Raw genomic sequence first — 56,714 nt, 5'->3', positions numbered from 1 at the left:
GCAGCGCCGCGGAGCAGGGGGCCGCGGCGGGCGTCGGTGCGGCGGTGGCGGGGGCGGCCGAGCCGTACGAGACCGTGCCCTACTTCTGGTCCGACTGGTACGACACCCGCATCCAGTTCGCGGGCGTGCCCGACGCCGACGAGATCCGGGTGGTGCTCGGCGATCCGGACGAGGGCCGGTTTGTCGCGCTGTACCGCTCCGGCGATCGCCTCACCGGCGTGCTCGCGGTGAACAAGCAGCGGGAGATCATGAAGTTCCGGGCCCTCATCGCACGCCGCACCGACTGGTCCGGCGCGCTCGACTTCGCCGCCCGGCGGCGGGAACCCGTGTCCGAAGGAGTGCGCTGATGCACGAACACGAAGCCCTGTACATCGACGGCGCGTGGGTGCGCCCGGCCGGCGGCGCCACGCTCGCCGTGGTCTCGCCGGACACCGAGGAACGCATCGGCACCGTGCCGCTCGCGGGGGAGTCCGAAGTGGACGCCGCGGTCGCCGCCGCCGGTCGCGCGCTGCGGTCCGCGGAGTGGGGCGGGCTCACACCGGAAGCCCGGTCCGGGCTGCTGATGGCGTTCGCCGACGAGCTGGGCAAGAACGTGGCCCAGCGCGCCGAGCTCACCACGATCCAGAACGGCATGCCGATCACCATCGCCACCGCCGCCGAGGGGGCCGGCCCGGTCGGGATCCTGCAGTACTACGCCGCGCTCGGCGCCGCGCCCGCCGAGGAGCGCCGGCCGCGGCTGGACGGGCAGGGCGTCACCGTGGTGCGCAAGGAGCCGGTCGGCGTGGTCGCGCTCGTGGTGCCCTGGAACTTCCCGCAGGTGCTCACGATGTTCAAGCTCGCGCCGGCCCTGGCGGCGGGCTGCACCGTGGTGCTCAAGCCGTCGCCCGAGACCACGTTGGACGCGCTGGAGCTCGCGGCCACCGCCGAACGCGCCGGGCTGCCCGCGGGCGTGCTCAACGTGATCTCCGGCGGCGCCGACATCGGTGAGTACCTCGTGACCCACCCGGGTGTGCAGAAGGTCGCGTTCACCGGGTCCACGCCCGTGGGCCGCAAGATCGGCGAGGCCTGCGGCCGCCTGCTGCGGCCCGTCACGCTGGAGCTGGGCGGGAAGTCGGCGGCGATCGTGCTCGACGACGCCGACCTGGCCACCACCGTGCAGGGCCTGGCCACGGCCAGCCTGCTCAACAACGGCCAGACCTGCTACCTCTCCACGCGCATCCTCGCCCCGCGCTCGCGCCACGACGAGGTCGTCGCCGCGCTGTCCGGGCTGGCGTCCGCGCTGACCGTCGGCGACCCGCTCGATCCCGGCACGCACATCGGCCCGCTGGTCAGCGACAAGCAGCGGCGCAAGGTCGAGGAGTACGTGGCCGTGGGCCGCGAGTCCGGCGCCACGCTGGCGGCCGGCGGCGGGCGCCCCGACCGCGACCGTGGCTGGTACGTGCAGCCGACCGTGTTCGGCGGCGTCGACAACGGCAGCCGGATCGCGCGGGAGGAGATCTTCGGCCCGGTGCTCACGGTGATCCCGTACGGCGACGTCGACGACGCGGTCTCCATCGCCAACGACTCCGACTACGGGCTCGGCGGCACCATCTGGACCTCCGACGTGGAGAAGGGCCTCGACGTGGCGCGCCGCGTGGAGACCGGCAGCGTCGGCGTCAACTTCTACGACCTCGACCTGGGCGCGCCGTTCGGCGGCGTGAAGGCCAGCGGCGTCGGCCGCGAGCTCGGCCCCGAGGGCCTGGCCGCCTACCAGCAGCTCAAGTCCGTCTACTTGGGACAGGAGATCCCCGCATGACCGCGATCGTGACCCCGCAGCAGCGCGAGTACGACGAGATCGACCTTTCGTCGCGGGCCTTCTGGTCGACCCGCGCCGCCGACCGCGAGCGCAGTTTCGCCGCGCTGCGCCTGCAGCGCCCGGTGTCGTGGCACCGGCCGGTCGAGGACGCGCTGATGGAGGACCCCGAGGACCCCGGCTACTGGGCCGTGGTCCGCCACGCCGACATCGTCGAGGTCAGCCGCCGCAACGACGTGTTCGTGTCCGGCCAGGGCGTGATGTTCGAGAACATCCCCGAGGAGATGCTCGAGGCGTCGCAGTCGTTCCTGGCGATGGACCCGCCGCGGCACACGAAGATCCGCAAGCTCGTCAGCGCCGCGTTCACCCCGAAGCAGGTGCGCCGCATCGAGGAGCAGATCAAGGCCAACGCCCGTGACATCGTGCGCGAGCTGGCCGAGGCGGGCAGCGGTGCCGACTTCGTGCGCCAGTGCTCCGGGCAGCTGCCGATCCGCACGCTCTCGGACATGGTCGGCATCCCCGAGTCCCACCGCGAGAGCGTGGCCCACGCCGCCGACGCGTCGGTGTCCTGGGCCGACCCGGTCTACCTCGACGGGCGCGACCCGATCGACATGATCTTCGAGGCCCAGATGACGCTGCACGGTGTGGCGTTCGAGATGGCCGAGCACCGCCGCGCTCACCCGGCCGAGGACCTGATGACCAACCTCGTACAGGCCGAAGTGGACGGTGAGCGCCTCACCGACGAGGAGATCGCGGCGTTCTTCGTGCTGCTCTCGGTGGCGGGCAACGACACCACCCGCCAGACCACCAGCCACACGCTGCGCGCGCTCACCGACTTCCCGGAGCAGCGCGAGTGGCTGATGGCCGACTTCGACGGCCGCATCGGCAGCGCGCTCGACGAGTTCGTCCGCTGGGCCTCCCCGGTGATGACGTTCCGCCGCACGGCCGTCGCGGACTTCGAGCTGGGCGGGCAGCAGGTCAGCACCGGCGAGAAGGTGGTGATGTTCTACGCGTCCGGCAACTTCGACCCCGAGGTGTTCGACGAGCCCGGCCGCTTCGACCTGAGCCGCAGCCCCAACCCGCACGTGAGCTTCGGCGGGGGCGGCGCGCACTTCTGCCTCGGCAACCAGGTCGCCAAGGCCCAGCTGCGCGCCCTGTTCGGCGAGCTGCTGCGCACGCTGCCGACCATCACCGCCGGCGAGCCGGACTACCTGGCCGGCAACTTCGTGCACGCCGTGCGCGCCATGCCCTGCTTCTTCTGAGACCACGTTCCCGAACAGACCGGAGGCCAGCCATGCCCGCGTTCAGCAAGCCCGAAGAGATCTACCAGTACATCGGCGGCATCTTCGAAACCGCGTTCGCCGACGCCGACCTCGCCGCCAAACTCGCCGGCACCGGCCTGGTGCTGAAGATGGTGTGCACCAACCCCGAGTCCGCGCTGCTGATCGACACGCAGAACCGCCGCGTGACCGGCGACGCGTTCGACGCGCCGGCCGACGCGACCATGACGATGGACAGCGAGGTCGCCAACGGCTACTGGCAGGGCAAGGTGAACCTCACGTTCGCCATGGCCCGCGGCAAGGTCAAAGTGGACGGTCCGGTGTCGAAGCTGATCAAGCTCGCTCCGCTGTCGAAGAAGCTCTTCCCCGTGTACGTCGAAAAGCTGCGCGCCGACGGGCGCGAGGACCTGATCGTCGGCTGAGCCGGGAAGGGCGAGCACAACGGTGGGTGCGGAAGTCGTCGTCGAGGGCCTGACGAAGTCGTTCGGGCGCCAGACGATCTGGCGGGACGTGACCCTCACCCTGCCCCCGGGTGAGGTGTCCGTCCTGCTGGGTCCCTCGGGCACCGGGAAGTCGGTGTTCCTCAAGTCGCTGATCGGGCTGCTCAAGCCCGACCGCGGCCGTTGCGTGGTCGACGGCGTCGACGTGGTCACGTGCTCGGAGCACCGGCTGTATGAGGTGCGCAAGCTGTTCGGGGTGCTGTTCCAGGACGGCGCGCTGTTCGGCTCCATGACCTTGTTCGACAACATCGCGTTCCCGCTGCGCGAGCACACCCGCAAGTCGGAGACGGAGATCCGGCGGATCGTGCACGAGAAGCTGGAGCTCACGGGGCTGGCCGGCGCCGACCGCAAGCTGCCCGGCGAGATCTCCGGCGGCATGCGCAAACGCGCCGGGCTGGCCCGCGCGCTCGTGCTCGACCCGGAGATCGTGCTCGTCGACGAGCCCGACTCCGGCCTCGACCCGGTGCGCACCACCTACATCTCGCAGCTGTTCCTCGACGTCAACGCCCAGAGCGACGCGACGTCCCTCATCGTCACGCACAACATCAACCTCGCCCGGACCGTCCCCGACAACCTCGGCATGCTCTTCCGCCGTGAGCTCGTGATGTTCGGGCCGCGCGAGGTCCTGCTGACCAGTGAGGAGCCGGTGGTGCGGCAGTTCCTCAACGGCCGGATGGACGGCCCGATCGGCATGAGCGAGGAGAAGGACTCGGCGACGATGGCCGCCGAACGCGCGAAGTTCGCCGCCGGGCACCACGCCGGCGGGGTGGAAGAGGTCGTGGGCATCCCGCCGCAGATGCAGCCCGCGCCGGGGCTGCCGGCGCGCCCGGGTGAAGCACGGCGCAAGGACCGAGTGCTGCGGCTCCTGCCGACGCTGCCCGAAGCGGCGCAGGACGGGATCCTCGCGTCGCTCACGCCGGAGGAACGCCGGCGCTACGGCGTCGAGCACGCGGGCCGGCACCGCGTCGAGGAGGTCTCGTGAGCACCGCGTGGACGTTTCCCGGCTCGCGCGCGTTCGGCCACACCGGCCGGATGTTCGCCCTCGGTCTGGACGTGCTGCGGCTCGTGCCGCGCCGGCCGTTCCAGACGCGCGAGTTCGTGGGCCAGTTCTGGTTCGTGGCGAGCGTGTCGATCCTGCCGAGCGCGCTGGTGGCGATCCCGTTCGGGGCGGTGATCGCGTTGCAGCTCGGCTCGCTGACCAAACAGCTGGGCGCGCAGTCGTTCACCGGCGCCGCGGGCGTGCTGGCCACCGTGCAGCAGGCCGCGCCGATCGTGACCGCGTTGATCATCGCCGGCGCCGGAGGAAGCGCTGTCTGCGCGGATCTGGGCGCACGCACCATCCGCGAGGAGATCGACGCGATGAAGGTGCTGGGCGTCTCGCCGATCCAGCGCCTGGTCGTGCCGCGCGTGCTGGCCATGGTGGGCGTCGCCGTGCTGCTCAACGGCCTGGTCAGCATCGTCGGCGTGGCCGGTGGGTACGTCTTCAACGTCTTCCTCCAGGACGGCACGTGTTGAAGTACGCGGACACGAACCCGGTGAGCGCAGCCAGGCCGACCTCGTCGCCGACCTGCGCTCGCTCGGGCCGACGCTGGAGCAGCTGACCAAGACCGGGCAGGACATCCCGCGCAGCCTCGACTACCTGCTGACCTTCCCGTTCAACACCAAGTCGCTGGACTCGATCCGCGGCGACTACACGAACTTCACCGCGAAACTCGACCTGGACCTCGACTCGGTGCTGCCGAACATCCTGGGCGCGCCGCGGCTGCCGGTCTCGGTGCTGGGCTCGCGGTCGCTGCCGCCGGGTTCGCCGGTGCTGCCGCTGCCGGGCACGGCCGTCCCGTCGGGTCCGTCCACTCCGCCTGCTTCGGCGCCGGGTCTCGGCGGCGTGCTCGGCGCGATCCTGGGAGGGCTGTAGATGCTGACGCGGGGCACCCGGTTCAAGATCCTCGTGTTCGTCGTGCTGTCGCTGGTGACCGTCGGCTACGTCGGCGTCCGGTATGCCGGGCTGGGCCAGTTCTTCGGCGGCCAGGGCGCCACCGTGCACCTGGAGCTGGCCGACTCCGGCGGCATCTACCCCGACGCCGACGTCACCTATCGAGGGGTGACTGTCGGCAAGGTCGGCGCCGTCCGCCTCGGCGCGCAGGGCGGCACGGAGGCCGACCTCGTCCTCGACCCCGACGCGCCGCCCGTGCCCGCCGACGTCGAGGCCGTGGTGGCGAACCGCTCCGCGGTCGGCGAGCAGTACGTGGACCTGCTGCCGCGCACCGGCTCCGGCCCGTTCCTGGGCGACGGCTCGGTCATCGCCTCGCGCGACACCCAGACGCCGGTGCCGACCGAGCAGCTGCTCGACCACGTGGAGGCACTCGCGGGCAGCGTGCCGACCGACCAGCTGCGCACGGTCGTCGACGAGCTCGACAACGCGCTGTCCGGCTCCGCCGCGCCCGACCTGCGGCAGCTGCTGGACTCGACGGACACCTTCACCGCGGCGGCGCTCGACCACGTCGACGAGACTTCGCAGCTCCTGTCCAGCGCACGCGTCGTACTCGACACCCAGAACACGCAATCGGCGCAGATCAAGGACTTCTCCGCCAACCTCCGCGTGCTGGCCACCCAGCTCAAGTCCTCCGACGGCGACCTCCGGCACCTCATCGCGGCCGCCCCGCAGGCGGCCCAGCAGATCAACGCCGTGCTCACCGAGACCGGCCCGCAGCTCAGCGTGCTGCTCGCCAACCTGCTCACCACGGCCGACGTCATCGCCCCCCGCCGCGACGGCATCGAGGACATCCTCGTCTCCTACCCCCAGCTCATGACCCTCGCCAACACCGTCGTCCCCGGCGACGGCACCGCGCACCTGGGCCTGGTGCTCAACTTTTTCGACCCGTACGTCTGCACCCGCGGCTACGAGAACACGGTTCGCCGGCCCGCCGACCAGGTCTCCCAGGCACCTGCGAACACCACGGCGTACTGCGCTCTGCCGCCGGGGAGCCCGAGTTCCGTGCGGGGCTCGCAGAACGCGCCTTACGGCGGGAAACCGCTCGCGGTGCCGCCTCCGGCGGTCGGGTCTTCCGGTGGGTCTCCGGTGGGTGGTGCGCCGTTGCCGGGCCTGTTGGGGGTTCCGGCGCTTTCCGGGCCTACGTCGTTGGCCGGGCTGCTCGGCCTTTCCGGTGCGAAGTGAGGACTGCCATGCGACTCGTTTCGGCTTCCACCCCGGTCCGGCTCGCTCGGCTTGTCTCGCACGAAGTGAGGATTCCCGTGCGTCCTACCTCGGCTTCCTCCCTGGCCCGGCTTGCTCGGCTTGTCTCGCGCGAGGTGAGGACTTCTTTTGTGCCCTGTCTCGGCTACGGCCTCGGGGCTATTCCGGCCCGACCTGCTCGTCGTCGCTACCTCGGCCGGCTTGTTCGGCGCGAAGTGTGGATTTCCATGCGCCGTGTCTCGACTTCCGCTCCTGGTCCATCTCTGCCCGGGACTCCGGCCACGACTTCGGCCGGCTCGGTCGGCTCGGCTCGCGCGAAATGAGGGTTCCCATGCGCTTCTCCGGAAAACGACTGGCCGCGGCGGCCGTGGTGATCGCCGCCTTGGCCGCGGCCGGCACCGGCTGGTGGTGGGCCTCGGCGGCTCACAGCGACCCGGTCTCCGTCGCCGCCGACCGTGAGGCGGCTGAGGCCGCGGGCGAAACCGCCGTCGCCACCCTGACGACCGCGAACTACACCACCGCGGACGCCGACCTGCGCAAGTGGGAGACGGTCACCACCGGCCCCCTGCTCGACCAGATCCGTGCCGGCCACGCCCAGGGCGTCACGGCGCTGCAGACAGCCAAGAGCACCACCACCGCCCGCGTCCTCGACGCCGCGCTGTCCCAGCTCGACGCGCAGGCCGGCACCGCGCAGCTCATGGCCGTCGTGGAAGTCACCGCGCGCCAGGGCGCCACCCCGGCGGCGGTCAAGCGCAACCGTTTCCAGGCGACCGTCACGCGGACCCCGGAGGGCTGGAAGCTCTCCGCCGTGCAGCCGGTCACCGTCAGCCTCTGAGCCCCTTCCGAACGGATTCCCGCCATGGCCCTCACCCGCCACCGCCCGCCGTCCCCCCGCCCGCGCCGCACCGCGGTCGCCGGCAAACCCCGCGCCGCGCAGCCTTCGGCGGCTTCGGCCGTCGACGTGATCGAGCCGGCTGCGGAGTCGGGCCTCGCCGCCGAGACTGAAGCTGCCGGGCCGGACTCGGGGATGGAGTCGAAGGGCGGTGGTGTGGTCGCGCCGGGCTCCGGGATCGAGTCGAAGGGCCGTGGTGCGGTCGCGCCGGGCTCCGGGATCGAATCGAAGGATCGTGGTGCGGTCGCGCCGGGCTCCGGGATCGAATCGAAGGGTCGTGCTGCGAGCACACCGGACTCCGACGCCGCCCCGAGCAGTCGCCCTGCCGCCACGTCGGACTCAGACCCTGAGCCGCCCGCCGATGATGCCTCGCCCGCCGCTTCAGCCGAACCGGCAACCGCGCCGCCGGGCAACCGTCTCCGCAGCCGGGTGACCGTCGGCCTGTCGGCGCTGACCGTCGTCCTCCTCGCCGCCGCCGGCTGGTTCGCCTGGCAAGCCCACCAGTCCACGACCTCCGGCCCGGCCGCCAATACCGCCTTCTCCGACAGCGCCGCCACCTCCGCCGTCACCGGCCAGCTCAGCGCCGCCTTCGAGGCCGTCTTCTCCCTCGACTACCAGGACGTCGCCAAAACCCAACGGGCCGCCGACCAGTACCTCACCGGCAACGCCGTCACCCAGTACCGGCAGTTGCTCTCGGCCGTCCAGCAACAGGCCGTCCCCAACCACCTCACCCTCACCAGCCGCGTCCGCACCATCGGCATCAAGGACATCACCGGCACGACCGCCCACGTCCTCGTCTTCGCCGACCAGACGACCTCCCGCGCCGCCACCCCCGACACCTCCAGCGGCGGCGCCCAGGTCCGCCTCACCGCCACAGAAGACAACGGCCGCTGGCGCATCAGCGACATCGCGGTCCTGTAAACGAAACGCGGCCGCTCAGCGCGCCGCGACGACCCGTTCGACGAGGGTGCCAGGTAACGAGGTTGATCGGCCGACGCCGCCGTTTCGGTCAGCTCGCTCGAACTGCTCGGTCCTTTCGTCTGAGGCCCCATCTGTCTCAGGCGAAACAAAACCGGGCTGCCTGAAACCCAGACAGCCCGGTTCGAACAAACCTTCAGCTCACCAACCGCGCGAACGCCACTCCGCCAGTTTCGGCCGCTCCACGCCGAGCGTCGAGTCATCCCCGTGCCCCGGATAGAACCACGTCTCATCCGGCAGTTCGTCGAAGATCCGCGCCGAGACGTCGTCCAGAAGCGACGCGAAGTCCTCCGGCGACGAAGTCTTCCCGACCCCGCCCGGGAACAGTGAGTCGCCCGTGAAGAGGTGGGGGTGGCCGGCCGGGTCGCGGTACAGGAGGGCGATGGAGCCCGGCGTGTGGCCGCGCAGGTGGATCACCTCGAGGGTGACCTGGCCGACCTTCAGGGTGTCGCCGTGTTCGACCAGGAAGTCGGGGGGAACGGGCAGTGGCGGGGCGTCGAGGGGGTGCGCGGCGGTGTTGGAACCGTTGGCGCCCGCCACGGCGCCCAGGGCCTGCCAGTGGTCCTGGTGCTGGTGGGTGGTCACGACGGTGCGCAGCGCGGGCCGGTCGGGGCCGTGGCCGATGAGGTCGGAGATGCGCTCGGGGTCGTTGGCGGCGTCGATCAGCAGCGCTTCGTTCTCGGCGCGGCAGACGAGCAGGTACGCGTTGTTGTCCATCGGCCCCACGGAGAGCTTGGTGATGGTCAGCGCGTCCAGCGTCCGGCGGGCGGCGTCGCCGCCCGGTTCGACGTGCCCGGTGTAGGTGTCGGCGATGTTCACGTCCACACGGTAGCCGGGTCGACGCGGTCTGTCCCACCCCCGAGCACCTACGCCCGGCGCGGTTCGTGGCGGAGGTGAGCGTTCTGCGCTGCCTCGCGGCGGTGGCGCACCGATCGAGTGATGATGTGGCTCGTCTGGGTGTTGATGGTCGTACTCACCGTGGTTCGGTTGTCGACCTTCGACCCGCGCCGCACGCCGATCCCTGTCGTGAACGTCTCCTTCGGCCGGCGTCCTGACGCCTCGAGCTGCTCTTCGCGGCCTGTATTGTGGTACCGGACCTGCACGTCTTCCCGTTCCACCGGGCGATGCCCCAGGACCCCGCGCGGGGTCGCCCCGGCGCTCACCCGGCTCGCCGGGATCTCGTATGGTCTCTACCTGGTGCGCCGGGAACCGGGTTACGTCCTGGCGCGCGCCCTGCCGGACATCGGTGTCCCCGGCCGGCCGCGGCTCCGCGGTGCCGGTCGCCGGCCGGGCGCTCACCGCGTGGGTGGAACGGCCGTCGCCGGACCGCCCGGCGGGCGGGCAAAACCGCCCAGGAACCCGCAAAAGCCCAGGTCGAAGAGCCAGAGCCCGGTTTCTGTCGGTGGTCGGTCCTAGCATGGACGCGGCCGCCCGTGCAGGACTTCCACCGGGCCGGCCTCCGAGCCGAGATTTGAATTGAAGGGACGTGGGCGTGGCTGATCGCCTCGTTGTTCGCGGGGCCCGCGAGCACAACCTCCGCGGTGTCGACCTCGATCTGCCCCGCGACAGCCTGATCGTGTTCACGGGCCTGTCCGGGTCGGGCAAGTCGAGCCTCGCTTTCGACACCATCTTCGCCGAGGGGCAGCGCCGTTACGTCGAGTCGCTCTCGGCGTACGCGCGGCAGTTCCTCGGGCAGATGGACAAGCCCGACGTCGACTTCATCGAGGGCCTCTCGCCCGCGGTGTCGATCGACCAGAAGTCCACCTCGCGCAACCCGCGCTCCACGGTGGGCACGATCACCGAGGTCTACGACTACCTGCGGCTGCTCTACGCCCGCGCGGGCAAGGCGCACTGCCCCAAGTGCGGTGAGCTGATCAGCAAGCAGACGCCGCAGCAGATCGTGGACCAGGTGCTCGACATGGACGAGGGCACGCGCTTCCAGGTGCTCGCGCCGGTCGTGCGCGGGCGCAAGGGCGAGTACCTCGACCTGTTCCAGAACCTGCAGCAGCAGGGCTACGCGCGCGTGGTCGTCGACGGGAAGGTGCACCCGCTCACCGACCCGCCGAAGCTGAAGAAGCAGGAGAAACACCAGATCGGCGTGGTCATCGACCGCCTGAGCGTGAAGACGAGCTCGCGCCAGCGGCTCACCGACTCGGTCGAGACGGCGCTGCGGCTGGCCGACGGGCTGGTCGAGCTGGAGTTCGTCGACCTGCCCGAGAACGACCCGAACCGAGTGCGCGGGTTCTCCGAGAACCTGGCCTGCCCCAACGGGCACCCGCTCGCGATCGAGGACCTCGAGCCGCGGTCGTTCTCGTTCAACTCGCCCTACGGTGCGTGCCCCGTGTGCACGGGCATCGGCATCCGCAAGGAGGTCGACCCGGAGCTGGTGGTGCCGGACGACGAGCTGTCGCTGGGCGAGGGCGCCATCGCGCCGTGGGCCGGCGGGCAGAGCGCCGACTACTTCATCCGCCTGCTGGAGTCGCTGTCGGAGGCCATCGGCTTCCGCATGGACACGCCGTGGCGCCAGCTGCCGGCGAAGGTCCAGAAGGCGGTGCTGCACGGCGTCGACGAGCAGGTCCACGTGCGCTACCGGAACCGCTACGGCCGGCAGCGCTCGTACTACGCCAACTTCGAGGGCGTGATCCCGTTCCTCGAGCGGCGCCAGGAGCAGACCGAGTCCGAGTACATGCGCGAGCGGTACGAGGGCTACATGCGCGAGGTGCCGTGCCCCACCTGCCAGGGCACGCGGCTCAAGCCGGAGATCCTAGCGGTCACCCTGGAGCACGAGACGCAGGGTGAGCGCTCGATCGCCGAGGTCTGCGCCCTGTCGATCGACGAGGCGTCGAAGTTCCTCGACGAGCTGGTGCTCGGGCAGCGCGAGGCGATGATCGCCGGCGCGGTGCTCAAGGAGATCCAGGCGCGCCTGCGCTTCCTGCTCGACGTCGGCCTCACCTACCTCTCGCTCGACCGCGCGTCGGGCACCCTGTCGGGCGGCGAGGCGCAGCGCATCCGGCTGGCCACGCAGATCGGCTCGGGCCTGGTGGGGGTGCTGTACGTGCTCGACGAGCCGTCGATCGGCCTGCACCAGCGCGACAACCATCGCCTGATCGAGACCCTCACGCGCCTGCGCGACCTCGGCAACACGCTGATCGTGGTGGAGCACGACGAGGACACGATCCGCGCGAGCGACTGGGTCGTCGACATCGGCCCGGGCGCGGGCGAGCACGGTGGGCACATCGTCCACAGTGGACCGTACAAGAAGATGCTGAAGAGCAAGGAGTCGCTCACCGGCGCCTACCTGTCGGGCCGCCGCTCGATCGAGGTGCCGGCGATCCGGCGCCCGGTCGACAAGAAGCGGCAGCTCACGGTCGTGGGCGCGCGCGAGCACAACCTGCGCGGCATCGACGTGTCGTTCCCGCTCGGCTGCCTCGTGTCCGTAACCGGTGTCTCCGGTTCGGGCAAGTCCACGCTCGTCAACGACATCCTCGCCCAGGTGCTCGCCAACAAGCTCAACGGCGCGCGCCAGGTCCCGGGCCGCCACACCCGGGTCAACGGGCTGAACACGGTCGACAAGCTGGTGCGCGTGGACCAGTCGCCGATCGGCCGCACCCCGCGGTCCAACCCGGCGACCTACACCGGCGTGTGGGACCACGTGCGCAAGCTGTTCGCGGCCACCACCGAGGCCAAGGTGCGCGGCTACCAGCAGGGCCGGTTCTCGTTCAACGTCAAGGGCGGCCGCTGCGAGGCGTGCGCCGGCGACGGCACGATCAAGATCGAGATGAACTTCCTGCCCGACGTCTACGTGCCCTGCGAGGTCTGCAAGGGCGCCCGCTACAACCGCGAGACGCTCGAGGTGCACTACAAGGGCAAGACGGTGTCCGACGTGCTGGACATGCCGATCGAGGAGGCGGCCGAGTTCTTCGAGCCGATCAAGGCGATCCACCGGCACCTGCAGACGCTCGTCGACGTCGGCCTCGGCTACGTGCGTCTCGGCCAGCCCGCGCCGACCCTCTCGGGTGGCGAGGCGCAGCGCGTGAAGCTCGCGAGCGAGCTGCAGAAGCGCTCCACGGGCAAGACGGTCTACATCCTCGACGAGCCGACCACGGGCCTGCACTTCGAGGACATCAGCAAGCTGATCGGCGTGATCAACGGGCTGGTGGACAAGGGCAACACGGTGATCGTGATCGAGCACAACCTCGACGTGATCAAGACGTCCGACTGGATCATCGACATGGGCCCGGAGGGCGGTTCCGGCGGCGGCATGGTCGTCGCGGAAGGTACGCCCGAGCACATCGCGTCGGTGCCGGAGAGCTACACGGGCGAGTTCCTCGGCCAGGTCCTCAACCCGGCCTGACCCGTCCCGGTGCGGTGGCCCGAACGCGGGTCACCGCACCGGCGGGAGTCAGTCCCTGCCGGTCGTGCGGTCGACCACCGGCGAGAGCGGCCCGTAGTAAAGCGCGCGCACGCGGAAGGCGGAGCCCTGCTCGTCGGGCAGGAGCGACAGCGCGCAGGTTGTGGTGTCCGGGTCGGTGATCTCGACCGGGACGAAGCCCGCCGCGCCCGGCTTGCGGATCTCCACCAGGAACCCGGCCTCGTCACTCGAACGATCCGCCCAAGTGAAATGCACCGACGCGTCCTCGGCCGGGACCACGGTCACGTCGGCCGGAGCAGCCGCGTCCCCCGGCGTCCGCACCGGCACGGCCGCGGCCGGGGGAGCAGCGCGCACGGGCGCACCCGGCTGCACCACCGCCGACACGGGACCGTAGAAGTCCCGCACGCGGTAGAAGAACGGCGTCTCCGGGATCAGGTCCGGGTGCCGGTAGGTGGTCTGCGAGCGCGGGAAGTACTGCAGCGCCGTCCACGGGCCGCCGGCGGAGTTCGCGTATTCGAGCAGGTGCCCGGCCGCGCCGGGGTCGCCCGCGGGCCAGCGCAGGTCGATGTCCGTCGGGGTCGTGAGCGTCGCCGTGAGGCCCGGCCCAGGTGGCGCCGGAGTCGCGGCCGGGGCCGAGGAGCAGCCGGCGGTGACCAGGACAGCCAGCGCCGCGAGCGCGAGACGGGTTTTCACGGGCACGGCGAGGCCTCCGGGACGTCCAGGCGGCGGCGGTGCCGCGTCAGCTTAGGAACCCGCGCCGGTGATCGACAAGCCGCGTCCCGATCACCGGCACAACCCATCCGTCCCGCCTCCGGCGGCGAATTCCCCGGCGAACTTTCTGAATTCGCGGTGAACCGCATCGCGCCGGCATCCGTGTGAGGGGTGTCGGGGACTCTCACCCCGGCATCGAGCACACGTCGAGCACACCGAAAGGGGGCGATCTCCCGGTGGACATGGCGGCGGTGCTGGGCGTGCGGCGACGACCGGCGTTCACGCCGTGGTTTGCAGTACTGTCCTCGCCTACCCAGAACACCGTCGGGAGGTCGAGGGTGGCGATCGGACGCGGGCGGCCGAAACGGGCCGCCGCCGAGCGGCTCGTGGAGCAGCTCTACGCGGAACACGGCCGGAGCCTGCTGGCTTACGCGACCAGGCTCACGGGCGACCGCGCGGCCGCCGAGGACGTGGTCCAGGAAACGCTGGTGCGGGCTTGGAAGCACGCCGACGACCTGAGCGGCGACCGCGAGGGGTCCGTGCGCGGCTGGCTGCTCACCGTGGTGCGCAACCTCGTCACGGACCGGGCGCGGGCCCGCGCTTCGCGGCCGCCGGAGGTGGCCGAAGGCCCGGAGACGCTCGCGGCGCCGGTGGAACGCGACCACGCCCAGGGGGTGGTCGACTCGATGACGGTGCTGGGAGCCCTCGAAGGGTTGTCGCAAGACCATCGCGACGTGCTCGTGGAGATCTACTATCGAGGGAGATCGGTGGCGGAGGCAGCCGAGATGCTGGGGGTCGCTCCCGGCACCGTGAAATCCCGGTCCTACTACGCGCTGCGCGCCCTGCGCGCGGCGATGGTGAGCGGCGGAACGGAGGCAGTGAGATGAGCGCGGTCGAGCAGGAGCACACTCAGCTCGGCGCCTACGTCCTCGGCGCGCTGGACCCGGCCGAGGCGGTCGAGTTCGAACGCCACCTGGCCACGTGCGCGCAGTGCCGCTTCGAGCTCAAGGACTTCGGCGCCCTGCGGGAGGCGCTCGACGAGGTGCCGCCCGAGGCGTTCCTCGACGGCCCGCCCGAGGGCGGCGACCTGTTGCTGCAGCGCACGCTGCGCCGGATCCGGGCCGAGGAGGAGCAGGCCGCTCCCGCCGAATCCGCCGCGGCCCCGAGCCGCGGCTCCTCCCGCCGGGGGCTCGCGATCGCGGCCGCGGCGGTCGTCGCCGCGGTGGCGCTCGGCGGCGGGGTCTTCATCGGCCGCCAGACGGCGCCCGAACCCGCCCAGCAGGTGGCCGTGCCCGGCACCCGCGACGTGGCCGCCACCAACGCGGCGACGGGCGCGAGCCTCACCGCGTCGGTGATCCCCGCGGCCGGCTGGGTCAAGGTCCACGTGGCCGTGAAGGGCATCCCCGCGGGCGAGAAGTGCAAGCTCGTGGTCACGGACAAGACCGGCGCGAAGTGGGACGCCGGCAGCTGGCTCGTGTCGGAGAAGTGGAGCACGCAGGGCTTCGGCCTCGACGGTTCGGCCCTGGTCGCGCCGGCCGACGTCGCCTCGGTCGGCATCGTCACCCTCGACGGCCGGGACCTGGTCTCGGCGCGGGTGTAAGGCGGTGGCGGGGGCGGAGTACCGGTTTTCCAGCACCTGGTGGCTCCCGGTCGCCCCGGCCCGCCGGGTCTTCGACGCCGTCGTGGACCTCGAGGCTTATCCGCGGTGGTGGCCCGACGTGCGCTCGGTCCGCCGCCTCGACGACGACACGGCCGAGGTCGTCTGCCGCTCGCGCCTGCCGTACCGGCTGGTGATCGCCATGCACCGCGAGGAAGAGGACCCCGACGCGGGCCACGTCCGCGTCGGGCTGAGCGGTGACCTCGAAGGCTTCCTCGCCGGCGCGCTGCACCCCGTCGGTGCGGGCACGCGGCTGGAGATCACGCAGCACGTGCGGGCCCGCAAACCGTTGCTGCGCAAGCTGGACACGGTGGCCCGGCCGTTCTTCCGCGCCAACCACGCGTGGATGATGAGCCGGGGCCACCGCGGCCTGGCCGCCTACCTGGCCTGACCCGCCACGCACAGCTCCGGCTTCGCGACCGGGCGCGGGCGGCGCACCAGCACGAGCGCCGCCGCCACCGCGGCGAGGAGCACGAAGCCCGCACTCAGCCCGTACGCGAGCCGGTAGCCCGAAGCGAGTGCGGCGCGAGCCCCCTCCGACGCCAGTCCCGCCGTGCGCGCCGCGGCGGCCGTCGCGAGCACCGCGGTGCCGATCGCCGCGCCGACCTGCTGCGTGGTGGTGATCAGGCCCGACGCCACGCCGGCGTCGGCCGGGTCCGTCCCGGACATCGCCAGCCCCATCACGGCCGGGATCGCCGCGCCCGCACCGGAACCCATGAGCACCAGCGCCGGGAACACGTGCAGGAAGTAGCTGCCGTCCGTGGGCACGGTGGTGAGCAGCGCGAACGCGATCGCGACCACCACGAGCCCGCCCAGGAGCACCGCGCCCGGCGTGAAGCGCGCGCTGAGCTTCGCCGAGATCCCCAGGGAGAACACCGCGATCATCACCGGCGCCGGCAGGAACGCGAGCCCGGTCGCGAGCGCGTCGAGCCCGAGCACTTTCTGCAGGTACAGCGCGGTCACGAACTGGAAGCCCATCATGCCGGCGACCATGAGCACCATCGTGACGTTGGCGCCGCTGACCGCGCGCACGCGGAACAGCCGCAGCGGCAGCAACGGAGTCCGGGCCCGGGCCTGGCGCACGACGAACGCGACGAGCAGCAAAACCGCGCCCGCCAAGGGAAGTGCGGCCCCGGTCTCGACGATCCCGTACACGAGCAGCATGACGCCGCCCGTCACGAGCACCGCGCCCAGCGCGTCGATCCCCGTGCGCAACCCGCGGCCGCGGTCCGCGTCCACGACCAGCGGAGCGAGCACCAGCGTGGCGGCGCCGATCGGCAGGTTCACGTAGAAGGTCCAGTGCCAGTCGAGTGCCTGCGTGAGCGCGCCGCCCGCGATGAGCCCGATCGACGCGCCCGAGGCCTGCGTGAAGCTGAAGACGCCGATCGCCCGCGCCTGCGCACGGGGTTCGGGGTACATCGTCACGATCATGCCCAGCACCACGGCCGACGCGAGCGCGCCGCCGGCACCCTGCACGAACCGGGCGGTCACCAGCACCGCCGCGTCGGTCGAGAGCCCGGCCACGAGCGAGGACGCGGTGAAGACCACGAGCCCGGCGAGGAACACCCGCCGCCGGCCCAGCAGGTCGCCGAGGCGGCCGGAGAGCAGGAGCAGCCCGCCGAACGCGACGAGGTAGGCGTTGACGACCCAGGCCAGGCCCGCGGACGTGAAGCCCAGCTCGGCCTGGATCGAGGGCAGCGCCACGGCGACGATGCTCCCGTCGAGCACCACCATGAGCGAGGCCGCGCACAGCACCACGAGTGCGACGGCCCGCCGACGGACTTCCGGCATTTCGGTCCCTCCAGAACGATCACCGAAGAGAATCCCCAGGTCGCGCCCAGGGCATCTCTTGTTACTGCGACCATCTTGTGTGACCATCGAAGGGCGCGGAAGGAGGCACTTTCATGTCCCAGGGGAACACCACCGAGCAGGTCAGCGCGATCGACCCGGAGAAACTCGAGGCGTGCACGCTGCTCGAGGTGCTCAACCGGATCAGTGGCAAGTGGGCGATCGGCATCCTGCTGGAGGCGTCGCAGGGCCCGGTGCGGTTCACGGAGCTGGAGCGTTCGGTGGCGGGCATCAGCCGCCGGATGCTCACGCTGACCCTGCGCAACCTCGAACGCGACGGGCTGCTGGAGCGCACCGTCTACCCGACTGTGCCACCGCGTGTGGAGTACGAGGCGACGCCGATGGCGCGGGAGCTCTACGGCACCTTGTCGGGGCTCGTGGACTGGGCGCAGCGCCACCGCGAGGCGATCGCCGTGGCGCGCGAGGTCTACGACGCGCAGTAGAAACGCGTGTGCCGTGGTCGTGAGCACGGGGGACGCTCACGACCACGGCATACGGGGGTGTTCGCACCCCGGCGGGGGAGTGTGGGCCGGAAGGAGCCCTGGGGTGCGAACGGCTTCAGTTGCCCGCGGAGGCACCCACGGGTTCGCCCCGGTCGCTGGGCGGCTCGGTGGTGACCGGTGCGGGCGCTTCGTCGAGCAGCGTGGCTTCGTCGAACGGCGCGGACCCCGCGAAGACCTGGCGGGACTTGTCGCGGTCGAACTCCTTCATCCACGATCCGATGAGGACGGTCGCCACGGCGTTGCCGGCGAAGTTCGTCAGCGCGCGGGCCTCGGACATGAACCGGTCGATGCCGAGGATGAACCCGACGCCGTCGACCAGCTCGGGCCGGTGCGACTGCAGCCCGCTCGCCAGGGTCGCGATGCCGGCGCCGCTGACGCCCGCCGCGCCCTTCGAGGCCAGGATCATGAACAGCAGCAACCCGATCTGCTCGCCCAGGGCCAGCGGCTCGTCCTGCGCCGAGGCGATGAACAGCGTCGCCATGGTCAGGTAGATCGCCGTGCCGTCGAGGTTGAACGAGTAGCCGGTGGGCACCGTTATGCCGACGACCGGTTTGCTCACGCCGAGGTGCTCCATCTTCGCGATCAGCCGCGGCAGCGCCGATTCCGACGACGACGTGGACAGGATCAGCAGGAACTCGCGGCCCAGGTACCTGAGCAGCTGGAAGATGTTGACCCGCGCGCCCACCCACAGCACCGCGCCGAGGACGCCGAAGACGAAGATCAGGCAGGTCACGTAGAAGCCGAGCATGATCACCAGCAGGCTGCGCAGCGCGCCCCAGCCGGTGGCGCCGACCACGGCGGCGATCGCGCCGAACGCGCCGACCGGTGCCGCCCACATGATCATCGACAGGATGCGGAACACCAGGCGCTGCACGTGCTCGATGCCGCGCAGGATCGGCTCGCCGCGCCGGCCGAGCTTCTGCAGCGCGAACCCGGTCAGCAGGGCGATGAGCAGCGCCTGCAGGGTCTGGCCCTCGGTGAACGCCGAGACGAACGAGGTCGGGATGATCCCGAGCACGAAGTCGACGCCGCCCTCGGCGCCCTTGGCCTGGTCGTGGACCTTGGTGACGTCGGCCGGGTTGAGGTGCAGACCACTGCCCGGGTGCAGGATGTTGCCGACGATGAGGCCGATCGCGAGCGCGAACGTCGACATCACGACGAAGTAGACCAGCGCGGTGATGCCGACCTTGCCGACCTTCGCCGCCTTCGCGACCGAGCCGATGCCCAGCACGATGGTGCAGAAGATGATCGGCGCGATCATCATCTTGATCAGGTTGACGAAACCGGTGCCCAGCGGTGCGAGCTCCTTGCCGACCGACGGCCAGATCAGGCCGACCGCGGCGCCGAGCACCACGGCGATGATCACGGCCAGATAAAGGCAACGCGTGCGGTCGCGCCGGGGCGCGGCCGCTTCGGGGGTCGGTGTCGGCACCGTTGCCTCCAGTCGGGGAAGGGGTGGAACGCCGGTCACTATGCGGGGAGGATATGACCAGCGTCACCGTTGTGTTCATTGAGTTCGCACGAGAGGTCCAGTCCGGTTCGGACAGTGGTACGCGAGGGCCGTTGCACCACCCGGGTGTTGCCGTCCGCCCGTATGTGCTGGTATGGGCACGTGCCTGCGCCCACCCGGACCCGGACGAGCCGCTGGAGCCTCGCCCGCCAGCTGCTGGTGCTCCAGCTGGCGGTGCTGCTCGTGCTCGTGGGTGGCGGGATCACCATCGCGTACCTCGACGCCGGCCGCACGACGACCGACCGGGCGCGCGACCAGTCGCTGGCGGTCGCCCACGCGATCGCCGACTCGCCGGGAGTGGTGCGGGCGGTGTCCACACCGGACCCGACGGCAGTGCTGCAGCCCTACGCGGTGCGGGTGCAGGCCGACGCCGACGTCGACTTCGTCACGATCATGACGCCGCAGGGGATCCGCTACACGCACCCGAATCCGGCGCTGATCGGCCAGCCGTTCCTCGGCCACATCGCCGCCGCCCAGGAGGGCGGCGTGGTCACCGAGACCTACACCGGTTCGCTCGGGCCTTCCGTCCGCGCCGTGGTGCCGGTGTTCGACGCGAACCACCGCGTCGTCGCGCTGGTGGCGGTGGGCATCACGATCGCCGCGATCTCCGCCGAGCTGCGCGACCGGGTATGGCCGCTCGCCGGTGTCGCGGCCGCGGTGCTGCTGGTCGGCGCGTGCGGCGGCTGGCTCGTGAGCGCCCGGCTCAAACGCCAGACGCGCGGGATCGCGCCCGGTGAGCTCAGCAACCTGTTCGAGTACCACGAAGCCGTGCTGCACTCCGTGCGCGAAGGCGTGCTGCTGGTCGGGCGCGACGGCCGCGTCGGCCTGTGCAACGACGGCGCGCGCACGCTCCTGGGCCTCACCGCGGATCCCGTGGGGCGGCCGCTGGTCGAGCTGGGGCTGCCGCCGGAGCTGGTGGCCGCGTTCGTGTCCGCCGAGACGCGCACCGAGGAGCTGCACCTCACCGATACGCGCGTGCTGGTGGTCAGTACCACCGTCGTGCGCTCCGGCGGGCGCGCGCAGGGCACCGTGGTGATCCTGCGCGACCACACGGAACTGCAGACGCTCACGGGTGAGCTCACCACCGCCCGCAGCCTGTCGGAGGCGCTGCGGTCGCAGGCGCACGAGGCCGCGAACCGGCTGCACACCGTCGTTTCCCTCGTGGAGCTCGGCCGGCCCGAAGACGCGGTGGAGTTCGCGACGGCCGAGCTCGCGCTGGCCCAGGAGCTCACCGACCGCGTGATGAGCGCGGTGTCCGAGCCCGTGCTCGCGGCCCTGCTGCTCGGCAAGGCCGCGGAGGCCAGCGAACGCGGCGTCGAGTTCACGATCACGCCCGACACGGTGATCGAGGACCTCGGCGGCGGGATCGCCGGCCGGGACCTCGTGACGATCCTGGGCAACCTCGTCGACAACGGCATCGACGCCGCCGCGCGCGGGGCGGCCGGCCGGCCGGCTGTGGTCGTCACCGCGCGGACCGACGAGGACGGGCTGCTGCTGCGGGTCGCCGACAACGGCCCGGGCGTACCGGAGGAAGCTGTGGAGGACATGTTCCGCCGCGGCTGGTCCACGAAAGCGGCCGAGGGCCACGGGCTCGGGCTCGCGCTGGTGGCCCAGGCCGTCCGGCGCTACGGCGGCCGCGTCGACGTCGGGCAAGAGGGTGGCGCGGTGTTCACGGTCCGGTTGCCGAGGCAGGAGGCGCTGCGGTGATCCGCGTGCTGGTGGTGGAGGACGAGCCCGTGGCCGCCGAGGCCCACCGGCTCTACGTGGAGCGCGTGGGCGGCTTCAGCGTCGCCGGCGTGGTCCACTCCGGCGGCGACGCGCTGCGCTTCTGCGAGCGCGAACCCGTCGACCTCGTGCTGCTCGACTTCTACCTGCCCGACACCCACGGCCTCGCCGTGTGCCGCTCCCTGCGCGCGGCCGGCCTGCCCATCGACGTGATCGCCGTGACCTCGGCGCGCGACCTCGCGCTGGTGAAGGCGGCGGTCTCGGTGGGCGTGGTGCAGTACCTGCTGAAACCGTTCACTTTCGCTTCGCTGCGGGAAAAGCTCGAGCGCTACGCCGAGTTCCACCGGGCTTCGGGCGAGGTCACCGGCCAGGCCGAGATCGACCGCGCGCTCGCGACGCTGCGCACGAGCGAGCAGCAGGCCCTGCCGAAGGGCATGAGCGCCGAGACGCTCGAAGCGATCACCGCCGCCCTGGCCGCCGCCTCCGAAGGGCTCTCCGCCGCCGGCGCGGCGAGCGCGATCGGCGCGTCGCGCGTCACGGCCCGCCGCTACCTGGAGTACCTGGCGGACAACGGCTTGGCCCACCGCGAACCCCGCTACGGCCAGGTGGGGCGCCCCGAGGTCTGGTACCGCCACGGCCCCGCCTGACGACCAGTACCTGGTCGCGCCGGGTGCGGGGGCGAATCGCCCGGCCTCACCCGGACGGTTGTTCGCGCACTGTTTCTGTATAACGCCCTACACAGCTCGGCGGGGCACGAGGTACGGTCGCCGCGAACCAGCCCGACGGAGGGGAATCCGGTGGAGCGAGACCCGCGCCCACGGCTGCTGCTGCGGCACCTCGCGCACGAGCGCAGTGCCGAAGGCAGCGAACGCACCTCGAGGCTCACCGTCCGGCGCCCCGCGGCCGGCTTCGCCTCGGCGACGGCCGTCTGCGACTGGTGCGGCGCCGAGCTCGAGCTGCGCGTCGCGGCCGTCCGGAAGGTGCGGCAGTCGCTGCTGGGATGGGCGTTGGTGTACTTCGCCGGGGTGCTGGCCGTGGTCGGGGGCATGGCCGCGCTGTCGGCGTCGGTCGTGGGGCTCGCGGTGGTCCTGATGGTCGGCGGGTTGCTGGTGGCGGTGGTCGGAGCGGCGTTCTGGTGGTGGGCCACGGGCGTCCGTCCGGTGCGCGCGCTGCCGGAGGGGAAGCCCGGGCCGCACGTGGTCCGGCCGGACCGCGGGCAGCGCTAGAGCTCAGCGAGGGCGGCCCGGTGCGTCGGGCCGGGTCTGCCACGGGTGCGGCCCGTCGAGCGGCCGGTACTCCACGCCCAGCGCGTCGAGCCGCGGCAGGTGGTGGTCGCGCAGGCGCGGCAGGAACTCGGCGAAGTCGCGGGGCCCGGTGGTCCAGGCCAGCTCCGCGAACGCGCTCAGCCGGGGGAAAGCCGCGTAGTCCACGCGCCGCGCGGTGTCGAGGTGCTCGGTCCAGACCTGGGCCTGGGCGCCGAGCAGGTGCGGGCCGGTCAGCGCCGGATCGTAGGTGTAGACGTCCTCCAGTGTGCGCAGGTAGCCGACCGGGATGGGCTCGTCGGGGTGGTCGGACTGGCGGTGGTCGAGGTACACGCGGTCCTCCGGGCACAGCACCACGTCGTGACCCCGCGACGCGGCCAGCTCGCCGCGCGCCTCGTCCTGCCAGGCGCCGATCACCATGGGCGGGAGGTCGTCGATGTCGAGGACCTCGTCCCAGCCGAGCGCCTGCCGGCCGCGTGCGGCCAGGTGCGCGGCGATCTCGCGGACGAACCGGCCGTGGGCCTCGGTCGCGCCCGGCACCTCGTCACCGCCGAGGCCGATGACCGGCGACGGGAAGATGTCCAGCACGTGGTCGAACACGGTGCGGAAGAAATCCAAAGTGGACTCCGAAGGGTCGAGCAGCGAAGTGCTGATGCCCCAGGACGTCCACACCTCCCAGTCCGCGTCGGGGTCGGGGCCGAGCTTCGGGTACGCGGCGATGGCCGCGCGGGCGTGGCCGGGCACGTCGATCTCCGGCACCACCGTCACGGCCCGTGCGGCGGCGTACGCGACGATCTCCCGCAGGTCGTCGGTGGAGTAGAAGCCGCCGTGGGGACGGCCGTCGCGCTCGGGGCCGTCGTGGCGCCCCACCATCGACGAACGCCGCCAGCCACCGACCGAGGTGAGCCGGGGGAACCGCGGCACCTCGATGCGCCAGCCCTGGTCGTCGGTCAGGTGCAGGTTCAGCACGTTGAGCTTGTGCGCCGCCAGCAGGTCGACGAACCGCAGCACCTCGGCCTTCGTGCGGAAGTGCCGCGCCACGTCGAGCAGGCAGCCGCGCCAGCCGAACCGCGGGTGGTCCTCCACCACCCCGCACGGCAACGTCAGCCCGGAGCGGATCGACGCCGCCCGGAACGCGTCCGGCCCGGCGAGCTGGCGCAGCGTCTGCCGGCCGTACACCTCGCCCGCCACGTCGGCGACCGACAGCGTGACTCCGTGGGGCGTGATCGCCAGCCGGTAGCCCTCGGCGGGCAGCTCCGGCGCCGGCCGCACGGTGACCAGTGTCGGCCACGGGCACGTGCCCGGCACCTCGGTGACGGAGACGGGACGGGGGAGCAGGGTGTCGAACCCGGGCATGATCAGCCTTTCACCGCGCCGGACATCCCGGCGACGAGCCGGCGTTGCACCAGCACGAAGAACACCAGCACCGGGATCGTCATGAGGGTGGACGACGCCATCACCGCGCCCCAGTCGGTGTCCTCCGGTTTGAAGAACACCAGGATCGCCTGCGGCAGCGTCTGGTTCTCGGTCTTGGAGATGATGAACGTCTTCGCGAACAGGAAGTCGTTCCACGCGTGGATGAACGCCAGCACGCTCACGGCGACCAAGCCCGGCGCCACCAGCGGGAACAGGATCTGCCACGTGAAGCGCATCCGCGACGCGCCGTCCAGCTTCGCCGCCTCCTCCAGCTCCACCGGCACCGCCGCGACGAACCCGCGCAGCATCCAGATCGCGAACGGCAGGCTGAACGCCAGGTGCACGAGCACGAGCGAGCCCAGCTCGTTGAGCCCGAACGCCGGCGCGACCGCGCCGATCTGGCGCATCAGGAAGAACAGCGGGATCGTCAGCGCCTCCACCGGCACCATCTGCGCCACGAGGATCATCACCAGCAGCACCGTGCGGCCGCGGAAGCGGAACCGCGTGAGGGCCACGGCAGACAGGAACGACAGCAGCAGCGACAGCACCACCACGGCCAGCGCGACCAGCAGGCTGTTCACGAAGAACCGGCCGAAGCCCGAAACGGTGAGCACGCGCTGGAAGCTGTCGAGCGAAGGCGCCAGCGTCCACGGTTTCGGGTTCGCCGTCTGAATCTCGCCGGCGGGCTTGAACGCCGAGAGCACCATCCAGTACAGCGGGAACGCGACGATCCCGGCCACCACGACCGTGACGATCTCCGCGACGAGCCGGCCCGGCCGCCGGACGCGGCGAGTGCGCGACTTCGCCGTGATCACAGCCATGCCGTGCTCCGGCGCTGGGACCGGACGTACAGTCCGGTGATCGACAGGAGCAGCAGCGTCATCACGACTCCGATCGCCGAGCCGAGGCCGTACTCCTGCCCGGCGAAGGCCTGCTGGTAGGCGTAGACGTTGAGCACGAGGTTGCGCCCGGCCACGCCGCCGCCGTTGGTCATCACGTAGATCTGGGTGAACACCTTGAAGTCCCAGATGATCGACTGGATCGTCGCGATCATCAGCAGCGGCCGTACCATCGGCAGCACGACGGCCCACGTGCTGCGCCACGCCGAAGCGCCGTCCAGCGACGCGGCCTCGAGGACCTCCTCCGGGATCGCCTTGATCCCGGCGTACATCGTGACCAGCACGAACGGGAACGAGCACCAGATCACCTCGGCGGCCACGAGCCCGAACGCGCCGAAGGTGCCGAACGTCCAGGAGTGGTGCGCCATGCCCGTGAAGCCGATGCCCGAGAGCACCTCGTTCACGAGGCCGAAGTCGGTGTCGAAGAGGAACAGCCACACGTACGAGCCGGCGATCGCGGGCGTCGACCACGCGCCGAGCGCCGCGAGGAACAGCAGCGTCCGCGGCACCGCGCGCACCTTCGATGCCAGCACCGCCAGCGCCGTCCCGACCACCAGGCTGCCGAGCACGCACGCGGCGGCGAACCCGACGGTCTTCGCGAGCACCGTCCAGAACTGCACGTCCTGCAGCAGCGCCGCATAGTTGTCGAACCCGAGGAACACCAGCGGCGCCGCGCCCGCGGCCTGGGGCTGCCCGTAGTCGTAGAACGAGATCAGCACCAGCTGGTAGATCGGGTACACCAGCAGCGCCGCGAGCAGGATGCCCGCGGGCAGCAGGTAGAGGAGCGCCGCCCGGCCGTCCCGCCGCCGGCGCGGCGGGGCGCGACCGGAGCCGGGACGGTCACGGGCAGCGCTGCGTGACCATCAGCCGAAGTTCTTGTTCATCGCCGCCGTGGCGTCGGCGAGCGCGCCGTCGACGTCCTTGCCGCCGGTCGCGATCTGCTGCACGGCGGTGGGCAGCACGTTCTGGCTGTCGATCTTCGACCAGCCGGGCGTGCTCGGCACGAACTTCGTGCCGGCGGCGAGGGTGTCCACGAACGGCTTGAGCGTCGGGTCGCTCGCCGCGAGCTTCTTCTGCACGCTCTCCAGCGTGGGCAGGTTGCCCATGGCGTTGTACATCTTCTCCTGGTACTTCGCCCCGGCCAGCAGCTCCGCGAACTGCACGGCGAGCCCGTGGCGCTTGCTCGCGCCGAACACGCCCAGCAGGTTGCCGCCGGCGAACGCGGGCGCGACCGAGCCCGGCGTGGTGCCCGGCAGCGGGACCACGGCGTACTTGCCCTTAACCGCAGCCTGTTCCACGGCCTTGCGGTTGAAGTCACCGCCGATGGTCATCCCGGCCTTGCCGCCGGCGAACGCGGTCACGCTCTGCGTGCCGGTGAGGTTCGCGCACGCGGCGGGCGGGCAGATGTCGTCCTTGAGCAGGTTCGCGTACGCGGTGATGCCGGCCTTCGCCTGCGGCGACTCCACAGTGGACGTCCACTTGCCGCCGTCCTGCTTGGCCACGTCGCCACCGTTGGCCCAGACGAACGGCAGGAGCGCGTAGGTGTACTTGCCGCCGGTCGAGATGCCGTAGAGGTCGGGCTTGGCGGCGTGGATCTTGCGGGCGTCGTCGGTCAGCTCGGCGAGGGTGGCCGGCGGCTCGAGACCCAGCTCGGTGAACACGTCGGTGCGGTAGTAGAGGGCGCGGATGCCGGTGTACCAGGGCAGGCCGTAGGTCTTGCCGCCCGACTTCGCGGTGTCGAGCACCGAGGGCAGCAGGTCCTTGCCCTCGCTCCACGACGAGATGTCGCCGGTGAGGTCGCTGAGCGCACCGGTCTGGGCGTAGCTCGCCACGTCGGTGTTGCCGAACTCGGCGACGTCGGGCGCGTTCGACGGGTCGTTGAAGGCGCCGGAGAACTTGTCGGCGCGGCCCTCGACCGGCACCCACTGCACGTCGACGTCCACGCCGGCGTGCGCGGCCTTGAACTCGGTGATGGCCTCCTTCACCGCCGCTTCCTTGGGTGCGCGGCTGGCCTCGTCGAACAGCCACACGCGAAGCGTGCCGGTCTGGTCGTCCCCGCCCGAGGCCGCCGGGGCCGACTGGGTGGGCGCGCAGCCGGCCAGCAGGGCCAGCGCCGCGGAGACAGTGATGGCGGTGAACGTACGACGCACTCTCATCGTTGAGCTCCCAGAGGGTAGGGGCCGGCCGGCGACGGACCGGTCTGGTCCGCCGCCGGCCGGCGACGCCGGGTCAGGCGAAGAAAACGGAGTTGACCGACGGCACGGCGAGCGAGCCGGCGACCGCGCCGGGCAGGCCCGTGGCCGGGTCGCGCGGCAGCCAGGTGACGGTGCCCGAACGCTGGTTGGACACGTAGAACCAGCGTTCGTCGGGCGAGAGCGCGACGTGGCGCGGCCAGTCGCCCCCGGTGTCCACACTGGACACCAGCTTGAGCGTGGTGCCGCCGCCGGACACCGAGAACGTGGCGATCGTGTTCGGGCCGCGGACGGTCGCGTGGACGAACTTGGCGTCCGTCGACACGGCGATCTCGCCCGGGAACAGGTCGCCGGTGCTGCCCGCCGGCACCGCGGGGACGACCGCGAGCGGGGTGAGCCGGCCCGCCGCCGCGTCCCAGGACAGCACGGTGATCTCCGGGCGCAGCTCCTGCGCGAGGTAGGCGTAGCGGCCGTTCGGGTGGAACGCCAGGTGCCGCGGCCCCGCGCCGGAGGGGAGCGTGACCTGCTGGTGCAGCGCGAGCTTCCCGCTGCCGGTGTCGAGCGTGTACACGTAGACCGAGTCGGCGCCGAGGTCCACCGACAGCACCCACTGCCCGGTCGGGTCGTTCACCACCTGGTGCGCGTGCGCGTCCCGCTCGGCGCCCTGGTGCTGCTGCACGTCCGTGGCCGGGCCGAGCTTGCCGCCCGCCAGGATCGGCAGCACCACGACGCTGCCCGAGCCGTAGTTGGCCGCCAGCACGTACTTCTGGCTGCTGTGCACGGACAGGTGCGTCGGGGCGCTGCCTTTCGACGACACGGAGTTGAGCAGCCGGGGGCGGTTCGCCGTGGTGACGTCGAGGGCCGAGATGGCGCCATTCGGGTCACCCTCGTTCGTCGCGTAGAGGGTGCGGCCGTCGCGGCTGCGGTCGAACCACGACGCGTCGGGCACCCCGGCGACGGTGCGCACCGGGGTGAGCGCCGGCGCGGTGCCCGTGCGGCCCACCACGTCGAGGCCGTGCCCGGCCGGTGGGGTGCTGGTGTAGCTGCCGACGTACGCGATCGCGCCCGCGTCTCGCGCGCACCCGGCGGGTGCGGCGTTCGCGAGCTGGGTGCCGAGCACGGTGCCGAGTCCGGCGGCGCCGGCGGCGCCGAGGAACGTGCGACGGGAAAGTCCGGCCATCGAGGTTTCTCCCAACGGTGAGGGGACCAGAAGGTGGTTCAGACCACTGCCATGATCAATGCTGCCACGGCGAAACCGCTGAGGGAAAGGACTGTTTCGAGCGCGGTCCACGTTTTCAGCGTCTGGGGCACGGAAAGGCCGAAGTAGCGCGACACGATCCAGAAGCCGCCGTCGTTCACGTGGGAGGCGATGATCGAGCCCGCGGAGATCGCGATCACGATCAGGGCCAGCTGCGGCTGCGAGTAGTGCAGCTCCACCACCGTCGGCGCGACGATGCCGCTGGTGGTCACGATCGCGACCGTCGCCGAGCCCTGCGCGACGCGCATGCCGCAGCTGATGATGTAGGCCGCGAGGATCACGGGCAGGCCCGCGTCGCCGAGGGAGCCGGCGACGGCCTGGCCGATGCCGGTCGCCGAGAGCACCGCCCCGAAGAACGAGCCCGCGCCCACCACCAGCAGGATCATCGCGACCGGGCGCAGCGCGTTCGCCGACAGCTGCGCCAGGTCCGCGCCCGTCATGCCACGGCGGTGGCCCAGCAGCCACGAGGCGAGCAGCGTGGCGATCGTCAGCGCGATGGCGGGCGTGCCCAGGAACGCCGCGACCCCGGCGGCGCCGGAGTTCTTCGGCAGCACGATGCTGCCGAACGTGCCCACCAGGATCAGCACGAGCGGGATCGCGATGATGCCGCTGACCAGGGCCAGCGACGGCGGGTTCGGGTTCTCTTCGTCGTCGTCGCCGGCGAGCTTGGCGAACTCCTCGGCGAGCGGCACGTTCACGCGCTTGCCGATCCACGTCGAGTACAGGATGCCGCCGACGAACCACGCGGGGATGCCGCAGACCGCGCCCATCAGGATGAGCCAGCCGAGGTCCACGTGCAGCAGCCCGGCGGCCGCGACGGGCCCGGGGTGGGGCGGGATGAACGCGTGGGTGATCGACAGGCCCGCCAGCAGCGGCATCGCGTAGAGCACGATCGAGCGGCCGCCCTGCTTGGCCGCCGCGTAGACCAGCGGCGCCAGCACGAAGATGCCGATGTCGAAGAACACCGGGATGCCGAAGATCAGACCGGACAGGCCCATCGCGAGCGGCGCGCGTTTCTCGCCGAACGCGCGCAGCAGTGCCGAGGTCAGCACGCGGGCGCCCCCGGAGCGTTCGAGGATCGACCCCAGCAGGGTGCCGAGGCCGATGATCGCCGTGATGTGCCCGAGGATGCTGCCGAACCCCTTCTCCAGCAAGGAGTCCGACGTCTTCTGCGCGGTGCCGACCAGCGTTCCCACGGGCAGGCCGGCGGCCAGCGCGGTGAGCACCCCCACCACGATCAACGCGATGAACGGTTCGAGCTTGACCTTGATGATGAGCACGAGCAGGACGGCGATCGAAACCGCCGCGAGCGTCAGCAGACCGCCGGTCGTGGTCTGCAGCCAGTGGATCATCGGCCCCTCCCGGGGTGACGAAGGGAATGGCCGGCGAGGGCGCCGGTGGGGTGGGTGTCCTCGATCGCGGCGACGCCGTTCACGAAGACGTGGGAGATCCCCTCGGCGGGCTGCCTCGGGTTTTCGAACGTGGCGGTGTCGGTGATCGTGGCGGGATCGAACAGCACCAGGTCGGCCGCGTACCCGGCGCGCACGAGGCCCCGGTCGGTGAGCCGCAGCCGCCGCGCCGCGCGCCCGGTGAGGTGCGCGACGCAGTCGGCCAGCCCGAGCACGCCCAGTTCACGGACGTAGCGGGCGAGATAACGGGGGAACGTGCCCCAGGCGCGCGGGTGCGGCCGGTTGCCGACGAGCAGGCCGTCGGAACCGCCGGTGTGCGTGCGGTGGCGCATGATGGCCTGCACGTTCTCCTCGTGGCCGATGTGCATCAGGCACGAGGTGCCGAGCCGTTCGTCGACCAGCGTGGCGAAGTACAGCTCGGCGGGCGTTTTTCCTTGCGTACGGGCGGATTCCGCGACGCTGTGGCCGACGAGGCCGACGTTGCTCTGGTGGCGCACGCCGTTGATCTCGATGCCGGACCAGTCGATGGGCACGCCGTGCGCGCCGTCCGAGCCGGTCTCCTCGATCTCGACGCGGATCCGCTCGCGGGTGTCCGCATCGGACAGTCGCGCGAGCGTGGCGTCGAGCCCGCCCTCGGTGGCCCAGCTCGGCAGCAGCGCCGACAGGTAGGTGGCGCCCGGCAGGTACGGGTAGGTATCGAGGGTGATGTCGCCGCCGGCGTCGAGGGCGTCGTCCAGCAGCCTCAGCAGCTCCGGTGCTTTGCCCTTGTTGACGGAGAAGTTCATCGTGGCGTGCGCGAGGTGCAGCGGGCAGTCCGCGCGGCGCGAGACGTCGACCATCTCGGCGAAGGCCTCCAGCGCACCCGCGCCGTAGCTGCGGTGGTGGGGGCTGTAGTAGCCGCTGTGCGCGCCGACCACGCGGCACAGCTCGACGAGCTCGGCCGTGTCCGCGTACATGCCCGGCGTGTAGGTGAGCCCCGAGGACAGCCCGAAAGCGCCTTCTTCGAGCCCGGTCGCGATCAGTTCCTTCATCCGGTCGAGCTCGGCGTCGGTCGCCGGCCGGTTCTCCCAGCCGACCGCGAGCATCCGGACGGTGCCCTGCGGCACGAGGTAGGCGGCGTTCACGGCCACGCCGCGGTCGAGCCGGTCGAGGTACTCGCCGACCGAGCGCCAGTTCCAGTCGAAGCCGGCCGGGTCGTCGTTCCAGCCCGCGAGCTGCTGGCGCAGCGCCTCGAGCACGGTGTCGTCCACGGGCGCGTACGAGAGGCCGTCCTGCCCGAGCACCTCGGTGGTCACGCCCTGGGAGACCTTCGCGAGGTGGTCCGGGTTCGTGAGCAGCTGCAGGTCGGAGTGCGAGTGCATGTCGATGAACCCAGGTGCGAGCACGAGGCCGTCCGCGTCCAGCACGCGCTTTCCGGTGAGCGAGCCGGGTTCGGCGACCTCGGTGACGCGGTCGCCGGTGATCCCGACGTCGTGGCGAGTGATCGGACCGCCGGTGCCGTCGGCCACTTGGGCGCCGCGGAAGACAGTGTCCATCAGAGCACATCCATCAGAACCACGTCCGCACGAAGTCGACGACCGTCTCGCCGTCGGTGTCCACCACCGGCAGCAGCGGCCACTTGTCGAAGGTCGTGCACGGGTGCGAAAGCCCGAGCCGCACCCAGTCGCCGACCTCGACGGGGGAGTCCGCGGGCAGCGCCAGGAACGCGTGCTGGTCGTTCAGCTTCGTCACGGCGTGACCGGTGAGCTCGGCGTTGACGCCGTTCTTGCGCAGCAGCTGCGGCTCCGGCATGCCCTCGTCGTAGGGCAGATCGCGCTTGCCGGCGGTGAGCAGCGCAAGCTCGGCAGTGGGTTTCGAGGTGACCTGCGCCCACGCGTGCAGCGCGGCGTGGAACGGCTCGACGCCGGCCAGCCGCGGGTGCACGCCGAGCGGCGAGATCTCGCGGTAGAAGCCGTCGTCGTGGGTGACGTAGGCGCCGCTGCGCAGGATCGGCAGCACGTCCATGCCGGCGGGCCACGGTTTCGTGAGCTCCTGGGCCACGCGGTCGAAGTAGGCGCTCCCGCCGGCCGTCACGTACACCTGGCCTTCGGCGAGCAGTCCCTGGTCTGCGAACGCGATCGCCGAGTCGCGCAGGGTGTCCACATAGGAACTGATCTTGGCCAGGGCGGCGTCGTCGGTGTCGTGCGACAGCGCGCCCTCGTAGCCGCCCGTGCCGCGCAACCGCAGCGCGGGACTCTTCGCGACCGCCTCGGCCACGGCCAGCGCCGTCTCCGGGTCGCGCACCCCGGTGCGGCCGCCGGCGCCACCCAGCTCCACGAGCACGTCGACCGGGCGCGCGGAGCCGGCCAGCGCCTCGGTCATCAGCTCGACCCCGCGCACGGAGTCGACCCAGCACACGAACTCGAACGCCGGGTCCGCCGCCAGCTCGCCCGCGAGCCAGCGCAGGCCCGCCGGGTCCACGAGCTGGTTGGCCAGCAGGATCCGCGAGACGCCGAACGCGCGGTAGATCCGCAGGTGCCCGGCGTTGGCGGCGGTGACGCCCCACGCGCCGTGCGCGAGCTGGCGCGCGAACAGCTCGGGCGCCATCGTGGTCTTGCCGTGCGGCGCGAGCGCGATCCCGTGCCCGGCGCACCACGCCGCCATGGTGGCGAGGTTGTGCTCCAGCGCCGCGGCGTCGAGCACGACGAACGGGCCGAAGAAGCCGTCGGCGAACAGGTTCGCACGCCGGGCCGCGGCCTCGTCGAGGGTGAGCCCGGCCAGCGCGGGCGCGATCGAGCGGAAGCGCCAGTCGATCTTCTCGTCCCGGCCCGCGCGGACGGCGGCGGTCAGGGCGGCGTGCTCGGAGCTGTTCATCGATTCAGACCTCGGTGCGGGCATAGGTTGCGTATGATGCAACGGGCGTTGCGCAAAATGCGCGACATAGGTGTAGCATCCGGTCCGCCACAGGTCAACGGGGTGACGGAACGGGGAGAAAGTCAGTGACCAGCCCGCCCGAGGTGCTCTGCATCGGCGAGTCGATGGCCCTGTTCGTGCCGGCCGAACCCGGCCCGCCCGAACGGGTGCGCAGCTGGCTGCGCACCTTCGGCGGCGCCGAGTCGAACGTCGCGTGCCACCTGCCCGCACTCGGGGTGCCGAGCGCGTGGGTGAGCGCGGTCGGCGACGACCCGTTCGGCCGCGCGCTGGTGCAGCAGATCGCCTCGGCCGGCGTCGACGTGAGCGGCGTGGAGATCGATCCGGCGCGTCCGACAGGTTTGTACGTCAAGGAAAGCGGCGCCCAGGGCAGCCCGGTGCGTTATTACCGCACCGGTTCGGCCGCCTCCGCGCTCGGCCCGGACCTCGTGGACCGGCTGCACCTCGACGGCGCGCGCGTGCTGCACCTGTCCGGGATCACGCCCGCGCTGTCGGCCAGTTGCCTCGCGCTCGTGCGCGCGCTGCTGGCGGCCCCGCGCGGGGAGCGGCTCGTGTCGTTCGACGTCAACCACCGGCCCGCGCTGGGGCAGGACGTCGCCGTGCTCGCGGAGCTGGCCGGGCTCGCCGATCTGGTCCTCACCGGCGACGACGAGGCCGAACGCGTGTGGGGGACCGGTGATCCCACGCGGCTGCGCGAACTGCTGCCCGGGCCGCGCACGCTCGTGGTGAAGCACGGCGAACGCGGCGCGACACTCGTCGAAGGCGACGCGGCGCCGGTGTTCGAACCCGCGCTGCGCGTGGACGTGGTCGAGCCGGTCGGTGCCGGCGACGCGTTCGCGGCCGGCTTCCTCGCCGCCACCCTGCGCGGCGCCGACCCGTCGACCCGGCTGCGCCGCGGGCACCTCCAGGCCGCCGCGACCCTGCTGACCCACGACGACGTCGGCACGCCCCTGCCCGCCCCCGTGGTGGATACGCTGCTGCGCGCGGACGCCGAAGAGTGGGGCGCGGCCCGCCTGACGGGAGAGGGTGTGGTGGTGAGGTGAGCCAGAGCCTGGACCGGGCGCTGACCGTGCTGGCCGGGCTCGCCCGCGGCGCGAAGACGCTGGACGAGCTCGCCGAGGAGATCGGCGTGCACAAGACGACCGTGCTGCGCCTGTTGCGCACGCTCGAGTCGCACCACTTCGTGCGCCGCGAGGGGACCCGCCACTACCGCCTCGGCAGCGCGCTGTTCGACCTCGCGAACCAGGCACTGGAAGACCTCGACGTGCGCAGCAGCTCCCACGACGCGCTCGCGGCGCTCAACATCCGCACCGGGCACACCGTGCACCTCGCCTCGTACGAAGACGGCGAGGTCGTGTACATCGACAAGTTCGAGGGCCACCACTCCGTGCGGATGTACTCGCGCATAGGCAAACGCGCGCCCCTGCACTGCACCGCCGTCGGCAAGGTGCTGGTCGCCGCGATGCCGCGGGCGCGGCGCGAGGAGATCGCGCGTTCGCTGGACTACGTGGTGCTCACGCCGAACACGATCACCTCGACCGAGGCCTACCTGGCGGAACTGGACAAGGTCGCCGAGCGCGGCTACGCCGTGGACAACGCCGAGCACGAGGACTTCATCCACTGCATCGCGGCGCCGGTGCGCGGCGCCGGCGGCGAGGTGCTGGCCGCGGCGTCGATGTCGGTGCCGAAGGTGCTGCTGGACTACGACGGCCTGCTCGCGCTCGTGCCCGAGCTGCGCGCCGCCACCGACGAGGCTTCCGTCCACAGTGGATGGACGGGGAACGGAAAGGGGTAATGATGGGCAAGACGGCGATCACGACCGAGAACGCGCCGAAGCCGCCGGCGAAGTTCTCGCAGGCCGTCCGCAAGGGCAACATCCTGCAGATCGCGGGCACGGTCGCGTTCGACCCCGCGACCGGCGCGGTCGTCGGCGACGACATCGCGACGCAGACGCGGCAGGTGTTCAAGAACATCGAGGCCCTGCTCACCGAGGCCGGTTCGGGCTGGGCCGACGCGGTGATGGTGCGCGTGTACCTCACCGACACGAGCCACTTCGGCCCGTTCAACGAGGTCTACAACGAGCTGATCGGGGAGGGCCCGCACTCGGCCCGCACCACCGTCTACGTCGGCCTGCCCGCCGGTCTCCTCGTGGAGATCGACGTGCTGTGCGTGCTCGACTGAGTCCGGCCTCCCGGGTTTCGCCGGGTTCGCCTGGGTGGCGGGCCCGGGCGAACCCGGTCAGCCCAGCACGCTCGTGTAGGCGTTGATCGCCGGCTGACCGCCGAGGTGCGCGTAGAGCACGGTCGACTCGCGGGGGATCTCGCCGCGGCGCACGAGATCGATGAGCCCGGCCATGGACTTCCCCTCGTACACCGGGTCGGTGATCATGCCTTCGAGCCGCGCCGCGGTGCGGATCGCGTCCAGAGTGGACTCGTCGGGGATGCCGTAGACACCCGCGTGGTAGCGCTCGTCGAGCTCGACGTTTCCGATGCCGGGCGCGCCGATGAGCTCGGCGGTGTGCTCGGCGATGCGGGTGATCTGGTCGCGCGTCTCGGCGGGCTTGGCCGACGCGTCGATCCCGAGGATGCGGCGGGGTCGTCCGCCCAGTGCGGCGCCCGCCACCATCCCGGCCTGGGTGCTGCCGGTGACCGAGCAGACCACCACGGTGTCGAAGAAGACACCGAGGTCTCGCTCCTGTTGTTCCAGCTCCGCGACCCAGCCCGCGAACCCGAGCCCGCCCAGCGGGTGGTCGGACGCGCCGGCCGGGATCGCGTACGGCTTGCCGCCGGCGTCCCGGACCTCCGCGAGGACCTGCTCCCAGCTCTCCTTGAACCCGATGCCGAAGCCGGCCTCGACGAGCCGGACGTCGGCGCCCATGATCCGCGACAGCTGGATGTTGCCGACCTTGTCGTGCAGCGGGTCGTGCCAGTCGACCCAGCTTTCCTGCACCAGCACGGCTTTCAGCCCCGCGCGGGCGGCGGCCGCGGCCACCTGGCGAGTGTGGTTGGACTGCACGCCGCCGATGGACACGAGCGTGTCGGCGCCCTGGGCGAGCGCGTCGGCCACGAGGTATTCGAGCTTGCGGGTCTTGTTGCCGCCGTAGGCGAGACCGGAGTTGAGGTCTTCGCGCTTGGCCCGGATTTCCGCGCCGCCGAGGTGTTCGGTGAGGCGGTCGAGCCGGTGGATCGGCGACGGGCCGATCATCAGGGGGAAACGCGGGAAGTCGGCGAGGCTCACGGGGTCTCCAGGCTTGCTTCGAGGTCCGACCAGATGGTCGAGGTGACAGCGGCGGCGGTGTCGGCGTCGCCGGCTTCGATCGCGTCGACGAGCTCGGTGTGCCGCCGGACCGAGCGGTGTGCGGGCAGGGAGCTGAAGCGCGCGTACTCGAGCCGGCGCAGCAACGGGGTGTAGCGCTCCAGCGTCGCGGCGACGGCGCGGTTGCCGCACGCGCGCACGGGCACGTCGTGCAGCTCGTCGTCGGCCGCGATCGCCGCGGCCACCTCTCCCTCGGCCACCGCGGCGGCGAAGCGCTCGTTCGCCGCGCGCATCTCGGCGACCTGCTCGGTGCCGAGCCGGGGGAGGGCCTGGCGAATGGCGAACTCGTGCAGCGCGCGTACCAGCTGGACGGCGTCGCGCACCTCGTCGCCCGCGATCGCGGCCACCCGCGTGTAGCTCTGCGGCTTGGACTCCACGAGCCCGTCGCCGGCCAGGCGCAGCAGGGCCTGGCGCACGGGAGCGCGGGACAGGCCGAGCTCGTCGGCCAGGTCGGCGTCGCGCAGCGGGGTGCCGGGGGCGAGGCTGCCGTCGATGATGGCCTGGCGGATGCGGTCGTAGGCCTCGTCGCGCAGCAGTGGCCGGGTGACTTTGGGGAGCGGACTCACATCTAACATGTTAGATGTCTTTCGGGCGGTTCGGCAAGGCCGTCGGGACCCGGGGACACGGGGACCTGAGGACTTCGGGACGGAGAAGGCCCGTCCGCGGGTGGCGGACGGGCCTCGGAAGCGACGGTCAGTAAACCGGGCCGGTGAACTTTTCACCCGGGCCCTGGCCCGGCGCGTCGGGGACGGCGGAGGCTTCGCGGAACGCCTTCTGCAGCGACTGCAGCCCGTCGCGCAGCGGGCCGGCGTGCAGGCCCAGGTACTCTACGGACGACGTGACGAGCCCGGCCAGCGCCGTGATCAGCCGGCGCGCTTCGTCGAGGTCGCGGTGGGGTGAGGTGTCCGGGTCGGCGTCGGCCAGGCCCAGGCGTTCGGCCGCGGCCGACATCAGCATCACGGCCGCGCGGCTGATCACCTCGACGCTCGGGATGTCCTCCAGGTCGCGGACGTCCGGGGAATACGGGGGCTGTTCCGAAGGTTGTTCTGACACGTCTGGTACCCTTCCACGAGCGACCAGCTCCCGAGGAATCGGGGGCGGCAAGTGGAGCCCCGCTCCCACCCGCGTCACCGCCTCAGGTGTCCGGGTCCGGTCTCGCCGAAGTGGTGGATGTCGGTACATCCGTCGCTCCGGCGAAGCGTTCGATCCTCGCGATCGGGCGCGATCGGAGACAGAGCGGGCCCCGTGAACCGGTTGTATGCCGGAGACGGGGCCTGAGTCATGTGGGCACCAGGTCGAGAAGAGAAGTAGTCACTCGGACCAAGGAGGCCCCATCAGCTCCGAGACACGCATCAACGAACGTATCCGGGTGCCGGAAGTCCGGCTCGTCGGACCCAACGGCGAGCAGGTCGGCATCGTCCGGATCGAAGATGCGCTGCGGCTGGCACAGGAGAACGATCTCGACCTCGTCGAGGTCGCGCCCCAGGCCCGCCCGCCCGTATGCAAGCTCATGGACTTCGGCAAGTTCAAGTACGAGAGCGCGCAGAAGGCCCGCGAGTCCCGCCGCAACCAGCAGTTGACCGTCATCAAGGAACAGAAGCTGCGTCCGAAGATCGACCAGCACGACTACGAGACCAAAAAGGGTCACGTGTCACGGTTCCTGGCGGCCGGCAACAAGGTCAAGGTCACGATCATGTTCCGCGGTCGCGAGCAGTCCCGGCCGGAACTCGGTTTCCGGCTGCTGCAGAAGCTGGCCGACGACGTGACCGAGCTGGGCTTCGTCGAATCGTCGCCCAAGCAGGACGGTCGCAACATGATCATGGTGCTGGCCCCGCACAAGAACGTGAAGCCGAAGGTCGCGAAGGCCGAGACGGCTCCCGAGGCATAACGCCTCCCGCAGCGCCCAGCACAGTCAGCGGCACACCGGGGCACCGGTGTGCCGCCGCACGGAAGAGGACAGAACAACCATGCCGAAGATGAAGACGCACAGCGGTACGTCCAAGCGGATCCGCGTGACGGGCACGGGCAAGCTGCGCCGCCAGAAGGCCGGCCGCCGCCACCTGATGGAGAAGAAGTCCAACCGCCTCACCCGGCGTCTCGAGGGCACCACGGAGCTCGCCAAGACCGAGGCCGGCCGCGTCAAGCGCCTGCTCGGCATCTGAGCCTGAGCCACCCTCCGCACACGTACTGATCACCCCGGGCGCCACCGCGCCCCCCGAATCGACAGGATGGACCAGTGGCACGCGTCAAGCGGGCGGTCAACGCCCAGAAGAAGCGTCGGTCAACTCTCGAACTGGCCAGTGGCTACCGCGGCCAGCGCTCGCGGCTGTACCGCAAGGCCAAGGAGCAGACGCTTCACTCGCTCAACTACGCCTACCGCGACCGCCGTGCGCGCAAGGGTGACTTCCGCCAGCTGTGGATCACCCGCATCAACGCGGCCGCTCGTGCCAACGGCGTGACCTACAACCGGTTCATCCAGGGCCTCAAGGTCGCCGGTGTCGAGGTCGACCGCAAGATCCTCGCGGACCTCGCGGTCAACGACGCCGCCGCCTTCACGGCGCTCGCCGAGCTCGCCAAGGCGAACGTCAACACCGGCGAAGCGAAGTCGGCCTGACCGGCAGTTTTCCGCGACCCGGGGCGGTTCCGTTCACCGAACGGACCCCCCGGGTCGTTGCTGCGCGCAAGCTGACGCGCCGCGCGGAACGCGAGAAGACCGGCCGTTTCCTGGCCGAAGGCGTCAACGCCGTCGAGGCCGCGCTGGCGCACGGCACCGTTTTCGAGCTGTTCGCCACCGAGCGCGCGGCTGCGGCCCACCCCGAGCTGATCGCGTCGGCCTCGTCGGCGGGGGTGGCGGTCTCGCTCGTCACCGACCGCGCCGCCGAGGGCCTGTCGGAAACCGTGACGCCGCAAGGCCTCGTGGCCGTGTGCGCCCTGGTCGACCGTCCACTCGCGACGGTGCTGACCGGTGCCCGGCTCGTGGTCGTCCTCGTGGACGTCGCCGAGCCCGGCAACGCCGGCACGGTGATCCGCGTGGCCGACGCCGCGGGCGCCGACGCCGTGGTCCTCGCGGGCGACACGGTCGACCCGCACAACGGCAAGAGCGTCCGCGCCGCCGCCGGCAGCACCTTCCACGTCCCCCTGGCCCGCGAGCGCGACATCCCGGCGGTGCTGTCGTCGCTGACCGCCGCCGGCCTGCGCACCCTGGCCGCCCACGGCTACGCGGACCGTTCACTCGAAGAGATCACGTTCGGTGACCCGGTCGCGTGGATCTTCGGCAACGAGGCCCACGGCCTGTCGCAGTCGGTCCTCGCGGCGGCCGATACCGCCGTCCGCATCCCGCTCTACGGCAAGGCCGAAAGCCTCAACCTGGCCACGGCGGCCGCTGTCTGCGTGTACACCGCCGCGATGGCTGCGCACCGCTGACCGGCGCCGTCGCGCACGGCCGATCGCGGCCGGTGCGGAGACGCGCTCGTTAGCGGAGGGTGAGCGGCCGGGGCCGTCGGCCGATCCCCTAGACTGGGCTGCCCGATGTGCACGTGCGGCTGCCTGCCCGTGCGCTGCCGCTCAACCCGTCCCAGTGGACGCCGAGGAGTCATGTCCGGAGCCACAGACAAGCCGGTCGACGTGCTCGCACCGGAAACCCTGCGTGCGGCGATCAAGGCGGCCGAAGAGGCCTTCGCGGGCGCTGCCGACCTGGAGGCGCTCGCCGCCGTCAAGCCGGCGCACCTCGGGGACCAGGCGCCGCTGCTGCTCGCGCGCCGGGCCATCGGTGCGCTGTCCAAGCAGGAGAAGGCCGACGCCGGCAAGCGGGTCAACGAGGCCCGCCAGGCCGTCCAGGCCGCGTTCGACGAGCGCCGTGCCGTGCTGCAGGCCGAGCGGGACGAGCACGTGCTGCGCGAAGAGGCCGTCGACGTCACGCTGCCGTGGGACCAGATCCCGCGCGGTGCCCGGCACCCGATCAGCACCGTGTCCGAGCGCGTGGCCGACGCCTTCATCGCGATGGGCTACGAGGTCGCGGAAGGCCCCGAGCTCGAGGCCGAGTGGTTCAACTTCGACGCGCTGAACTTTGGCAAGGACCACCCCGCACGCCAGCTGCAGGACACGTTCTACGTGGGCGAAGAGGACTCCGGGCTGGTGCTGCGCACGCACACCTCGCCCGTGCAGGCCCGCAGCCTCCTGCACCGCGACCTGCCGGTCTACGTCGTGTGCCCGGGCCGCACCTACCGCACCGACGAGCTGGACTCCACGCACACGCCGGTGTTCACGCAGGTCGAGGGCCTGGCCGTGGACAAGGGCATCACCATGGCCCACCTCAAGGGCACGCTCGACGCGTTCGCGCGCGCGATGTTCGGCGAGAGCTCCAAGACGCGGCTGCGCCCGCACTTCTTCCCCTTCACCGAGCCCTCCGCCGAGGTGGACGTGTGGTTCGAGGAGAAGAAGGGCGGCCCCGGCTGGGTCGAGTGGGGCGGCTGCGGCATGGTCAACCCCAACGTGCTGCGTGCGTGCGGCGTCGACCCCGAGGTGTACTCGGGCTTCGCGTTCGGCATGGGCATCGAGCGGACCCTGCAGTTCCGCAACGGCATCCCGGACATGCGCGACATGGTCGAAGGCGACGTCCGGTTCACCCTTCCCTTCGGAACGGAGGCGTAGTGCGAGTCCCGGTGAGCTGGCTGACCGAGCACCTCGACGTGGGTGACGAGGTCACGCCCCAGGACCTGGCCGACGCCTTCGTGCGGATCGGGATCGAGGTCGACGAGCTGAGCGAGCTCGGCCCCGTGACCGGCCCGCTCGTGGTCGGGCGCGTCGCCGAGATCGAGGAACTGACGGGCTTCAAGAAGCCGGTGCGGTTCTGCCGCGTCGAGGTCGGCGAGGAGCCGGAGTCCGAAGAGGACACCGGCTCCTCCGATGAGGACGAAGACGAGGACGACGACGAAGGCCCGATCGAGAACGAGGGCCCCCACGGCATCAAGACCCGCGGCATCGTCTGCGGTGCCAGCAACTTCGCCGAGGGCGACCTCGTCGTGGTCGCGCTGCCGGGCGTCGTGCTGCCGGGCGACTTCGAGATCGCCGCGCGCAAGACGTACGGCAAGGTCAGCGACGGCATGATCTGCTCCGCCAAGGAGCTGGGCCTCGGCGAGGACCACAGCGGCATCCTCGTGCTGCCGCCGGGCACCGCGAGCCCGGGCGACGACGCGATCGCGTTGCTGGGGCTCACCGACACCGTCATCGAGGTCACGCCGACCCCGGACCGTGGCTACGCGCTGTCGATCCGCGGTCTCGCGCGCGAGCTGTCCAATGCGCTCGACGTGCCGTTCGGCGACCCGGCGATGCTCGACATCCCCGAGGCCGAGGGCGACGCGTGGCCGGTGCGGGTCGAGGACCCCGAAGGCTGCCCGCGGTTCGTGCTGCGCCGCGTGAAGGGCCTCGACGCCACGGCCCCGTCGCCGTGGTGGATGCGCCGCCGGCTGATGCTGGCCGGGATCCGCTCGATCTCGCTGGCGGTCGACGTTACCAACTATGTGATGCTCGAGCTCGGCCACCCGCTCCACGCGTTCGCGACCACCGCCATCCAGGGCGACCTGGTGGTGCGGCGCGCTCGGCAGGGCGAGAAACTGACCACTTTGGACGACGTCGTGCGCACCCTCGACGCCGACGACATCGTGATCGCCGACGACTCCGGCGTGATCTCGCTCGCGGGCACCATGGGTGGCGCCAGCACGGAGATCACCCCGGAGAGCACCGACGTGCTTCTCGAAGCGGCGCACTGGAACCCCGCGTCGATCAGCCGCACGGCGCGTCGCCACAAGCTGTTCTCGGAGGCGGCGAAGCGCTTCGAGCGCTTCACCGACCCGGGTCTGTGCGCGGCCGCCGTCGAGCTGGCCGCCCGGCTGCTGCGCCAGTACGGCGAGGGCGCCATCCAGCCGGGCCGTACCGACGAGGGCGGCGTGGCGCCGCTGCCGCCGGTCACCATGCCGATCAACCTGCCCGACCAGGTGGCGGGCGTGCGCTACGAGCGCGGCGTCACCGTCCGGCGGCTCACGCAGATCGGCTGCAAGGTCCAGGTGAGCACCAGCGATGCGGGCATTTCGTCGGTCACCGCGACGCCGCCGAGCTGGCGCGCCGACCTCGTGCAGCCCGCCGACCTCGTCGAGGAGGTGCTGCGGCTCGAGGGCTACGAGAGCATCCCGTCGGTCCTGCCGGCGGCGCCCGCGGGCCGTGGCCTCACCGAGGAGCAGAAGCGCCGCCGCAGCGTCGCCCGCGCGCTGGCCGAGGCGGGTCACGTCGAGGTGCTGCCTTTCCCGTTCGTCAGCGACTCGGTGTGGGACGCCTTCGGCCTGCCTGAGGACGACGTGCGCCGCAACACCGTCCTCGTGCGCAACCCGCTCGAGGCCGACCACGACCGCATGTCGACGACACTGCTGCCCGGCCTGCTCGACACGCTGCAGCGCAACGTGTCCCGCGGCATGAAGGACGTGTCGCTCTTCCACATCGGCCAGGTCGTGCTGCCGAAGCCGCACCAGCTGAAGGTGCCGGACCTCGGCGTCGAGCACCGGCCGAGCGACGAGGAGCTCGCCGTGCTGGAGGCCGCCGTGCCCGCCCAGCCGGTGCACGTCGCCGTCGTGCTCACGGGCCTGCGCCGCCGCGCCGGCTGGTGGGGCAAGGGCGAGCCGGCCTCCTGGGCCGACGCCGTCGAGGCCGCCCGCCTGGTGGCCGAGGCCGCCGGCGTGGAGCTCACGGTGCAGGCGTCGGACCTCCCGCCGTGGCACCCGGGCCGCTGCGCCCAGCTGCGCGTGGGCGACTGGCCGGTGGGCCACGCGGGCGAGCTGCACCCGAAGGTCGTCGAGGCCCTGGGCCTCCCGCCCCGCACGGTGGCGATGGAGCTCGACCTCGACGCCATCCCGCTGCCGGACTCCCGCCCGGCCCCGAGCGTGTCGGCCTACCCGCCGGTGCTGCTCGACGTCGCCCTGGTCGCCGCCTCCGACGTCCCGTCCGCCGACCTCGCCGAGGTCCTCCGCTCGGGCGCCGGCGACCTCCTCGAAGACATCACCCTCTTCGACGTCTACACCGGCACCCAAATCGGCGACGGCAAACAGTCCCTGGCCTACAAGCTCCGCTTCCGCGCCCCGGACCGCACCCTGACGGTCGACGAAGCCACCAAGGCCCGCGACGCCGCGGTCTCCGCCGCCGGCGACCGCTTCGGCGCCACGCTGCGCGCCTGACCCTGCCGGGCACCTGCCCGACGTCGGCCCAGTGGGCCGGAGACACCGCCTCACCGCGGAGTTTCCGGCCCACTGCCGTCTCTCCGGTCGCTGCCTGCCCGGGTGCCTGGCCTGGTGCCGACTTCGACCGCTTGCCGCGGCGCGCACCTCGGGTGCCTGGCCTGGTGCCGACTTCGACCGCTTGCCGCGGCGCGCACCTCGGGTGCCTGCCCTGGTGCCGACTTCGACCGCTTGCCGCGGCGGCGACCCCGGGTGCCTGTCCCGGTGCCGACTTCTGGCGGCTGCGGCGGCGCCGACCCGGGTGCCCGCCACGAGTTCCTGCCTCAGCGCCATCTCGGACGCCTGCCACGGCTACTCACGAGCGGGCTCCCTGGGTCTCTGCCGCGAGTGGCAGTCCCAGGCGCTTGCGCCGGGTGTCCACCCAGGTGCCGGCCTCGGGCGCTTGCGCGGGATGGCAGCCCCGGGCTTCCCGCTGCGTGTGGCCATTCGCCGGCGTGCCCCGGCGCCCGCCACGAGTGCTTGCCGCTCGCGCTGACCAAAGCGGCCTGCCGTGGCTGCGCGCTGCGAGTGGCCAGCCCGGTACCTGCCTCGGTCGCCCATCGAAGTATCGGCCTCGGACACCCGTCGCGGGCACGCGCGGCGACGGCCCACTAGGGGTCGTCCCCGGGTGCCCGCCGGGCCCAGCGCCCACTACGACCGCCCGCCACGGGCGTTGACCCAGAGTGCCTGCTGTGGCTGCTCGCTGCGAGCGGCCCGCGCGCTGCTTGCCTCGGGCGCCTGTCGAGGGTTCGGCCTTGGCGCCCGGCACGGGTGCCAGGGTCGGTTGCCCGTCGGGCGCTGGTCCCGGGGTGACTGCCCGGGTGCTGCCCTGGCACCGACTTCGGGTGCCTGCCCGGTGCCCACCGCGAGTGGCCGCCCGGCTGCGTGCGTTGCCCTGCCCCGAATGCCGGCCTGAGCGGCTCGGTTCGCGGGCGTCCTCTCGGCCTTCGCCGCGGGGTCGCCCGCGGCGGCCAGGCTGCGCTGGTTGCCCGCCTCAGCCGGGTCGTGCGCTTCGCTCGGCGATACACGGCGGCTGCTGCGTGGCCCGTCTCCGGGTCGCCCGGTCGCGGGGTCGGCAGAGCGCTCGCCGTACCGTCATCGGCTGCTGGTGCCGCGCCTGGCGGCGGCTGCTCCGTGCCTGGTCTCTCCGTTCGTTCGGCCGATCGTGGTCAGGTCAGGTTCTTCAAAGCCTCCCGTGTGGACAGTGGGGACAGCCCCGGGTGGTCGCGCACGAAGGAGCGCACCCAGTCCGGCTCGGTTTTGGCGTGGTCGCGCAACGCCCAGCCGATGCCCTTCCTCAAGAAGAAGTCCCGGTCATCGAGGTTGGCTTCGATCGCCGCCGTCAGCAGCGTGTGGTCGACGGCCGTCTTCGTCGACACCTGGCAGATGACGGCGGTGCGGCGCCGCCAGCGGTCGGGGTCGGTGGCCCAGCGCAGGAGCACCGGCGTGACGTCCGCGCGGTACTCGCGCAGGATCGGGCCGACGCGGCGGATCGCGACCTCGTCGACGAAGTCCCACCACGCACCGTCCACGATGAGCTCCTCGTAGAGGCCGAGCAGGTCCGGGTCCTGCCACCGCCGGTACGCGCGGTGGCCCGACAGATCGATCGCCGCGTAGCGCTCCTCGCGGAATTCCGCGTCGCGCCACAGGGCCAGCACCGTCGTTGAAAAACTCACCCGATCGGGCAGAACGTGGGCGGCCAGGACCTCTTTCATCAGCGCGGCGCGCGCGGGCTTGGCCACCCCGCGATACGGCATCGCCGACTTCATGTACGCCTGCATGGCGGGCGCTTTCGCCGGGTCCGCCCGGGCGGCGAGTCCGGTTCGGACAGCCGAGACCAACGCCTTGTCCACACCCATCCGCGCTCACCTCCACCGCGCCGGCCGGCGGTGGGCGACGGCTGGCGCAAGTCGTGTCGTGCGAGGAGATTGTTCCGGGTTGTGGGTAGTTTCGACCAATTCGGGTAACCCGCGAGCGAAGAGGGCCACCGTGAAGAAGATCCTTGCCGTCCTGGCTGCCGCGGGTGTCGCGGTCGGGACGATGGCCGCCGCGCCGGCCGCCACCGCAGCGCAGGGGGCGGCGAAGCCGGGCTACACCCCGCCGCCGATCAGCTGGGGGCCGTGCCAGACCACGAGCTTGAAAAACGCAGGCGCCGAGTGCGGGTTCCTCGTGGTCCCCATGGACTATGCGAAACCCTCCGGCGCCAAGGTGCAGGTCGCCGTGTCGCGGATCAAGCACAAGTCCGCGCAGTACCAGGGCGTGATGCTGGTCAACCCGGGTGGCCCCGGCGGTTCCGGGCTCGGGCTCTCGGTGCTCGGCCAGTACGTGCCGCACGGTGCCGGCGAGAGCTACGACTGGATCGGCTTCGACCCGCGCGGCGTCGGCTCCAGCAAGCCGGTCGTGCGGTGCGACGGCGGCTACTTCTCCTACGACCGCCCGCCGTACGTGCCTTCGACGCCGCAGCTCGAGCGCACCTGGCTCGCCAAGGCCGAGGGCTACGCGAAGGCGTGCGCGAAGAACGGCGCCATCCTCGAGCACATCAAGACCACCGACGTCGCACAGGACATGGACAGCCTCCGCGTGGCGCTGGGGGAGAAGCAGATCAACTACTACGGCTTCTCCTACGGCACCTACCTCGGCCAGGTCTACAGCACGCTGTACCCGAAGAACGTGCGCCGCATGGTGCTCGACGGCAACGTCGACCCGGGCAAGGTCTGGTACCAGGCCAACCTGGACCAGGACGTGGCCTTCGACCGCAACATCAAGATCTACTTCGGCTGGCTCGCGAAGTACGACGACGTCTACCACCTCGGCAAGACCGAGGCCGCCGTGGAGACGCTCTGGTACGACCAGCAGAAGAAGCTCGACCGCTCGGCCGCGGGCGGCGTGATCGGCGGCGACGAGTGGACCGACGTCTTCCTGCAGGCCGGCTACTACGTGTTCGGCTGGGAAGACCTGGCCAAGGCGTTCGACGGCTGGGTGCACCGCGGCGACTGGCAGACGCTCAAGAACCTCTACGACGCCGCCAACCCGCCCGGTGACGACAACGGGTACGCCGTCTACAGCGCCGTCCAGTGCACCGACGTGCAGTGGCCGACCGGCTGGAACCGTTGGCGCCTCGACAACTGGACGACGTACTTCCGCGCGCCGTTCGAGACCTGGGGCAACGCGTGGTTCAACGCGCCCTGCCGAGACTGGCCCGCCAAAGCCGGCAAGCCCGTGAAGGTGGACGGCGGCAAGGTCGGCGGCGTGCTGCTCATCAGCGAGGAACTCGACGCGGCGACGCCCTATGCGGGCAGCCTCGCCGTGCGCAAGCTGTTCCCGGAGTCGAGCCTGATCAGCGCCCCCGGCGGCACCACGCACGCCGGCTCGCTGTCGGGCGTCGCCTGCGTGGACGACAAGGTCGCCGACTACCTCGCGACGGGCGCGCTGCCCAAACGCACCTCGGGCAACCACTCCGACGCGCAGTGCGACCCCGTGCCAGCGCCGGTCCCGGCGGCCGCGGGCGCGCAGCAGAAGAGCGAGGCACCAGCCCAGGCCCAGGTCAAAACGGGCGCGCTGTCGCACTTCTGATCCCTTCCTCCCGGTGCCCCGGTCCGCTTCGCCGGATCGGGGCACCCTCTGTCTGTGCTCCGGTCTTGATCCGTGCCCTTCCATCGGACCCCCTCGGTCGCTGTTCGTGATCGCTCGAAAACGCTACGACACGGGTCCGACAATTTCGGAGCGCACCCGGCCGGGCACGGGCCGTGAGCGGATTCTGTCGGGGGTGGGCGCTACCTTCGCCGCCATGACGATCATCGAAGAGCACCGGACCGAGGTCCGGGTCGGAAACGTCCAGTACCAGATCGCCGTCGTCGCCCGCCCGGGCGAGACGGCCGAGCAGAGCCGCGTCACGGTCACCGTGGGCGGCGAGGGGCCTGACGGGGAGTCCGTCGTGCACGGCAGGCTCGACCTCGACACCGCCGTGGTCCCGGCGGTGGCCGACCTCCTGGCCGGCAGCCTCCACGCCTTCGCGGGCGGGCCGCGCCGAAGATCGGGCGAACGGCCCGCTCAGCAAGGGAAACCGTGGAGCGCCGAGCTCGACGCGGAGCTGGAGTCCGCGTGGCTCGCGGGCGACACGGTGGCCGAGCTGGCCCGCCGGTTCGAGCGCACGGCAGGCGGCATCCGCTCCCGCCTGCCGCGCGTCGGCTGCGACCCGGAACGGCCGGGCCACCACCTGCCCGCGCCGCCGAGCCTGCGCGAGTCAGCCGAGGGGGACCGGTGAACAGCCGTGCCCGCGGCCCTCGTGGCCGCGGGCACGGCCCCGGCGAGAGCACTCGATCGGGTGAACTGCGAACGGCCCGGTCGCCGCGACGCCGGGAGCTGCGACAACGGCGCGGACGACCGGCGCGGCAGGCCTGGCTCCGCCTCGGCATGGCAGGAAACACACCTGGCCCAGCGGAATCCTGTTTGTTTGAGATTGCATGGTCGTGCATAATCATGCGTATGACGGTGAAGATCGCGGTGGCCGGCGCGAGCGGCTACGCGGGCGGTGAACTGTTGCGCCTGTTGCTGACCCATCCGGAAGTCGAGATCGGTGCGCTGACGGCGGCGAGCAGCGCGGGGACGCTGCTGGGCACGCATCAGCCGCACCTCGCGCCCCTGGCCGGGCGTGTGCTGGCCGAGACGACGACGGAGACGCTGGCCGGCCACGACGTCGTGTTCCTCGCGCTGCCCCACGGTCATTCGGCCGAGGTCGCGGCGCAGCTCGGACCCGACGTGCTCGTGGTCGACCTCGCCGCCGACCACCGGCTGGCGGACCCGGCCGACTGGCAGCGCTGGTACGGCGGCGAGCACGCGGGACAGTGGCCCTACGGCCTGCCCGAGCTGCCCGGCGCGCGCGAGAAGCTCGTGGGTACCAAGCGCGTCGCGGTCCCCGGCTGTTTCCCGACCGGCGGCTCGCTCGCCCTCGCCCCGGCGCTGGCCGCGGGCCTGGTCGAGCCGGACGTCACGGTCGTGGCGGTCACCGGCACGTCCGGCGCGGGCAAGAGCCTCAAGCCGAACCTGCTCGGGTCCGAGGTGATGGGGTCCGCCAGCGCGTACGGCGTGGCGGGCAAGCACCGGCACACCCCCGAGTTCGCCCAGAACCTCTCCGGCGTGGCGGGAAAGCCCGTCACCGTGTCGTTCACGCCTGTGCTCGCCCCGATGCCGCGCGGCATCCTCACGACGGCGACCGCGCCCCTGATCGGCGACGTCGACGAGAACACCGTGCGCGAGGTGTACGAGAAGGCCTACGACGCCGAGCCGTTCGTGCAGCTGCTGCCCGCGGGGATGTGGCCCGCGACGGCGTCGACGCTCGGGTCGAACAACGTCCAGCTCCAGGTGGGCGTGGACGCCGACGCGCGCCGCCTCGTCGTGATCTGCTCGATCGACAACCTCACCAAGGGCACCGCAGGCGGTGCCGTCCAGTCGATGAACCTGGCGCTCGGATTCCCCGAGGCCACCGGACTTTCCACCGTGGGAGTGGCACCGTGACCGTCACCGGCCCCAAGGGTTTCCGCGCCGCCGGTGTCGCCGCCGGCATCAAGGCCTCCGGCGCGCTCGACCTCACGCTGGTCGTGAACGACGGCCCGCTCGACGTCGCCGCTGGTGTGTTCACGCGCAACGTGATCAAGGCCGCGCCGGTGCTGTGGTCGCAGGAAGTCCTGAAGCAGCAGAAGCTCAAGGCGGTCGTGCTCAACTCCGGCGGCGCCAACGCCGCGACCGGTCCGGGCGGGTTCCAGGACACGCACGCCACCGCGGAGAAGGTCGCCGAGATCCTCGACATCGGCGCGATCGAGGTGGCCGTGTGCTCCACCGGTCTCATCGGCGAGCGGCTCCCGATGGCCGCGGTGCTGTCCGGCGTGGACAGTGCGGTCAAGGCACTCGACGCGAGCGCCGAGGCGAGCCTGAACGCGGCTTCCGGCGTGATGACCACGGACACCAAGCCGAAGCAGGCGTTCGCGGCGCACGCGGACGGCTGGTGCGTCGGCGGGTTCGCCAAGGGCGCCGGCATGCTCGCGCCGAACCTCGCGACGATGCTGTCGGTCCTCACCACCGATGCCGTGGCGGACAAAGAAGTTCTCGACCGCGCGCTGCGCGCCGCCACTCGCATCACCTACGACCGGCTCGACGTCGACGGCGGCACGTCCACCAACGACACCGTGCTGGTGCTCGCGTCCGGCGCGAGCGGGGTCGAGCCGACGGAGGCCGAACTCACCGAGCAGCTCACCGCCGTCGCGCACGACCTCGTGCTGCAGCTGCGCGCCGACTCCGAGGGCGCGACCAAGGACGTCGACGTCACGGTGCGCGGCGCCGCGTCCGAGGACGACGCCGTGGTGGTCGCCCGCACGATCGCCGAGGACAACCTCGTGAAGACGGCGCTGTTCGGCTCCGACCCCAACTGGGGCCGCATCGCGATGGCGCTCGGCCGCGCGCCCGCGCGGATCGATCCTGAGACGGTGTCGATCACGATCAACGGCGTCACGCTGTTCGCCTCCGGCACCACCGCCGCGGACCGCTCGGCCGCCGACCTGTCGGGGCGCGCCATCGAGGTCGTCGTCGACCTGGGCGTCGGCTCGGCCGAGGCCACGATCTACACCACCGATCTGTCCCACGGCTACGTCGAAGAGAACAGCGCCTACTCCTCATGACCGGCACGGAGGACCTGATTTCCGCGGACGAAAGGCTCGAGACGGCGGCCGAGAAGGCCGGGGTGCTCATCGAGGCGCTGCCGTGGCTGCAGCGGTTCCACGGCGCCACCGTGGTGGTGAAGTACGGCGGCAACGCCATGATCGACGACACTCTCAAGGCGGCGTTCGCGCAGGACATGGTGTTCCTGCGCCTCGCCGGCCTGCGCCCCGTGGTCGTGCACGGCGGGGGACCGCAGATCACCGCGATGCTCACCCGGCTCGGCGTCGAAGGCGAGTTCAAGGGCGGCCTGCGCGTGACCACGCCCGAGACGATGGACATCGTCCGCATGGTGCTGGTCGGGCAGGTCAGCCGTGAGCTCGTCGGCCTGATCAACGCCCACGGCCCGTACGCCGTCGGCATCTCCGGCGAGGACGCGCGCCTGTTCACCGCCGAGCGCAAACAGGCCACTGTGGACGGTGAGCAGGTCGACATCGGGCTCGTCGGCGAGGTCGCCGCGGTCAACCCGGACGCGGTGCTCGACATCGTCAACGCCGGGCGCATCCCGGTGGTGTCCACGGTCGCGCCCGACGTCGACGGCGTGGTGCACAACGTCAACGCCGACACCGCCGCGGGCGCGCTGGCCGCGGCGCTGGGCGCCGAGAAGCTCGTGGTGCTCACCGATGTCGAGGGCCTCTACGCCAACTGGCCCGATCGCTCGTCGCTGATCGACCGCATCCAGGTCGACCGGCTGGAGAAGCTGCTGCCCGAGCTGGCCAGCGGCATGATCCCGAAGATGGAGGCCTGCGTGCGCGCGGTCCGGGGCGGCGTGCACCGCGCCCACGTGATCGACGGGCGCCTCGCGCACTCCGTGCTGCTGGAGGTCTTCACCTCACGAGGCATCGGCACGATGGTCTACCCCGAGCCCACCCCAAACCCCGAGCCCACCCCAAACCCCGAGCCCACCCCAAACCCCGAGCCCACCCCAAACCCCGAGCCCACCCCAAACCCCGAGCCCACCCCAAACCCCGAGCCCACCCCAAACCCCGAGCCCACCCCAAACCCCGAGCCCACCCCAAACCCCGAGCCCACCCCGAACCCCGAGAACCCAGGAACGGAGCTCCCGTGACCACCCCGACCTCGAACGAGGCGAGCCGGCAGCACTGGCAGTCGGCCCTGATGGACAACTACGGCACCCCTGGGCTGACGCTTGTCCGCGGCGAGGGCGCGCGGGTGTGGGACGCCGAGGGCACCGAGTACCTCGACCTCGTCGGCGGCATCGCGGTCAACGCGCTCGGCCACGCCCACCCCGAGGTGGTGCGCGCCGTCTCCGAGCAGATCGCGACGCTGGGCCACACGTCGAACCTGTACGTGAACCCGGTCGCGCTGGAGCTCGCCGAGGCGCTGCTCGACGTCGCGGGCCTGACCGGCCAGGGCAAGGTCCTGTTCGTGAACTCCGGCGCCGAGGCCAACGAGGCCGCGCTGAAGATCAGCCGCCTGACCGGCCGCACCAAGGTCGTCGCGGCGGAGGGCGCGTTCCACGGCCGCACGATGGGGTCGCTGTCGCTCACCGGTCAGCCGAGCAAGCGCGAACCGTTCGCGCCGCTGGTCCCCGGGGTCACGCACGTGCCGTTCGGCGACGTCGAAGCGCTGCGCGCGGCCGTCGACACCGACACCGCCGCCGTGTTCCTCGAGCCGATGCTCGGCGAAGCCGGCGTGATCCCCGCGCCCGACGGCTACCTGCAGGCGGCTCGCGAGATCACCAAGGCCACCGGCACGCTGCTCGTGCTCGACGAGGTGCAGACCGGCATCGGCCGGCTCGGCACCTGGTTCGCCTTCCAGCAGGCGGGGATCGTCCCCGACCTCATCACGCTCGCGAAGGGCCTCGGCGGCGGGCTGCCGATCGGTGCCGTGATCGGCATCGGCGCGGCGGGCGATCTGCTGAAGCCGGGCCAGCACGGCACCACGTTCGGCGGGAACCCGGTCTGCTGCGCGGCCGGGCTGGCCGTGCTGCGCACCATCGCGCGCGACAACCTGCTCGACCACGTTTCCTCGCTGGGCAAGGACATCGCGACCGGTGTCGAGGCGATGGGCCACCCGCTCGTCAGCGGCGTGCGCGGGGCCGGGCTGCTGCTCGGCATCACGCTGCGCGAGCCGGTGTCCGCCGCGGTCGCCAAGGCCGTGCAGGAATCCGGTTACCTCGTCAACCCCGTCGCGCCGGACACCATCCGGCTCGCCCCGCCGCTCGTGCTCGAGGCCGGGCAGACCCAGGCCTTCCTGACCGCACTCCCGGACGCGCTCGACTCCACCACCACGAAGGACCCGAACTGATGCCTCGCCACTTCCTCCGCGACGACGACGTCAGCCCCGCCGAGCAGGCCGCGCTCCTGGACCTGGCCGACGCGCTCAAGGCCGACCCGCTCGGCAACAAGTCCCTGGCCGGCAAGACGGTCACGGCGATCTTCGAGAAGAACTCCACCCGCACGCGCTTCTCGTTCGAGGTCGGCATCAGCCAGCTCGGCGGGCACCCGGTGATCGTGGACGGCCGGTCGATGCAGCTGGGCCGCGAGGAGACGATCGAGGACACCTCGCGCGTCCTGTCGCGCTACGTCGACGGCATCGTGTGGCGCACCTTCGCGCAGAAGCGCATCGACTCCATGGCGTCGGTCGCGTCGGTGCCGGTCGTCAACGCGCTCACCGACGAGTTCCACCCGTGCCAGGTCCTCACCGACCTCATGACCATCCGCGAGCGCAAGGGCAAGCTCGCCGGGCTGACGCTGGTGTACCTCGGCGACGGCGCCAACAACATGGCCCACTCGCTGCTGCTCGGCGGCGTGACCGCGGGCATGCACGTGCGGGTCGTCTCGCCCGAGGGCTTCCAGCCGGACCAGCAGGTGATGCTCGACGCGAAGCACCGCGGCACCGAGACCGGTGGCAGCGCGGCCGTGTTCACCGACCCGCACGACGCCGTCGCCGGTGCCGACGTGCTGGTCACCGACACCTGGACGTCGATGGGCCAGGAGAACGACGGCCTCGACCGCGTCGGCCCGTTCCGCGCGCTGCAGGTCAACACCGAGCTGCTCAAGCGCGCCGCCGACGAGGCCATCGTGCTGCACTGCCTGCCCGCGCACCGCGGCTGGGAGATCACCGACGAGGTGCTCGACGGCCCGGCCAGCGCGGTGTGGGACGAGGCCGAGAACCGTCTGCACGCCCAGAAGGCGCTGCTGGTCTGGTTGTTCGAGCAGAGCGGGCGATGACCGGCAGCCGGGTCGGGCGCCAGGCTCGCATCACGGAGCTGGTGTCCACGATGGCCATCCGCAGCCAGACCGAGCTCGCCAAGCTGCTCGCGGCCGAGGGCATCGAGGTCACGCAGGCGACGTTGTCGCGCGACCTCGACGAGCTCGGCGCCGTGAAGCTGCGCGGCGCCGACTCGGGGGCGCCGGTCTACGTCATCCCCGAGGACGGCAGCCCGGTGCGTGGGGTGCAGGGCGGTACGTCGCGGTTGTCCCGGCTGCTCGCGGAACTGCTCGTCTCGGCCGACGCGTCCGGCAACCTCACGGTGCTGCGCACGCCGCCCGGCGCCGCGCAGTTCCTCGCGAGCGCCATCGACCGCGCCGCGCTCGAGGAGGTCGTCGGGTCCATCGCCGGCGACGACACCGTGGCCGTCATCGCCCGGGAACCGTTGAGCGGCAGGGATCTCGCGGAACGGTTCACCACGCTGGCCCGGCGTTCGGCGGAGGGCGAGGAGCTGTGACCACCGTCCTCGCCTACGCCGGTGACACGGCCGCGCTGGCCCGTCTCGCGCGGGAGACGGACGTGGTCGCGGTCTCCGTCGACCTCGGTGCGGGCGATGTCGACCTCACGACCCTGCGGGAGCGGGCCCTCGCGGCCGGCGCGGCCGAGGCGATCGTGGTCGACGCGCGCGCCGAGTTCGCGAACGAACACTGCCTGCCGGCGCTGCAGGCCAACGCGCTGCTGTACGACCGCTATCCGCTCGTCGGGTCGCTGGCCCGCCCGCTGATCGAGAAACACGTGACCGCGCTCGCCCGGGCGCGCGACGCCGACGTCGTCTGGCCACGCGAACAGGGCGCGCTGTCGCCCGACCGCACGCTCTGGGGCCGCTCCGTCGTGGTCGCCGACCCCGACCCGTGGCACGGACCCGGCGACGTCTTCGCCTACACCGAGGACGCCGCGGCCAACATCGACGCGCCCGACGAAGCCGTGATCACGTTCGACCGCGGCGTGCCCGTGGCGGTCGACGGCGAGACGGTGAGCGTGGCCGAGGCCGTGCTGCGGCTCGGGCACCGCGCCGGCGCCCACGGCATCGGCCGGTTCGACCTCGCCACGGACAACCGGGAGATCTACGAAGCCCCCGGCGCGTGGGTGCTGATCACCGCGCACCAGGAGCTGGAGAACCTGACCCTGGACCGGGACCTGGCCCGGTTCAAGCGCTCGGTCGACCGGCGCTGGACCGAGCTCGTCCACGACGGGCTGTGGTCCTCGCCGCTGCGCGAGCCGCTCGACGCGTTCGTGCGGCAGAGCCAGGAGCAGGTGTGCGGCGACGTCCGGCTGGTGTTCCACGGCGGTGCCGCCGTCGTCACCGGGCGCCGCGGCGAAGAGCCGGCCGGACGCGGCCGGCACCTGCGCCCCGTCGGCCGGCGGTACCGTCCCCTGACCGGGCAGGAGCACCCGGACCACCCGACCCACCGGGCGTCGTGAGACGCCCGAGGCAGAAAGGCAGAACGTGAGCGCGAAAGACCAGCCGGTGGCCCTGTGGGGCGGCCGGTTCGCCAGCGGACCGGCCGAGGCGATGGCGGCGCTGAGCGCCTCCACCCACTTCGACTGGCGCCTGGCGCCCTACGACATCGCCGGCTCGCGGGCCCACGCCCGCGTGCTGCGCAAGGCGGGGCTGCTCACCGACGCGGAGCTCGCGGGCATGCTCGAGGCACTCGACACGCTCGCGCGGGACGTGGCCTCGGGCGCGTTCACGCCGACCGTGGCCGACGAGGATGTGCACACCGCCCTCGAACGCGGGCTGCTGGAGCGCGCGGGCACGGACCTGGGCGGCAAGCTGCGCGCGGGCCGCTCGCGCAACGACCAGGTGGCCACGCTGTTCCGCATGTGGCTGCGCGACGCCGCGCGCCGCGTGGTCGCGGGCACGCTCGACGTGGTCGACGCGCTCGTCTCGCAGGCCCGGCGTCATCCCGAGGTCATTCTGCCCGGCCGAACCCACCTGCAGCACGCGCAGCCGGTCCTGCTGCCGCACCACCTGCTGGCCCACGGCCAGGCGCTGCTGCGCGACGTCTCCCGCCTGCGCGACTGGGACGCCCGCACCGCCGAGTCGCCGTACGGTTCGGGTGCGCTGGCCGGTTCGTCGCTCGGCCTCGACCCCGAGGCCGTGGCCACGGAGCTGGGCTTCGACACGAGCGTGGAGAACTCCATCGACGGCACCGCGTCGCGCGACTTCGTGGCGGAGTTCGCCTTCGCCGTCGCGATGCTGTCGGTGAACCTGTCGCGGATCGCCGAAGAGGTGATCATCTGGAACACCGCCGAGTTCGGCTACGTGACCTTCGACGACGCGTGGGCCACCGGCAGCTCGATCATGCCCCAGAAGAAGAACCCCGACGTCGCGGAGCTCACGCGCGGCAAGGCGGGCCGGCTCATCGGCAACCTCACGGGCCTGCTGGCGACGCTGAAGGCGCAGCCGCTCGCGTACAACCGCGACCTGCAGGAGGACAAGGAGCCGGTGTTCGACTCGGTCGAGCAGCTGGAGCTCCTGTTCCCGGCGATCGCGGGCATGCTCGCCACGCTGACCTTCCACACCGACCGGCTCGCCGAGCTGGCCCCGGCCGGCTTCACGCTGGCCACGGACATCGCCGAGTGGCTGGTGCGCCAGGGCGTGCCGTTCCGCGTGGCCCACGAGGCGGCGGGGGAGAGCGTGCGCGTGGCCGAGGGCCGCGGCGTCGGGCTCGACGAGCTGACCGACGAGGAGTTCCGCACCATCAACCCGGCCCTCACGCCGGCCGTGCGCGAGGTGCTCACCGTCGAGGGATCGGTGCGTTCGCGCAACGCCCGCGGCGGCACGGCGCCCGAGCGCGTCGCCGAGCAGCTCGAGCGCCTGGTGGACCGGGTGACGACCGTGCGGCAGTGGCTGAAGTAGCGCGCCGGCCCGGCCGGGGAGCCTGAGCTTCCCGGCCGGACCGATCACCCGGGAACCGCCGGTTAGGCTGGGGCGGAACGAGGGGAGCACGCGTGGACCGGTTGTTCCGGCGCGAGGAACTGGCACTGGACCCGGTCGACCTGGGGCACCTGCTGCTCGGCGCAGTCCTCGAGGCCGACGCGCCCGACGGCACCGTCGGCGTGCGGCTCGTGGAGGTCGAGGCCTACCGCGGCTTCGACGATCCGGCGTCGCACAGTTTCCGGGGCAAGACGCCGCGCAACGCCCTGATGTGGGGGCCGGCGGGGTATCTGTACGTGTACTTCGTCTACGGCATGCACTTCTGCGCCAACGTCATCAGCGGGGAAGAAGACGAGCCCGGCGGGGTGCTCCTGCGCGCCGGCGAAGTGGTTCAGGGCGCGGACCTCGTGCGCGCCCGCCGACCCAATGCCCGCGGGAACGGCGAGGTCGCCAAGGGACCCGCCATCCTCACGTCCGTGCTGCGCGTGGATCTGTCGCAGAACGGCGTGGACCTCACGGACCCGGCTTCGCCGGTCCGGCTGCGCGTCGGCGAGCGGGTGCCGCCCGAGCGGATCCGCAGCGGCCCGCGAGTCGGCGTCGCCACGGGGATCGACACGCCATGGCGGTTCTGGGTCGACGGCTCGCCCGCCGTGTCCGCCTACCGGCGCGGCGGCAAACGGCGGCAGGTGCGCCCCGCGGGTTAGTCGCTTGACCTGGTGCGGGAGGATCTACAGGTGTGAGTGAGCACATCCTTGACGAGCTGTCCTGGCGCGGCCTGATCGCGCAGTCCACCGACATCGACGCTTTGCGGCGAGACCTCGACCAGGGACCCCTCACCCTCTATTGCGGTTTCGACCCGACCGCGCCCAGCCTGCACGCCGGCAACCTCGTCCCGCTGCTGATGCTCAAGCGCTTCCAGCGCGCCGGGCACCGGCCGATCGTGCTGGCCGGCGGCGCGACGGGCATGATCGGCGACCCGCGTGACACGGGGGAGCGCACGCTCAACA

At 71.7% G+C, this 56,714-nt stretch carries 53 protein-coding genes and 2 pseudogenes (2 of these 55 cut by a window edge); 39 read left to right on the top strand and 16 right to left on the bottom strand.

What is annotated here, in order from left to right; genetic code table 11:
- The 10 genes and pseudogenes from ACQPXB_RS29945 to ACQPXB_RS29900 form a co-directional block, all read left to right on the top strand.
- Nucleotides 1-347, top strand: the 3' end of a protein-coding gene (locus tag ACQPXB_RS29945) for an NAD(P)/FAD-dependent oxidoreductase (protein ID WP_432845244.1). Its footprint begins 868 nt before the window's first position; only the last 347 of its 1,215 coding nucleotides appear in the window; its start codon lies beyond the left edge, outside the window; it ends in the stop codon at nt 345-347.
- Complete coding sequence (locus ACQPXB_RS29940) at nt 347-1,795, top strand: aldehyde dehydrogenase (protein ID WP_432845243.1); 1,449 nt, start codon at nt 347-349, stop codon at nt 1,793-1,795. The genes ACQPXB_RS29945 and ACQPXB_RS29940 overlap by 1 nt, the downstream gene beginning before the upstream one ends.
- Entirely contained in the window at nt 1,792-3,054 is a 1,263-nt protein-coding gene (locus ACQPXB_RS29935; protein WP_386949544.1) for a cytochrome P450, read from the top strand. Before ACQPXB_RS29940 ends, ACQPXB_RS29935 begins: the two co-directional genes overlap by 4 nt.
- Nucleotides 3,055-3,086: 32 nt before the next feature.
- Nucleotides 3,087-3,494 carry an SCP2 sterol-binding domain-containing protein gene (locus tag ACQPXB_RS29930; protein ID WP_360606121.1) on the top strand — a complete coding sequence of 136 codons (408 nt, stop codon included), beginning with the start codon at nt 3,087-3,089 and terminating at the stop codon, nt 3,492-3,494.
- A gap of 22 nt (nt 3,495-3,516) precedes the next feature.
- The gene (locus ACQPXB_RS29925) at nt 3,517-4,554 is read left to right on the top strand and encodes an ABC transporter ATP-binding protein (protein WP_432845242.1); all 1,038 of its coding nucleotides are present in this window, start codon (nt 3,517-3,519) and stop codon (nt 4,552-4,554) included.
- A 50-nt stretch (nt 4,555-4,604) separates the two neighbouring features.
- Nucleotides 4,605-5,081 (top strand): annotated as a pseudogene (locus ACQPXB_RS29920) (MlaE family ABC transporter permease); the annotation flags it as partial.
- Nucleotides 5,044-5,487, top strand: a complete 444-nt coding sequence (locus tag ACQPXB_RS29915; protein WP_432845241.1) for a hypothetical protein — start codon at nt 5,044-5,046, stop codon at nt 5,485-5,487. The pseudogene ACQPXB_RS29920 and the gene ACQPXB_RS29915, both read left to right, overlap by 38 nt.
- Nucleotides 5,488-6,747, top strand: a complete 1,260-nt coding sequence (locus tag ACQPXB_RS29910) for an MCE family protein (protein WP_432845240.1) — start codon at nt 5,488-5,490, stop codon at nt 6,745-6,747.
- A gap of 349 nt (nt 6,748-7,096) precedes the next feature.
- A complete protein-coding gene (locus ACQPXB_RS29905) occupies nt 7,097-7,600 on the top strand; it encodes a hypothetical protein (protein ID WP_432845239.1) in 504 nt (167 codons plus the stop codon).
- Between the two features lie 24 nt (nt 7,601-7,624).
- On the top strand, nt 7,625-8,578 hold the full coding sequence (locus tag ACQPXB_RS29900; RefSeq protein WP_432845238.1) for a hypothetical protein: 954 nt from the start codon (nt 7,625-7,627) through the stop codon (nt 8,576-8,578).
- Nucleotides 8,579-8,776: 198 nt separating this feature from the next.
- Here the strand turns inward: ACQPXB_RS29900 and ACQPXB_RS29895 are convergent, their stop codons facing one another.
- Nucleotides 8,777-9,454, bottom strand: coding sequence for an MBL fold metallo-hydrolase (locus ACQPXB_RS29895; protein WP_366581596.1), 678 nt, complete (start codon nt 9,452-9,454; stop codon nt 8,777-8,779).
- Between the two features lie 673 nt (nt 9,455-10,127).
- Between ACQPXB_RS29895 and uvrA the strand changes: the two genes are divergently transcribed.
- Nucleotides 10,128-12,989 (top strand): excinuclease ABC subunit UvrA, encoded by a 2,862-nt coding sequence (gene uvrA / locus ACQPXB_RS29890; protein ID WP_366581598.1) that lies wholly within the window; start codon nt 10,128-10,130, stop codon nt 12,987-12,989.
- 48 nt (nt 12,990-13,037) lie between these two features.
- On the opposite strand, the gene ACQPXB_RS29885 is transcribed toward uvrA, so the two are convergent.
- The gene (locus tag ACQPXB_RS29885; protein WP_366581600.1) at nt 13,038-13,706 is read right to left on the bottom strand and encodes a fibronectin type III domain-containing protein; all 669 of its coding nucleotides are present in this window, start codon (nt 13,704-13,706) and stop codon (nt 13,038-13,040) included.
- 350 nt (nt 13,707-14,056) lie between these two features.
- Between ACQPXB_RS29885 and ACQPXB_RS29880 the strand changes: the two genes are divergently transcribed.
- From ACQPXB_RS29880 to ACQPXB_RS29870, 3 genes are read left to right on the top strand one after another with little or no spacing between them, the layout of a single operon-like run.
- Nucleotides 14,057-14,605, top strand: coding sequence for a sigma-70 family RNA polymerase sigma factor (locus ACQPXB_RS29880; protein WP_366581602.1), 549 nt, complete (start codon nt 14,057-14,059; stop codon nt 14,603-14,605).
- Entirely contained in the window at nt 14,602-15,318 is a 717-nt protein-coding gene (locus ACQPXB_RS29875) for an anti-sigma factor family protein (protein WP_366581604.1), read from the top strand. Before ACQPXB_RS29880 ends, ACQPXB_RS29875 begins: the two co-directional genes overlap by 4 nt.
- Before the next feature lie 4 nt (nt 15,319-15,322).
- Entirely contained in the window at nt 15,323-15,766 is a 444-nt protein-coding gene (locus tag ACQPXB_RS29870; protein ID WP_366581607.1) for an SRPBCC family protein, read from the top strand.
- On the opposite strand, the gene ACQPXB_RS29865 is transcribed toward ACQPXB_RS29870, so the two are convergent.
- Nucleotides 15,754-17,166 (bottom strand): MFS transporter, encoded by a 1,413-nt coding sequence (locus tag ACQPXB_RS29865; RefSeq protein ID WP_432845237.1) that lies wholly within the window; start codon nt 17,164-17,166, stop codon nt 15,754-15,756. The genes ACQPXB_RS29870 and ACQPXB_RS29865 overlap by 13 nt on opposite strands.
- 113 nt (nt 17,167-17,279) lie before the next feature.
- Here ACQPXB_RS29865 and ACQPXB_RS29860 point away from each other — a divergent pair, with 113 nt between their 5' ends.
- Nucleotides 17,280-17,666 (top strand): winged helix-turn-helix transcriptional regulator, encoded by a 387-nt coding sequence (locus ACQPXB_RS29860; protein WP_432845236.1) that lies wholly within the window; start codon nt 17,280-17,282, stop codon nt 17,664-17,666.
- Nucleotides 17,667-17,781: 115 nt separating this feature from the next.
- Here the strand turns inward: ACQPXB_RS29860 and ACQPXB_RS29855 are convergent, their stop codons facing one another.
- Nucleotides 17,782-19,158 carry a cation:dicarboxylate symporter family transporter gene (locus ACQPXB_RS29855; protein ID WP_432845235.1) on the bottom strand — a complete coding sequence of 459 codons (1,377 nt, stop codon included), beginning with the start codon at nt 19,156-19,158 and terminating at the stop codon, nt 17,782-17,784.
- Between the two features lie 162 nt (nt 19,159-19,320).
- On the opposite strand from ACQPXB_RS29855, the gene ACQPXB_RS29850 reads away from it, so the two are divergent.
- The 3 genes from ACQPXB_RS29850 to ACQPXB_RS29840 all read left to right on the top strand — a co-directional run bounded on the left by ACQPXB_RS29850 (nt 19,321) and on the right by ACQPXB_RS29840 (nt 22,187).
- A complete protein-coding gene (locus ACQPXB_RS29850) occupies nt 19,321-20,943 on the top strand; it encodes a sensor histidine kinase (protein ID WP_366581614.1) in 1,623 nt (540 codons plus the stop codon).
- Nucleotides 20,940-21,608 (top strand): response regulator, encoded by a 669-nt coding sequence (locus tag ACQPXB_RS29845; protein ID WP_366581616.1) that lies wholly within the window; start codon nt 20,940-20,942, stop codon nt 21,606-21,608. The genes ACQPXB_RS29850 and ACQPXB_RS29845 overlap by 4 nt, the downstream gene beginning before the upstream one ends.
- Nucleotides 21,609-21,758: 150 nt before the next feature.
- On the top strand, nt 21,759-22,187 hold the full coding sequence (locus ACQPXB_RS29840) for a hypothetical protein (protein WP_432845234.1): 429 nt from the start codon (nt 21,759-21,761) through the stop codon (nt 22,185-22,187).
- 3 nt (nt 22,188-22,190) lie between these two features.
- Here the strand turns inward: ACQPXB_RS29840 and ACQPXB_RS29835 are convergent, their stop codons facing one another.
- The 8 genes from ACQPXB_RS29835 to ACQPXB_RS29800 all read right to left on the bottom strand — a co-directional run bounded on the left by ACQPXB_RS29835 (nt 22,191) and on the right by ACQPXB_RS29800 (nt 32,250).
- Nucleotides 22,191-23,579, bottom strand: a complete 1,389-nt coding sequence (locus ACQPXB_RS29835; protein WP_432845233.1) for a beta-N-acetylhexosaminidase — start codon at nt 23,577-23,579, stop codon at nt 22,191-22,193.
- 2 nt (nt 23,580-23,581) lie between these two features.
- Nucleotides 23,582-24,460, bottom strand: a complete 879-nt coding sequence (locus ACQPXB_RS29830) for a carbohydrate ABC transporter permease (RefSeq protein WP_432845232.1) — start codon at nt 24,458-24,460, stop codon at nt 23,582-23,584.
- On the bottom strand, nt 24,451-25,314 hold the full coding sequence (locus tag ACQPXB_RS29825; protein ID WP_432856844.1) for a carbohydrate ABC transporter permease: 864 nt from the start codon (nt 25,312-25,314) through the stop codon (nt 24,451-24,453). The genes ACQPXB_RS29830 and ACQPXB_RS29825 overlap by 10 nt, the downstream gene beginning before the upstream one ends.
- Before the next feature lie 87 nt (nt 25,315-25,401).
- Nucleotides 25,402-26,694, bottom strand: coding sequence for an extracellular solute-binding protein (locus tag ACQPXB_RS29820; protein ID WP_432845231.1), 1,293 nt, complete (start codon nt 26,692-26,694; stop codon nt 25,402-25,404).
- 73 nt (nt 26,695-26,767) lie between these two features.
- The gene (locus ACQPXB_RS29815) at nt 26,768-27,910 is read right to left on the bottom strand and encodes a lactonase family protein (RefSeq protein ID WP_432845230.1); all 1,143 of its coding nucleotides are present in this window, start codon (nt 27,908-27,910) and stop codon (nt 26,768-26,770) included.
- A 38-nt stretch (nt 27,911-27,948) separates the two neighbouring features.
- On the bottom strand, nt 27,949-29,340 hold the full coding sequence (locus ACQPXB_RS29810) for a GntP family permease (protein ID WP_366581628.1): 1,392 nt from the start codon (nt 29,338-29,340) through the stop codon (nt 27,949-27,951).
- Nucleotides 29,337-30,932, bottom strand: a complete 1,596-nt coding sequence (locus ACQPXB_RS29805; protein ID WP_432845229.1) for an N-acyl-D-amino-acid deacylase family protein — start codon at nt 30,930-30,932, stop codon at nt 29,337-29,339. The genes ACQPXB_RS29810 and ACQPXB_RS29805 overlap by 4 nt, the downstream gene beginning before the upstream one ends.
- 13 nt (nt 30,933-30,945) lie before the next feature.
- A complete protein-coding gene (locus ACQPXB_RS29800; protein ID WP_432845228.1) occupies nt 30,946-32,250 on the bottom strand; it encodes an amino acid deaminase in 1,305 nt (434 codons plus the stop codon).
- Between the two features lie 125 nt (nt 32,251-32,375).
- Here ACQPXB_RS29800 and ACQPXB_RS29795 point away from each other — a divergent pair, with 125 nt between their 5' ends.
- From ACQPXB_RS29795 to ACQPXB_RS29785, 3 genes are read left to right on the top strand one after another with little or no spacing between them, the layout of a single operon-like run.
- Nucleotides 32,376-33,350, top strand: a complete 975-nt coding sequence (locus tag ACQPXB_RS29795) for a sugar kinase (protein WP_432845227.1) — start codon at nt 32,376-32,378, stop codon at nt 33,348-33,350.
- Nucleotides 33,347-34,102, top strand: a complete 756-nt coding sequence (locus tag ACQPXB_RS29790) for an IclR family transcriptional regulator (protein WP_432845226.1) — start codon at nt 33,347-33,349, stop codon at nt 34,100-34,102. The genes ACQPXB_RS29795 and ACQPXB_RS29790 overlap by 4 nt, the downstream gene beginning before the upstream one ends.
- A 2-nt stretch (nt 34,103-34,104) precedes the next feature.
- The gene (locus ACQPXB_RS29785; RefSeq protein ID WP_432845225.1) at nt 34,105-34,488 is read left to right on the top strand and encodes a RidA family protein; all 384 of its coding nucleotides are present in this window, start codon (nt 34,105-34,107) and stop codon (nt 34,486-34,488) included.
- Between the two features lie 57 nt (nt 34,489-34,545).
- On the opposite strand, the gene ACQPXB_RS29780 is transcribed toward ACQPXB_RS29785, so the two are convergent.
- The 3 genes from ACQPXB_RS29780 to ACQPXB_RS29770 form a co-directional block, all read right to left on the bottom strand.
- Nucleotides 34,546-35,544 (bottom strand): 1-aminocyclopropane-1-carboxylate deaminase, encoded by a 999-nt coding sequence (locus ACQPXB_RS29780; protein WP_432845224.1) that lies wholly within the window; start codon nt 35,542-35,544, stop codon nt 34,546-34,548.
- A complete protein-coding gene (locus ACQPXB_RS29775; protein ID WP_432845223.1) occupies nt 35,541-36,188 on the bottom strand; it encodes a GntR family transcriptional regulator in 648 nt (215 codons plus the stop codon). Before ACQPXB_RS29775 ends, ACQPXB_RS29780 begins: the two co-directional genes overlap by 4 nt.
- 127 nt (nt 36,189-36,315) lie before the next feature.
- Entirely contained in the window at nt 36,316-36,675 is a 360-nt protein-coding gene (locus tag ACQPXB_RS29770; protein WP_432845222.1) for a DUF1844 domain-containing protein, read from the bottom strand.
- Between the two features lie 205 nt (nt 36,676-36,880).
- Between ACQPXB_RS29770 and infC the strand changes: the two genes are divergently transcribed.
- From infC to pheT, 6 genes are all read left to right on the top strand, one after another.
- Nucleotides 36,881-37,510 carry a translation initiation factor IF-3 gene (gene infC, locus ACQPXB_RS29765; protein ID WP_366581637.1) on the top strand — a complete coding sequence of 210 codons (630 nt, stop codon included), beginning with the start codon at nt 36,881-36,883 and terminating at the stop codon, nt 37,508-37,510.
- A 79-nt stretch (nt 37,511-37,589) separates the two neighbouring features.
- Complete coding sequence (gene rpmI, locus ACQPXB_RS29760; protein ID WP_086672342.1) at nt 37,590-37,784, top strand: 50S ribosomal protein L35; 195 nt, start codon at nt 37,590-37,592, stop codon at nt 37,782-37,784.
- 74 nt (nt 37,785-37,858) lie between these two features.
- Complete coding sequence (gene rplT / locus ACQPXB_RS29755; protein WP_360606056.1) at nt 37,859-38,236, top strand: 50S ribosomal protein L20; 378 nt, start codon at nt 37,859-37,861, stop codon at nt 38,234-38,236.
- A complete protein-coding gene (locus tag ACQPXB_RS29750; protein ID WP_366581649.1) occupies nt 38,233-39,045 on the top strand; it encodes a TrmH family RNA methyltransferase in 813 nt (270 codons plus the stop codon). The genes rplT and ACQPXB_RS29750 overlap by 4 nt, the downstream gene beginning before the upstream one ends.
- 171 nt (nt 39,046-39,216) lie before the next feature.
- Nucleotides 39,217-40,272 (top strand): phenylalanine--tRNA ligase subunit alpha, encoded by a 1,056-nt coding sequence (pheS, locus tag ACQPXB_RS29745; protein ID WP_386949463.1) that lies wholly within the window; start codon nt 39,217-39,219, stop codon nt 40,270-40,272.
- On the top strand, nt 40,272-42,842 hold the full coding sequence (gene pheT, locus ACQPXB_RS29740) for a phenylalanine--tRNA ligase subunit beta (protein ID WP_432845221.1): 2,571 nt from the start codon (nt 40,272-40,274) through the stop codon (nt 42,840-42,842). The genes pheS and pheT overlap by 1 nt, the downstream gene beginning before the upstream one ends.
- 1,208 nt (nt 42,843-44,050) lie before the next feature.
- On the opposite strand, the gene ACQPXB_RS29735 is transcribed toward pheT, so the two are convergent.
- Nucleotides 44,051-44,740, bottom strand: coding sequence for a DNA alkylation repair protein (locus ACQPXB_RS29735; protein WP_432845220.1), 690 nt, complete (start codon nt 44,738-44,740; stop codon nt 44,051-44,053).
- Between the two features lie 130 nt (nt 44,741-44,870).
- Here ACQPXB_RS29735 and ACQPXB_RS29730 point away from each other — a divergent pair, with 130 nt between their 5' ends.
- The 12 genes and pseudogenes from ACQPXB_RS29730 to tyrS form a co-directional block, all read left to right on the top strand.
- Complete coding sequence (locus ACQPXB_RS29730) at nt 44,871-46,454, top strand: alpha/beta hydrolase (RefSeq protein ID WP_432845219.1); 1,584 nt, start codon at nt 44,871-44,873, stop codon at nt 46,452-46,454.
- Nucleotides 46,455-46,668: 214 nt separating this feature from the next.
- Nucleotides 46,669-47,145 (top strand): helix-turn-helix domain containing protein, encoded by a 477-nt coding sequence (locus ACQPXB_RS29725; protein WP_432845218.1) that lies wholly within the window; start codon nt 46,669-46,671, stop codon nt 47,143-47,145.
- Between the two features lie 221 nt (nt 47,146-47,366).
- The gene (argC, locus tag ACQPXB_RS29720; protein WP_432845217.1) at nt 47,367-48,395 is read left to right on the top strand and encodes an N-acetyl-gamma-glutamyl-phosphate reductase; all 1,029 of its coding nucleotides are present in this window, start codon (nt 47,367-47,369) and stop codon (nt 48,393-48,395) included.
- Nucleotides 48,392-49,552, top strand: coding sequence for a bifunctional glutamate N-acetyltransferase/amino-acid acetyltransferase ArgJ (argJ, locus tag ACQPXB_RS29715; protein ID WP_432845216.1), 1,161 nt, complete (start codon nt 48,392-48,394; stop codon nt 49,550-49,552). The genes argC and argJ overlap by 4 nt, the downstream gene beginning before the upstream one ends.
- Nucleotides 49,549-50,454, top strand: a pseudogene (argB, locus tag ACQPXB_RS29710) (acetylglutamate kinase); the annotation flags it as partial. The gene argJ and the pseudogene argB, both read left to right, overlap by 4 nt.
- 200 nt (nt 50,455-50,654) lie before the next feature.
- Nucleotides 50,655-51,860, top strand: coding sequence for an acetylornithine transaminase (locus ACQPXB_RS29705; protein ID WP_432845215.1), 1,206 nt, complete (start codon nt 50,655-50,657; stop codon nt 51,858-51,860).
- Nucleotides 51,860-52,786 carry an ornithine carbamoyltransferase gene (gene argF / locus ACQPXB_RS29700; RefSeq protein ID WP_366590532.1) on the top strand — a complete coding sequence of 309 codons (927 nt, stop codon included), beginning with the start codon at nt 51,860-51,862 and terminating at the stop codon, nt 52,784-52,786. The genes ACQPXB_RS29705 and argF overlap by 1 nt, the downstream gene beginning before the upstream one ends.
- Complete coding sequence (locus ACQPXB_RS29695) at nt 52,783-53,283, top strand: arginine repressor (protein ID WP_366590535.1); 501 nt, start codon at nt 52,783-52,785, stop codon at nt 53,281-53,283. Before argF ends, ACQPXB_RS29695 begins: the two co-directional genes overlap by 4 nt.
- Nucleotides 53,280-54,248, top strand: coding sequence for an argininosuccinate synthase domain-containing protein (locus ACQPXB_RS29690; protein ID WP_432845214.1), 969 nt, complete (start codon nt 53,280-53,282; stop codon nt 54,246-54,248). Before ACQPXB_RS29695 ends, ACQPXB_RS29690 begins: the two co-directional genes overlap by 4 nt.
- Nucleotides 54,249-54,273: 25 nt before the next feature.
- Complete coding sequence (argH, locus tag ACQPXB_RS29685; protein ID WP_432845213.1) at nt 54,274-55,689, top strand: argininosuccinate lyase; 1,416 nt, start codon at nt 54,274-54,276, stop codon at nt 55,687-55,689.
- 92 nt (nt 55,690-55,781) lie between these two features.
- Nucleotides 55,782-56,411: a DNA-3-methyladenine glycosylase gene (locus ACQPXB_RS29680; RefSeq protein WP_366590542.1), complete on the top strand. Its 630-nt coding sequence runs from the start codon at nt 55,782-55,784 to the stop codon at nt 56,409-56,411.
- A gap of 32 nt (nt 56,412-56,443) precedes the next feature.
- Nucleotides 56,444-56,714: the start of a tyrosine--tRNA ligase gene (tyrS, locus tag ACQPXB_RS29675; protein ID WP_386949436.1), read on the top strand. 998 nt of this gene lie beyond the right edge of the window; 271 of the gene's 1,269 nt are visible here — the first part of the coding sequence; its start codon is at nt 56,444-56,446; its stop codon lies beyond the right edge, outside the window.

The sequence above is a fragment of the Amycolatopsis sp. CA-161197 genome (genome assembly GCF_050942255.1).
Classification (GTDB): domain Bacteria; phylum Actinomycetota; class Actinomycetes; order Mycobacteriales; family Pseudonocardiaceae; genus Amycolatopsis.
The sequence above is the reverse complement of the archived record's forward strand: the minus strand, read 5'-3'. Positions and strand labels throughout refer to the sequence as shown.

Excerpts from the sequence above, each read along its gene's own strand:
- ACQPXB_RS29940 (WP_432845243.1), top strand. The coding sequence starts at position 347 with ATGCACGAACACGAAGCCCTGTACATCGACGGCGCGTGGGTGCGCCCG.
- ACQPXB_RS29935 (WP_386949544.1), top strand. The coding sequence starts at position 1,792 with ATGACCGCGATCGTGACCCCGCAGCAGCGCGAGTACGACGAGATCGAC.
- ACQPXB_RS29930 (WP_360606121.1), top strand. The coding sequence starts at position 3,087 with ATGCCCGCGTTCAGCAAGCCCGAAGAGATCTACCAGTACATCGGCGGC.
- ACQPXB_RS29910 (WP_432845240.1), top strand. The coding sequence starts at position 5,488 with ATGCTGACGCGGGGCACCCGGTTCAAGATCCTCGTGTTCGTCGTGCTG.
- ACQPXB_RS29905 (WP_432845239.1), top strand. The coding sequence starts at position 7,097 with ATGCGCTTCTCCGGAAAACGACTGGCCGCGGCGGCCGTGGTGATCGCC.
- ACQPXB_RS29900 (WP_432845238.1), top strand. The coding sequence starts at position 7,625 with ATGGCCCTCACCCGCCACCGCCCGCCGTCCCCCCGCCCGCGCCGCACC.
- ACQPXB_RS29875 (WP_366581604.1), top strand. The coding sequence starts at position 14,602 with ATGAGCGCGGTCGAGCAGGAGCACACTCAGCTCGGCGCCTACGTCCTC.
- ACQPXB_RS29865 (WP_432845237.1), bottom strand. The coding sequence starts at position 17,166 with ATGCCGGAAGTCCGTCGGCGGGCCGTCGCACTCGTGGTGCTGTGCGCG.
- ACQPXB_RS29860 (WP_432845236.1), top strand. The coding sequence starts at position 17,280 with ATGTCCCAGGGGAACACCACCGAGCAGGTCAGCGCGATCGACCCGGAG.
- ACQPXB_RS29850 (WP_366581614.1), top strand. The coding sequence starts at position 19,321 with ATGTGCTGGTATGGGCACGTGCCTGCGCCCACCCGGACCCGGACGAGC.
- ACQPXB_RS29835 (WP_432845233.1), bottom strand. The coding sequence starts at position 23,579 with ATGCCCGGGTTCGACACCCTGCTCCCCCGTCCCGTCTCCGTCACCGAG.
- ACQPXB_RS29830 (WP_432845232.1), bottom strand. The coding sequence starts at position 24,460 with ATGGCTGTGATCACGGCGAAGTCGCGCACTCGCCGCGTCCGGCGGCCG.
- ACQPXB_RS29820 (WP_432845231.1), bottom strand. The coding sequence starts at position 26,694 with ATGAGAGTGCGTCGTACGTTCACCGCCATCACTGTCTCCGCGGCGCTG.
- ACQPXB_RS29815 (WP_432845230.1), bottom strand. The coding sequence starts at position 27,910 with ATGGCCGGACTTTCCCGTCGCACGTTCCTCGGCGCCGCCGGCGCCGCC.
- ACQPXB_RS29810 (WP_366581628.1), bottom strand. The coding sequence starts at position 29,340 with ATGATCCACTGGCTGCAGACCACGACCGGCGGTCTGCTGACGCTCGCG.
- ACQPXB_RS29805 (WP_432845229.1), bottom strand. The coding sequence starts at position 30,932 with ATGGACACTGTCTTCCGCGGCGCCCAAGTGGCCGACGGCACCGGCGGT.
- ACQPXB_RS29800 (WP_432845228.1), bottom strand. The coding sequence starts at position 32,250 with ATGAACAGCTCCGAGCACGCCGCCCTGACCGCCGCCGTCCGCGCGGGC.
- ACQPXB_RS29785 (WP_432845225.1), top strand. The coding sequence starts at position 34,105 with ATGGGCAAGACGGCGATCACGACCGAGAACGCGCCGAAGCCGCCGGCG.
- infC (WP_366581637.1), top strand. The coding sequence starts at position 36,881 with ATGCCGGAGACGGGGCCTGAGTCATGTGGGCACCAGGTCGAGAAGAGA.
- rpmI (WP_086672342.1), top strand. The coding sequence starts at position 37,590 with ATGCCGAAGATGAAGACGCACAGCGGTACGTCCAAGCGGATCCGCGTG.
- pheS (WP_386949463.1), top strand. The coding sequence starts at position 39,217 with ATGTCCGGAGCCACAGACAAGCCGGTCGACGTGCTCGCACCGGAAACC.
- ACQPXB_RS29735 (WP_432845220.1), bottom strand. The coding sequence starts at position 44,740 with ATGGGTGTGGACAAGGCGTTGGTCTCGGCTGTCCGAACCGGACTCGCC.
- ACQPXB_RS29725 (WP_432845218.1), top strand. The coding sequence starts at position 46,669 with ATGACGATCATCGAAGAGCACCGGACCGAGGTCCGGGTCGGAAACGTC.
- argC (WP_432845217.1), top strand. The coding sequence starts at position 47,367 with ATGACGGTGAAGATCGCGGTGGCCGGCGCGAGCGGCTACGCGGGCGGT.
- argF (WP_366590532.1), top strand. The coding sequence starts at position 51,860 with ATGCCTCGCCACTTCCTCCGCGACGACGACGTCAGCCCCGCCGAGCAG.
- ACQPXB_RS29695 (WP_366590535.1), top strand. The coding sequence starts at position 52,783 with ATGACCGGCAGCCGGGTCGGGCGCCAGGCTCGCATCACGGAGCTGGTG.